The 57,671-nt window shown below is 62.9% G+C and carries 47 protein-coding genes and 1 tRNA gene (1 of these 48 running past the window's edge); 22 read left to right on the top strand and 26 right to left on the bottom strand.

Going from position 1 to position 57,671, the window contains the following annotated elements:
* Positions 1-48: 48 nt before the first annotated feature.
* The 4 genes from ACTHXA_RS12235 to ACTHXA_RS12250 form a co-directional block, all read right to left on the bottom strand.
* Positions 49-513, bottom strand: coding sequence for a DUF3237 domain-containing protein (locus ACTHXA_RS12235; RefSeq protein ID WP_441672759.1), 465 nt, complete (start codon positions 511-513; stop codon positions 49-51).
* A gap of 12 nt (positions 514-525) precedes the next feature.
* A complete protein-coding gene (locus ACTHXA_RS12240) occupies positions 526-1,050 on the bottom strand; it encodes a MarR family winged helix-turn-helix transcriptional regulator (RefSeq protein WP_441672761.1) in 525 nt (174 codons plus the stop codon).
* 4 nt (positions 1,051-1,054) lie between these two features.
* Positions 1,055-2,395 carry a flavin-dependent oxidoreductase gene (locus tag ACTHXA_RS12245; RefSeq protein WP_441672763.1) on the bottom strand — a complete coding sequence of 447 codons (1,341 nt, stop codon included), beginning with the start codon at positions 2,393-2,395 and terminating at the stop codon, positions 1,055-1,057.
* A 62-nt stretch (positions 2,396-2,457) separates the two neighbouring features.
* Entirely contained in the window at positions 2,458-3,093 is a 636-nt protein-coding gene (locus tag ACTHXA_RS12250) for a TetR/AcrR family transcriptional regulator (RefSeq protein WP_441672765.1), read from the bottom strand.
* Between the two features lie 135 nt (positions 3,094-3,228).
* Here ACTHXA_RS12250 and ACTHXA_RS12255 point away from each other — a divergent pair, with 135 nt between their 5' ends.
* Positions 3,229-4,788, top strand: a complete 1,560-nt coding sequence (locus ACTHXA_RS12255; protein WP_441672767.1) for an APC family permease — start codon at positions 3,229-3,231, stop codon at positions 4,786-4,788.
* Positions 4,766-6,520, top strand: a complete 1,755-nt coding sequence (locus ACTHXA_RS12260; protein ID WP_441672769.1) for an amidohydrolase — start codon at positions 4,766-4,768, stop codon at positions 6,518-6,520. Before ACTHXA_RS12255 ends, ACTHXA_RS12260 begins: the two co-directional genes overlap by 23 nt.
* A gap of 77 nt (positions 6,521-6,597) precedes the next feature.
* Here the strand turns inward: ACTHXA_RS12260 and ACTHXA_RS12265 are convergent, their stop codons facing one another.
* Both ACTHXA_RS12265 and ACTHXA_RS12270 read right to left on the bottom strand, forming a co-directional pair.
* On the bottom strand, positions 6,598-7,536 hold the full coding sequence (locus tag ACTHXA_RS12265) for a zinc-binding dehydrogenase (protein ID WP_441672771.1): 939 nt from the start codon (positions 7,534-7,536) through the stop codon (positions 6,598-6,600).
* A 481-nt stretch (positions 7,537-8,017) separates the two neighbouring features.
* Entirely contained in the window at positions 8,018-8,269 is a 252-nt protein-coding gene (locus tag ACTHXA_RS12270) for a hypothetical protein (RefSeq protein WP_441672773.1), read from the bottom strand.
* A gap of 751 nt (positions 8,270-9,020) precedes the next feature.
* On the opposite strand from ACTHXA_RS12270, the gene ACTHXA_RS12275 reads away from it, so the two are divergent.
* Positions 9,021-11,327, top strand: a complete 2,307-nt coding sequence (locus tag ACTHXA_RS12275; RefSeq protein WP_441672775.1) for an ABC transporter substrate-binding protein/permease — start codon at positions 9,021-9,023, stop codon at positions 11,325-11,327.
* 8 nt (positions 11,328-11,335) lie between these two features.
* Positions 11,336-12,115 (top strand): amino acid ABC transporter ATP-binding protein, encoded by a 780-nt coding sequence (locus ACTHXA_RS12280; protein ID WP_441672777.1) that lies wholly within the window; start codon positions 11,336-11,338, stop codon positions 12,113-12,115.
* A 611-nt stretch (positions 12,116-12,726) separates the two neighbouring features.
* On the opposite strand, the gene ACTHXA_RS12285 is transcribed toward ACTHXA_RS12280, so the two are convergent.
* On the bottom strand, positions 12,727-14,118 hold the full coding sequence (locus tag ACTHXA_RS12285; RefSeq protein ID WP_441672779.1) for an enterochelin esterase domain-containing protein: 1,392 nt from the start codon (positions 14,116-14,118) through the stop codon (positions 12,727-12,729).
* Positions 14,119-14,203: 85 nt separating this feature from the next.
* On the opposite strand from ACTHXA_RS12285, the gene ACTHXA_RS12290 reads away from it, so the two are divergent.
* Complete coding sequence (locus tag ACTHXA_RS12290) at positions 14,204-14,878, top strand: class I SAM-dependent methyltransferase (RefSeq protein ID WP_441672781.1); 675 nt, start codon at positions 14,204-14,206, stop codon at positions 14,876-14,878.
* 31 nt (positions 14,879-14,909) lie between these two features.
* Here the strand turns inward: ACTHXA_RS12290 and ACTHXA_RS12295 are convergent, their stop codons facing one another.
* The 4 genes from ACTHXA_RS12295 to ACTHXA_RS12310 all read right to left on the bottom strand — a co-directional run bounded on the left by ACTHXA_RS12295 (position 14,910) and on the right by ACTHXA_RS12310 (position 18,557).
* Positions 14,910-15,689 carry an IclR family transcriptional regulator domain-containing protein gene (locus ACTHXA_RS12295; RefSeq protein ID WP_441672783.1) on the bottom strand — a complete coding sequence of 260 codons (780 nt, stop codon included), beginning with the start codon at positions 15,687-15,689 and terminating at the stop codon, positions 14,910-14,912.
* A gap of 176 nt (positions 15,690-15,865) precedes the next feature.
* Positions 15,866-17,035: a thiolase family protein gene (locus tag ACTHXA_RS12300; RefSeq protein WP_441672785.1), complete on the bottom strand. Its 1,170-nt coding sequence runs from the start codon at positions 17,033-17,035 to the stop codon at positions 15,866-15,868.
* Positions 17,032-17,778, bottom strand: coding sequence for a 3-oxoacid CoA-transferase subunit B (locus ACTHXA_RS12305; RefSeq protein ID WP_441672787.1), 747 nt, complete (start codon positions 17,776-17,778; stop codon positions 17,032-17,034). Before ACTHXA_RS12305 ends, ACTHXA_RS12300 begins: the two co-directional genes overlap by 4 nt.
* Before the next feature lie 2 nt (positions 17,779-17,780).
* Entirely contained in the window at positions 17,781-18,557 is a 777-nt protein-coding gene (locus ACTHXA_RS12310) for a 3-oxoacid CoA-transferase subunit A (protein ID WP_441672789.1), read from the bottom strand.
* A 245-nt stretch (positions 18,558-18,802) separates the two neighbouring features.
* Here ACTHXA_RS12310 and ACTHXA_RS12315 point away from each other — a divergent pair, with 245 nt between their 5' ends.
* Positions 18,803-19,279 carry an SRPBCC domain-containing protein gene (locus ACTHXA_RS12315; protein WP_441672791.1) on the top strand — a complete coding sequence of 159 codons (477 nt, stop codon included), beginning with the start codon at positions 18,803-18,805 and terminating at the stop codon, positions 19,277-19,279.
* 21 nt (positions 19,280-19,300) lie between these two features.
* On the opposite strand, the gene ACTHXA_RS12320 is transcribed toward ACTHXA_RS12315, so the two are convergent.
* Complete coding sequence (locus ACTHXA_RS12320; RefSeq protein WP_441672793.1) at positions 19,301-20,593, bottom strand: diaminopimelate decarboxylase; 1,293 nt, start codon at positions 20,591-20,593, stop codon at positions 19,301-19,303.
* A gap of 3 nt (positions 20,594-20,596) precedes the next feature.
* Positions 20,597-21,853 (bottom strand): LL-diaminopimelate aminotransferase, encoded by a 1,257-nt coding sequence (locus ACTHXA_RS12325; RefSeq protein WP_441672794.1) that lies wholly within the window; start codon positions 21,851-21,853, stop codon positions 20,597-20,599.
* 162 nt (positions 21,854-22,015) lie between these two features.
* On the opposite strand from ACTHXA_RS12325, the gene ACTHXA_RS12330 reads away from it, so the two are divergent.
* Positions 22,016-22,300, top strand: coding sequence for a type II toxin-antitoxin system ParD family antitoxin (locus ACTHXA_RS12330; RefSeq protein ID WP_441672796.1), 285 nt, complete (start codon positions 22,016-22,018; stop codon positions 22,298-22,300).
* Here the strand turns inward: ACTHXA_RS12330 and ACTHXA_RS12335 are convergent.
* The 3 genes from ACTHXA_RS12335 to hrpA all read right to left on the bottom strand — a co-directional run bounded on the left by ACTHXA_RS12335 (position 22,293) and on the right by hrpA (position 28,447).
* A complete protein-coding gene (locus tag ACTHXA_RS12335; protein ID WP_441672798.1) occupies positions 22,293-22,901 on the bottom strand; it encodes a protealysin inhibitor emfourin in 609 nt (202 codons plus the stop codon). The genes ACTHXA_RS12330 and ACTHXA_RS12335 overlap by 8 nt on opposite strands.
* Before the next feature lie 271 nt (positions 22,902-23,172).
* The gene (locus tag ACTHXA_RS12340) at positions 23,173-23,634 is read right to left on the bottom strand and encodes a hypothetical protein (RefSeq protein WP_441672799.1); all 462 of its coding nucleotides are present in this window, start codon (positions 23,632-23,634) and stop codon (positions 23,173-23,175) included.
* A gap of 523 nt (positions 23,635-24,157) precedes the next feature.
* Complete coding sequence (gene hrpA / locus ACTHXA_RS12345) at positions 24,158-28,447, bottom strand: ATP-dependent RNA helicase HrpA (protein WP_441672801.1); 4,290 nt, start codon at positions 28,445-28,447, stop codon at positions 24,158-24,160.
* Between the two features lie 58 nt (positions 28,448-28,505).
* Between hrpA and ACTHXA_RS12350 the strand changes: the two genes are divergently transcribed.
* The 10 genes from ACTHXA_RS12350 (at position 28,506) to ACTHXA_RS12395 (ending at position 42,434) form a co-directional block, all read left to right on the top strand.
* Entirely contained in the window at positions 28,506-30,230 is a 1,725-nt protein-coding gene (locus tag ACTHXA_RS12350; RefSeq protein ID WP_441672803.1) for a dolichyl-phosphate-mannose--protein mannosyltransferase, read from the top strand.
* Positions 30,231-30,240: 10 nt separating this feature from the next.
* On the top strand, positions 30,241-31,053 hold the full coding sequence (gene rsmI / locus ACTHXA_RS12355) for a 16S rRNA (cytidine(1402)-2'-O)-methyltransferase (RefSeq protein ID WP_441672805.1): 813 nt from the start codon (positions 30,241-30,243) through the stop codon (positions 31,051-31,053).
* Between the two features lie 125 nt (positions 31,054-31,178).
* On the top strand, positions 31,179-32,735 hold the full coding sequence (metG, locus tag ACTHXA_RS12360) for a methionine--tRNA ligase (RefSeq protein WP_441672807.1): 1,557 nt from the start codon (positions 31,179-31,181) through the stop codon (positions 32,733-32,735).
* Positions 32,736-32,744: 9 nt separating this feature from the next.
* Positions 32,745-33,761: a TatD family hydrolase gene (locus ACTHXA_RS12365; protein ID WP_441672809.1), complete on the top strand. Its 1,017-nt coding sequence runs from the start codon at positions 32,745-32,747 to the stop codon at positions 33,759-33,761.
* Positions 33,754-34,698 carry a 16S rRNA (adenine(1518)-N(6)/adenine(1519)-N(6))-dimethyltransferase RsmA gene (rsmA, locus tag ACTHXA_RS12370; protein ID WP_441672811.1) on the top strand — a complete coding sequence of 315 codons (945 nt, stop codon included), beginning with the start codon at positions 33,754-33,756 and terminating at the stop codon, positions 34,696-34,698. Before ACTHXA_RS12365 ends, rsmA begins: the two co-directional genes overlap by 8 nt.
* Before the next feature lie 10 nt (positions 34,699-34,708).
* Entirely contained in the window at positions 34,709-35,641 is a 933-nt protein-coding gene (locus ACTHXA_RS12375; RefSeq protein ID WP_441672813.1) for a 4-(cytidine 5'-diphospho)-2-C-methyl-D-erythritol kinase, read from the top strand.
* Between the two features lie 63 nt (positions 35,642-35,704).
* Positions 35,705-36,763, top strand: a complete 1,059-nt coding sequence (locus ACTHXA_RS12380; protein ID WP_441672815.1) for a glutathione S-transferase family protein — start codon at positions 35,705-35,707, stop codon at positions 36,761-36,763.
* A 98-nt stretch (positions 36,764-36,861) separates the two neighbouring features.
* Positions 36,862-38,739, top strand: coding sequence for a GTPase (locus ACTHXA_RS12385; RefSeq protein WP_441672817.1), 1,878 nt, complete (start codon positions 36,862-36,864; stop codon positions 38,737-38,739).
* Between the two features lie 57 nt (positions 38,740-38,796).
* Positions 38,797-40,977, top strand: a complete 2,181-nt coding sequence (locus ACTHXA_RS12390) for an Hsp70 family protein (protein ID WP_441672818.1) — start codon at positions 38,797-38,799, stop codon at positions 40,975-40,977.
* A complete protein-coding gene (locus tag ACTHXA_RS12395) occupies positions 40,974-42,434 on the top strand; it encodes a dynamin family protein (RefSeq protein ID WP_441672819.1) in 1,461 nt (486 codons plus the stop codon). Before ACTHXA_RS12390 ends, ACTHXA_RS12395 begins: the two co-directional genes overlap by 4 nt.
* Positions 42,435-42,491: 57 nt before the next feature.
* Here the strand turns inward: ACTHXA_RS12395 and ACTHXA_RS12400 are convergent, their stop codons facing one another.
* From ACTHXA_RS12400 to ACTHXA_RS12415, 4 genes are all read right to left on the bottom strand, one after another.
* Positions 42,492-43,211, bottom strand: a complete 720-nt coding sequence (locus tag ACTHXA_RS12400) for a hypothetical protein (protein WP_441672821.1) — start codon at positions 43,209-43,211, stop codon at positions 42,492-42,494.
* Between the two features lie 95 nt (positions 43,212-43,306).
* On the bottom strand, positions 43,307-44,767 hold the full coding sequence (locus ACTHXA_RS12405) for a hypothetical protein (protein ID WP_441672823.1): 1,461 nt from the start codon (positions 44,765-44,767) through the stop codon (positions 43,307-43,309).
* Positions 44,768-44,870: 103 nt separating this feature from the next.
* Positions 44,871-45,872 carry a hypothetical protein gene (locus ACTHXA_RS12410; RefSeq protein ID WP_441672825.1) on the bottom strand — a complete coding sequence of 334 codons (1,002 nt, stop codon included), beginning with the start codon at positions 45,870-45,872 and terminating at the stop codon, positions 44,871-44,873.
* Between the two features lie 109 nt (positions 45,873-45,981).
* The gene (locus ACTHXA_RS12415) at positions 45,982-46,857 is read right to left on the bottom strand and encodes a hypothetical protein (RefSeq protein WP_441672826.1); all 876 of its coding nucleotides are present in this window, start codon (positions 46,855-46,857) and stop codon (positions 45,982-45,984) included.
* 221 nt (positions 46,858-47,078) lie between these two features.
* On the opposite strand from ACTHXA_RS12415, the gene ACTHXA_RS12420 reads away from it, so the two are divergent.
* Positions 47,079-47,627 carry an RNA polymerase sigma factor gene (locus ACTHXA_RS12420; RefSeq protein WP_441672828.1) on the top strand — a complete coding sequence of 183 codons (549 nt, stop codon included), beginning with the start codon at positions 47,079-47,081 and terminating at the stop codon, positions 47,625-47,627.
* Here ACTHXA_RS12420 and ACTHXA_RS12425 read toward each other — a convergent pair.
* Entirely contained in the window at positions 47,619-50,318 is a 2,700-nt protein-coding gene (locus tag ACTHXA_RS12425) for a cation-translocating P-type ATPase (RefSeq protein ID WP_441672829.1), read from the bottom strand. The two genes, ACTHXA_RS12420 and ACTHXA_RS12425, sit on opposite strands and share 9 nt — an antisense overlap.
* Positions 50,319-50,389: 71 nt before the next feature.
* Between ACTHXA_RS12425 and ACTHXA_RS12430 the strand changes: the two genes are divergently transcribed.
* Positions 50,390-50,986, top strand: a complete 597-nt coding sequence (locus ACTHXA_RS12430; protein WP_441672830.1) for a phosphoribosylanthranilate isomerase — start codon at positions 50,390-50,392, stop codon at positions 50,984-50,986.
* Here ACTHXA_RS12430 and ACTHXA_RS12435 read toward each other — a convergent pair whose 3' ends face one another.
* Entirely contained in the window at positions 50,987-51,583 is a 597-nt protein-coding gene (locus ACTHXA_RS12435; protein ID WP_441672832.1) for a hypothetical protein, read from the bottom strand.
* Positions 51,580-52,857: an alpha-amylase family glycosyl hydrolase gene (locus ACTHXA_RS12440; protein WP_441672834.1), complete on the bottom strand. Its 1,278-nt coding sequence runs from the start codon at positions 52,855-52,857 to the stop codon at positions 51,580-51,582. Before ACTHXA_RS12440 ends, ACTHXA_RS12435 begins: the two co-directional genes overlap by 4 nt.
* A gap of 110 nt (positions 52,858-52,967) precedes the next feature.
* Here ACTHXA_RS12440 and ACTHXA_RS12445 point away from each other — a divergent pair, with 110 nt between their 5' ends.
* Entirely contained in the window at positions 52,968-53,402 is a 435-nt protein-coding gene (locus ACTHXA_RS12445; protein ID WP_441672836.1) for a hypothetical protein, read from the top strand.
* A 30-nt stretch (positions 53,403-53,432) separates the two neighbouring features.
* Here the strand turns inward: ACTHXA_RS12445 and erm are convergent, their stop codons facing one another.
* The 3 genes from erm to ACTHXA_RS12460 all read right to left on the bottom strand — a co-directional run bounded on the left by erm (position 53,433) and on the right by ACTHXA_RS12460 (position 56,763).
* The gene (erm, locus tag ACTHXA_RS12450) at positions 53,433-54,200 is read right to left on the bottom strand and encodes a 23S ribosomal RNA methyltransferase Erm (RefSeq protein ID WP_441672838.1); all 768 of its coding nucleotides are present in this window, start codon (positions 54,198-54,200) and stop codon (positions 53,433-53,435) included.
* A 208-nt stretch (positions 54,201-54,408) separates the two neighbouring features.
* Entirely contained in the window at positions 54,409-56,244 is a 1,836-nt protein-coding gene (locus ACTHXA_RS12455) for an ABC-F family ATP-binding cassette domain-containing protein (protein WP_441672840.1), read from the bottom strand.
* A 3-nt stretch (positions 56,245-56,247) separates the two neighbouring features.
* A complete protein-coding gene (locus ACTHXA_RS12460; RefSeq protein ID WP_441672842.1) occupies positions 56,248-56,763 on the bottom strand; it encodes a MarR family winged helix-turn-helix transcriptional regulator in 516 nt (171 codons plus the stop codon).
* Between the two features lie 78 nt (positions 56,764-56,841).
* On the opposite strand from ACTHXA_RS12460, the gene ACTHXA_RS12465 reads away from it, so the two are divergent.
* Positions 56,842-56,913, top strand: a tRNA-Gln gene (locus ACTHXA_RS12465).
* Positions 56,914-56,945: 32 nt separating this feature from the next.
* Positions 56,946-57,671, top strand: the 5' portion of a protein-coding gene (gene glmU / locus ACTHXA_RS12470; RefSeq protein WP_441672844.1) for a bifunctional UDP-N-acetylglucosamine diphosphorylase/glucosamine-1-phosphate N-acetyltransferase GlmU. It continues 723 nt past the right edge of the window; the window shows 726 of its 1,449 coding nt (coding positions 1-726); its start codon is at positions 56,946-56,948; its stop codon lies beyond the right edge, outside the window.

Genomic DNA, 57,671 nt, shown 5'->3' on the forward strand with positions numbered 1-57,671 from the left:
GATTAAAAGCGGACACGCCCACCATCAACAACACTTACAGGACACGACCTAGTTGACGCGGTACGCCGTGTACCGAACGGCGTTGGCTTCGCGGATGCATGAGGCGACGTAGATCGCATCCTGAAGGTGTGCGAGGCGCGGTGCACTCGCTTCGATCGTGACTGCGGTGCGGAAGTAGTACTCGCTCGGGTCGACCTGTTCGCCGCGGCCGAGCGCCGCGAGTACCTCGGCGGGGCCGCTACGGACGCCAGCCACCTGGATGTAGACGAGCTCGCCATCTGCGGTACGAGCGGAGTAGCGGCCGTCGATTTCGAAGGCGCCATCGGGGCGCGCAATCTGCCAATCGGCGCCACCGGGCAACACTTCTGCGTCGATTTCGCCGGTGATTTTGCCACCGAGAATCGGGATGATGCGGCGCTTTCCGGCGCGGGTCACGCCATATTCGTCGAGCGGGCCGAGTTCGACCTCGACCTCGAAAGCGGGGGTGAGGGTGGGGATGCTTGGAGTGGTCATGCTGGAAGTTCCTTAACTGTGTTGGTTTTGGGTGCTGGGGTTCTTGCTGATGCTGCTGTCGGCGTGGGTGTTCGTTCCGGTGCTCGCGAGGCCGGTGTTGCTACCGAGGATCTCGTGGAGTTTCTCAAGCGCCGGGATCGCGGCATCGAGGGCACCGACCTCCTGTGTGCTGAGCTGCGTTGCAGACTCTTCAAGGATCGCGCTACTCGCCGCGTCGAAGCGGGCAAAAATATCGAGCGCCTGCGCCGAAGCGAGGACTTCAACGCCGCGACGATCCTGAGCGCTTTGTCGCCGAACGATCAGGCCATCGCGTTCCATGACGCGCAGGAGATTACTGATGGTGGATCGCTCCATCGACAGAGTCTTCGCGAGCTCGCCGGGGCTCGAAACCGTGCCATTCGGCAGCGCGCGAACCACCTCGATCTGTGCTTCCGACAGATCCGGTAGCCCCTCACGACGACGTGCCGCTGATAGCAGGGCCCGGCGAAGTGGCGAAATGATCGCGGCTAAGCGTGAACCATTGAGGTTGGCGCTCACGGGGCTATGCGCTCGTGGCGGATGCGGTGCCGCTGGCTGCTTGACTGCCCGCCGATGCCGATGCCGATGCCGATGCCGATGCCGATGCCGCGGTTGCCGACGCCGCCGCCGGCGGGGTAAGCGAAGACCGCGCATTGAGCGAGTCGGGGTGGAACCCGGCAGCGCGCTTGTAGTCCGCCGCGATCTGCTCGAGTTCCGCTGCCGAGATCACCTCGTGCACGTGCTCGAAACCCTCGGGAGCCCGCTCGCGCGCAATCACCATGACCCGCTCCGGACCGGTCTGTCGCGTCATTTCAAGCAGCGTCGCCGTCGCCGGGCGACGGTCGGCGTCGTAGGCAGCCAGTGCATCCTTAACCGACGACTCGGTCGCGAGCCGGAACGCGAGCGTCCGCGCATCCAGAATCGCCTGCGACCCGCCGTTCGAACCGTTCGGGTACATCGCGTGCGCGGCGTCCCCGAGGAGGGTCGTGCGGCCGAAGCTCCACTGCGGCAAGGCATTGCGGTCCACCATCGGATATTCGAGAATCTCGTCGGCCGCCGCGATCGTACTCGGCACGTCAAGCCAGTCGTATTGCCAATCGCGGAACAACTCGACAATCGGCGCCGGGTCGATCGCGCGGTTCCAGTCGGCATCGCCAGACCCGCCGACGCGCTTTTCCGCGATGAAATTCACGCGCATCCGGCCGTCTTCACCCGCGGGCTCGAGCGGATAGGCGACAAACTTCTGCTCGTCATCGCCCGCCATGATCATGGTGGCGCCATCGAGGAAAGCCGGAATCACCGCGGTGCCACGCCAAAGCGTGAGCCCGCTCCACACCGGTTCGCCGTCGTTCGGGAAGAGCTGGCGGCGCAGTGCTGAGTGGATGCCGTCGGCACCGATCAGCACGTCGCCGGTCGCCTCGACAATGCCGTCTTGTGTTTCGAAGCGTGCGGTGACGCCGGTCTCGGTCTCGGTGCGGTCGAGGAACTTGTGGCCGAGGCGCACGACGTTGCCGAGTCGCTCTTCAACCGCCTCGAGCAGGGTGAGCTGCAGTTTGCCGCGGTGCACCGAGCACTGCGGCCACTGGTATCCGGCGGCGAGTCCGCGGGGCTCACTCCAAATGTGCTGGCCCTGGCGGTTGTAGTACGAGAGCGTGCTCGGCGCGACGCCGAGCGCCGCAACCCGCGCATCGATGCCGAGCTCAGTGAGCTCGCGCATGGCGTGGGGGAGCAGGTTCAGGCCCACCCCGAGACCGCGGATCTGCGAGCTGCGTTCGTAAATCTCAATCTCGCGGAACCCCGCCGCTTCGAGGCTGAGGGCGGTAACCAAGCCGCCGATACCGGCGCCTGCGATGACAATCGTCATGTGAACTCCTCGGACTTCCTTGTCGGATGTGACTGCGTCGTCTGTTATCCACATAGTTTTGTCTATGAACTATTGCTTTGTCCAGCCCGTTCTCGTGATGCTTGCGCGCGGAGCCCGAGCATGAGCGTCTCAAGTCCCAACTTGAAGGCCGTTTCGGCGCGCTCTTCCGGGGATGCGGCGGCATCGAGTGCTTGGTGCAGCTTCGGGTTCTCGGTGGGGTTCGCGCTCCACGCGACCGCGGGCGCGGTGAGCTCGAGTGCGGAACCGATCGAGAAGGAGTCGATCAGGCTCACCGCCGAAAGCACATTCGCGGGCCGAAAGCCGCCCTCGAGCAGCGCATCCGCCATTGCCTCGTAAATTTCGAGCACGTCGGGATGCTGCACGGTCGTCGCCGAGAGCAGTGGCGCGAGTTTCGGATGCCGGGCAAAGTTCGCGCGATACAGGCGGATGATCTGCTCAATGCGGTGATCCCACGGGGCAGTGAGGTCGATTTGCTCGAGATCGCCTTCGCCGATGTGTGCGCGCAAGAGTTCGATGAGCTCGGCGCGGCTGCCGACGTGATGGTGTACCGAAGACTGGCTTACCCCGAGCTTCCGCGCGATCTTCGGGAACGAGAAATCGCCATCTTTGTCGATGATCTCCAGCGTGGCCGTCACGATCTTCGCGACCGACAAGAGCGGGGTTCCTGGCCTGGCCATACGGCCTCCTCACAAAGTGTGACGCGTTCGCTTGCGCGATTTCCTTGCTCACACCATACTTAATCGAAAGCCTTTCGAATAGTTGATCCCAGTGTGGGGATCCCGAACAAACCTCCAACGATGGAAGTAGCGCACATGACCTCTTCACCGCCGCAAGGCAACTCGACCTCGAATCCCGGGTACGCATCCACCGCCGACGCGTCGTCGACCGCACTGGCGGGCGCACCGGCTGCCACCGGCTCGACCAAACCGGCTGGCGGGCCCGGCACCGAAACCACCGGGCTCAAGCAGAACGCGCTCGGCACCTCGGGCATCGTCTTCTTCGTGCTCTCGGCCGCCGCACCGCTGTCGGTCATGGCCGGCATCGCACCACTCGGCATCGCCGTTGCCGGGAACGCCGCCCCGCTCGGCTACCTCACCGCGGGCATCGTGCTCATCCTCTTCGCCGTGGGATTCATGGCGATGGCGAAGCACGTGCGCGTGGAAGGCGGGTTCTACACGTACATCACCCGTGCACTCGGTCGCACGACCGGACTCGTCTCTGCGGTGCTGTCGGTGGTCGCGTATAACATGATCCAAATCGGTATTTACGGGCTCTTCGCGATCCAGCTGCAGAGCTTCATCGCGAATATGACCGGCTTCGAAATGCACTGGGCCATCTACGCGGTCCTCATGATCGGGCTCGTGTACGTGCTCGGTTATCGAGGCGTGGATGTTGGCGCGAAGGTGCTCGCCGTGATCATCTCGGCCGAGGTGCTCATCCTGCTCATCGTCGCACTCGCGGTGCTCTTCCAAGGTGGCGCCGCGGGCATCGAATTCTCGTCCTTCGCACCCGCGAACCTCTTCAACCCCGGAACGCTCGCGATCATGGGAGTCTGCTTCGGCGCCTTCGTGGGCTTCGAATCCACCGTGCTCTATCGCTCGGAAGCAAAGAACCCCGGCCGCACCATCCCGCGTGCGACCTACATCTCGGTCATCTTCCTCGGCGTGTTCTACGCCTTCGTCACCTGGACCATCGTGCTCGCCTTCGGTTCCGCCGACGTCCAAGCGATGGCGGGAGAGAACATCACCGACCTCTTCTTCATCGCGGCCAGCGAATACGTTGGACCGTGGTCGGGCATCGTGATGTCGGTGCTGCTGCTCTTGAGCCTCTACGCGATGCAGATCGCCTTCCACAACGCGATCAACCGCTACACCTTCATGCTCGCGCAGGATGGCGTGCTGCCGCGATACTTCGGCGTCGCGCACCCCAAGCACGGATCGCCCCACCGCGCCGGCGCGGCGCAGTCGATCTTCGCGGTGCTCGTCGTGGTCGGTTTCGCACTCGCGGGCGCGGATCCGTACGCGAATCTCATGATCTGGCTCAACGCGCCGGGCGTCATCGGGATCATCGCGCTGCAAGCCTTCGTGTCGCTCGCCGCCGTGGTCTACCTCCTGCGGAATCGCTCCGCGAACACGAACCCGTGGGTCGTGCCGATCGCAACCGTGGCGACACTGCTGCTGTTCGGCGCCGTCTACCTCACCCTCACCAATATGGACCTCATGACCGGCGCGACCGGCATGCTCAACGTCGTGCTCGTGCTGATCATCCCGGCGGTATTCGTGCTCGGCGTGCTGTACGCGCTGTTCTTGCGGAAGTTCCGCCCCGCCATCTACGAAAGGATCGGCACCGATGCCTCAGCACACGCACTCTAGTGAGATGGATGCGCGGGTCGCCGGCACCGAGCTCGCGCCGGATGTGGTGTACCGCGCGCGGGCAGTACGGACCGGGGCGGTTGGTGACGGCGCCGGCGCGGATGCGACCAATGCGGCAGGCACAGACGCTGCAACCGCGACTGCATCCGAAACCGCAACCGCGTCCGACGCCGCAACCGCAGTCGCGGTGCGCGACGGCAAAGTGCTCGCGCTTGGCGGAGAAGCCGAGGTCCAAACCTGGTGGGATGCGGGAGCGAAGGTCGTCGACCTCGGTTCGACCGTGATCGTCCCCGGCTTGATTGACTCACACATCCACCCGGTCATGGGCGCGAAGTTTGCCGTGGGCGTCGATCTGGCGACCTGCAAAGACGTGGCTGATGTCGCATCCCGAATCGCCGAAGAAGCGGCGCGCACCCCTGCCGGCGAATGGGTGCGCGGATGGGGACTCGACCCCACGGTCTTCGACGGCGAGTCACCCTCGGGCGAGGCTTTGACCCGCGCGGTACCTGACCGGCCCGTATTTGTGCGGATGTTTGACGCACATTCGGCGCTCGTGAATCAAGTGGCGCTCGATGCCGCGCAGATCACCGAACCGATTCGGTACCCGAGCGGGGGACAGGTCGCCGCGGGCTCGGACGGGCGGCCGAATGGCTGGCTCGTCGAAATCGACGCGATCGACCTCGTGATGCACGCCATGCCGGCCGAACCTCTCGAGCGAGACGCCGAACGCACCCTCGAGGTGCTGCGCGGAATGGCGCGAAGCGGACTCACCGGCGGCGTCGTCATGGACATGAACGAGAACGCAGAGGAGATCCTGCACGAAATCGAACGTGCCGCGGACTTGCCGATGTGGTTGCACGGCAATCCGTGGTGCGTGCCCGACACCGACGAGTCGGACTGGGCGGCGCTTGCTTCGCGAATCGGCAACGGCGGACGGCGCTGGCAGATCGCGGGTATCAAGTTCTTCCTCGACGGCACAATCGACAACGGCACATCCTGGCTCGCGTCGCCCGACTCGCAAGGGGAATCGACGCACTCCGCGTGGACCGACCCGGAGCAGTATTCGGCGGCCCTACGCTATTTCTCGAGCCGCGGCATCCCGACATTCACGCATGCGATCGGTGACGAAGCCGTACGTCACGTTGCCGAGGCGATTGTGGCGCTGCCCGTTGCTGAGCGGAAGTTGCACCGGATCGAGCACCTCGAGGCGGTGCCGCTCGAAACTGTTGAATTCATCGGCAAACACGGCCTCAATGTGAGCATGCAGCCCACGCATTGCACGCACTTTGTGCGCGCCGACCGCACCGACAATTGGTCGCGCCGACTCGGCGATGAGCGTGTGAACTGGGGCTGGCGCCTCGCCGATATGAAGCGCGCCGGCGCGGTGCTGTCGCTCGGCTCTGACTGGCCGATCGCACCGCACGAACCGCTTCACATCATGGCGGATGCGCGGCTAGGGTATCGCAACGATGCGCCGGATGAGGGGGCCGTGCTTGCCGAACAGACGCTTGACGGGGATGCGGTGCTTGACGGCTATACGCGTATCGCCGCCGAGTCAGCGGGGTATTCGGATCGTGGCGTGCTTCGCGCCGGTGCGCGGGCGGACTTCACGGTGCTGAGTGGCGATCCGAGTGCCGCTGCACCTGAAGAAGTCGCTGACATCCAGGTTGTGGGCACGGTGCTGGAAGGTTCGCCGGTATTCCCGCTGGTCCAGGAGAGCGCCCGCCGCTGATCCTTGTTGAACGAAATTGCCTCGCATCCAGATCAGGATGCGAGGCAATTTTCGGCCTGCGGGTGCGGGCTGGTTGGTTAGTCCGCAACCTTCGCTACGAGTCGGCCATTAGCTGTGCCGTCCTGGAGCATCTGCACGCCTTCGGCGATCTGCTCGAAGTCGATCTCGGTGAGCACGGGGTTCACATCGCCGGTAGCGAGCCACTTCATGACGCCGGCGATGTCTTCCTTCGAACCACCGTTGGAACCGATCAGCGAAACCTTTCCGAGGATCAGGGCGTTGGTGCTGATGGTCGCTTCAAGCTTGCCCATACCGACCTGGACGACCACGCCTTCGCGGCGGACTGTTTCAATCGCGGCGGCTGTGGTGGTGCCGAAGCCTGCGTAGTCGATGATGACGTCGAGTTCGTCTTCCTTGAACTCGCTGATGTCCTTCGCAACCTTGACGGCACCGGCTTCCTTCGCCCGGTCCCACACTGCTTCGTTGATCTCAGCGACGTAGACCTCTGCGCCTTCGAGGTGAGCGATGCGCGCACCAATTTGGCCGAGGCCACCGAAGCCGATGATGCCAACCTTCTGGCCTGACTTGACACCACCAGCGGTGAGCGCGCCTACGGAGGTCATTCCAGCATCCGTTGCGGCAGCGGCCTGTGCGAAGGAAACACCCTCGGGGATGCGCACGAGCGCTTCGGCGCTGACTTCAGTTCGCTCTTCCCAGCCGCCGTTGATGCCGTAGCCGAGTGGGCCGATCATTGGCCAGACCGCGACCTTGTCGCCGACTTGCCAGTCGGTGACGCCCTCGCCAACCTCGCTGATCACGCCAGCGGTCTCGTGCCCGGGCACGACCGGTGTGTTCATAATCGCGAGCCAGGTCTCGTCCTCGGTGATGCCGACGTCTGAGTGGCACAGGCCTGCGGCCTTGACGTCCACCACGACGTTGCCGGGGCCAGCGGTCGGCTCCGGGATATCGGTGCGCTCAAATGGCTGGTGGGTGGTGTGAAACATCCATGCCTTCATTGAAAACTCCTCCAATTGCGACTACCCGAGCGGTGTCTCGAGTCCTTCCAATCTATGATCCGCAGGTGTCGTGAACTTCTGCGCTTCTGCGTTCCTGCGCTTCCGTGCGCTGGCGCATCCGCATACCGGTACACCGCCCTATCCATGCACCGCCCCATCCATGCACCCGCGGCAAAAAATCCCGATTGGGGTCTGAGGTGAGAAGAAGTCCCCTAATAATCAGACATCGTCGCTTCCTGCGCCCCAATCGGTAGAAACGCACGTATTTCCAGCCGAAGAAATGGCTGGGCACGGCGCTTGGGCCGGTGCTTGGGCCGGTGCTTGGGCCGGTGCTTGGAGAGAAAGGCGGTGCATCCGCTGAACAATGGAAATCTTGGTCACGAATGAGTGGTTTGGGTTTAACCCTGTAGACGCGTGACCAAGTTTTAATGGGGCGATCCTCCGACTCGTACAACCGCCGTGGCGGCTCAATCGGTCATAGTTAGGCAGCAGGCCGGAAGCGTTTCAGAGCCCCTTGACGCGTCATCCCGAGCACTTCGCCAATTGCCTGCCAGGTCTGGCCACTCTCGCGGGCGGCCGCAACTGCGGCATCAAGATCGCTTTCGGCTGCTTTTACCCGAAGGCTTGCCGCCGCGACCGCGGCGAGTGCGGGACCAGCTGTGAAGACGGGGTCAGGCCCGTCTCCATCGTTGCTATTTTCGATCTCGTTGAGCAGTTCTTCGTCAGGGCGCAAGTCCTCACCTGTTTCTGTAAAATCTGGATCTTGCTTTCATCGCATGAAAGATCTGGCCATTGGAGTTGACAGCCACTTCAAGTATCTGCCCATTCCTGGAAGGGTCGACAACCATCTGATAGTCATCGAAGTAGTGCACGAATACTGCGTTATTGACTGCGTGAAAGATGTCGGAATCGGTGACGCCGTGCTTTCGTGCACTGTCTTTGACCTCCACAGTAGTAATGCTAGTAGCACCTAATCTTTTGGCAACTGCAGTTACCAAAGTCACGGGGAAAAAATGGGGTCTGGGGTGGATAGATGTCCTCCAATAGGCCGACATCGTTCTTCCCTGCACCCCAATCGGCAGAAGTGCCGCGTTTCAGCGGTCGTTGGCGAGCTGGAAGTGTGGAGAGCTGGGAAACGACCGAAGCACGGGTGGCGAAAATCCCAATTGGGGTTTGAGGCGAGCAGATGTCCTCTAATAAACCGACATCGTTCTTCCCTGCGCCCCAATCGGTAGATGTGTCTGTGTCTGTGTCCCCTTCGGTGGCTGTGTCTGCTGCATCATGCGACGGTGTCATAGTGATAATCTCCGCAACGCATTGACGCGACCCACCGCATCCACTCGCATAACAATTCGACCCGCAATCGGGAACGCACCCCTGATCGGGCGAGGGAAATGCTGCCAGGCACGTACATTAAAGATCTGTGCCTCATTAAGCACTCTGAAAGAAGTCAGCAAAAGGTCAGCGACGACTAGAGGAATCCCATGGCATTCATATCCCAATCTGCGAATTGGTGGCGGGCAAACAGAGCGACGCTCCTATCGAGCTTCGCAGTCCTGCTCATCCTATTGCTCACGATCGGAGGTGCGACTGGAGCGGCCAAGGCCCTGGCGGGATCGTCCGAGAATGAATCATCGGCGGCGAGCGCCGTTGAGGGCGAAACCTTCACGATCGCCACCGACACGACCTGGGCACCCTTCGAATTCGAGCGCGACGGTGAGTTGCGCGGAATCGACATCGACCTCATCAACGCCGTGGCCGAAGACCAGGGCTTCAGCGTCCAAATCGACGTCCTCGGGTTTGATGGCGCCCTTGCCGCGGTCCAGGCCGGACAAGCCGACGCCGTAATGGCGGGCATGTCCATCACCGAAGAGCGAAAAGAAATCTTCGATTTCTCGAATCCTTACTTTGATTCGGGAATTCAGATGGCCGTCGCCACCGACGACGAATCCATCCAGTCTTATGCCGACCTCGCGGGCCTGACCGTCTCCGCGAAAACCGGTACCGAGGGCTACGCCTTTGCGGAATCCCTCGCGGAAGAACACGGCTTCACCGTCACCGGTTTCCAGGATGCGGCAGACGCCTACTCCGACGTCACCTCGGGTGGTTCGGTCGCGGTCTTCGATGACTATCCGATCCTTGCGTACGGTATCGCGACCGGCAACGTCGACCTGAAAACAGTCACCCCGCAAGAAAAGGCGTCGAGCTACGGCATGGGCGTCAAGAAGGGCGAGAATGCCGAACTGCGCGAGGCATTCAACGAGGGCCTCGCGAACCTCATTGAGGACGGCACCTACCAGGCGATCCTCGACGACTACCTCGGTGAAGACTCCCCAGAAGCCGGCACCATCGGTAACGGACAGGCAGCACTCGGCAACAACCAGCTCGAGCCGGGTGAGCCCGGCTCGCTGCCCGAGAACGAGAACTTCGCCACCGACACTCCGGTCGAAAACGGCTCGTTCATCATCGCAACCGACACCACGTTCGCGCCCTTCGTCTTCCAAGAAGGCGGGAACAACGTCGGTATCGACATGGACCTCATCCAGGCCATCGCCGCGAACCAAGGCTTCGAAATCGAGATTCAAACCCTCGGATTCGACGCCGCGCTGCAAGCAGTACAGTCCGGACAGGCCAACGGCGTAATCGCCGGAATGGGTATCACCGAAGAACGCAAGGAAGTCTTCGACTACTCCGACCCGTACTTCGAATCGGGCACCCAGATGGCCGTCGCTGTGGAGAGCGATATCGCCGGCTACGAAGACCTCGAGGGCGAAACCGTCGCGGTGAAGACCGGCACCACCGGGTATGAATTCGCCGAGTCGATCGCAGACGAATACGGCTTCGAAATCAATGCGTTCCAAGACTCCGCAGACATGTACAACGACGTGTCTGCAGGGAACTCGGCCGCAACCTTTGAAGACTCGCCGGTGCTCCAGTACGGCATCGCATCCGGGAACGTGCCGCTTAAGCTCGTGACCGAACCCGAGCCCGGTTCCGACTACGGATTCGCCGTAAACAAGGGCGAGAACGCGGAACTGCTCGAAATGTTCAACGCGGGCCTCGCGAACGCGCAGGAGTCGGGCGCCTACCAGCAGATCCTCGACCGCTACCTCGCGATCGAAGACGAAGAGGGAGGCGGCACATCCTTCTTCGACCTCGTGGTGACGGCCTTCCCGTCGCTCATGTACGGTCTTGGGCTGACGCTGCTCGCGACCGGGCTCTCGCTCGTGTTCGCGATGATCCTCGGTATTCTCTTCGGCATCATGAAGCTCTCGGGGAACATCCTTCTCCGCGGGCTCGCGGGTGCCTACGTGAATATCTTCCGCGGCACGCCAGTGCTGGTGCAGGCGTTCTTCTTCTACTTCGGTGTTCCGGCAATCACCGGTCAACCGCTGGATGCGCTCACCGCCGGTGTGATTACACTCTCGCTCAACGCCGGTGCGTACATCACTGAGATCGTTCGCGGTGGCGTGCAATCGGTGGACCCGGGGCAGATGGAAGCCTCGCGCTCGCTCGGTATGAGCTGGGGCTCATCCATGAACAAGGTCGTGATGCCGCAGGCGTTCAAGATCATGACCCCCAACCTCATCAACCAGCTCATCATTACCCTGAAGGACACCTCGCTCCTGTCAGTCCTCGGCTTCGCCGAACTGACCTACCAGGGCCGCATCGTCATCGCATCCACATTCCGGTCCTTCGAGATCTGGCTCGTGGTTGGTGCGATCTACTTCATCGTGATCTACCTGCTGACGCTGCTCTCCAACTGGTTCGACCGCAAGTTCAATAAGTAGGGATCACAATGACAACCAATGAATCCGTATTTACCGAGCCGGTAAAAGTGACTGACGGCGACCCGATCGTCGTGAACGACCTCTACAAGAGCTTCGGTAGCAACGAGGTGCTCAAGGGCATCGACATGCGAGTCAAGAACGGCGAAGTCGTAGCGGTGATCGGGCCATCCGGTTCCGGTAAATCCACGCTGCTTCGTTGCCTCAATCGGCTCGAGGATGTGACCAAGGGCGAGGTCTTTATCGTCGGCGAAAACATCGCCACGGCAAAGGGCAAGACGCTCGACAAGGTTCGACAGCGCGTGGGCATGGTGTTCCAGCACTTCAACCTCTTCCCGCACAAGACCGCGCTCGAGAACGTGACGCTTGCACCGCGCGAGACCGGGAAGCTCGGTGGTGCCGAGGCGAAGAAGCGCGGTAAGGAACTGCTTGAGCGTGTGGGCCTCGGCGACAAAGTTGAGCAGCGTCCCGCGCAGCTTTCCGGTGGACAGAAGCAGCGCGTGGCGATTGCCCGGGCGCTCGCGATGAGCCCTGAGATCATGCTCTTCGACGAGGCCACCTCGGCGCTCGACCCCGAGATGGTGGGGGAGGTGCTGCAGGTGATCCGTGACCTGGCCGCATCCGGCATGACCATGGTGCTCGTGACGCACGAGATGGGCTTCGCGCGCGAGGTCGCCGACCGCGTGGTGTTCATGGCGGAAGGCAAGGTCGTTGAGACCGGGCCGCCCGCGCAGCTCTTCGACAACCCGAAGGAACCTAGGACGCAGGACTTCCTGTCGAAAGTGCTGTAGCGGGGGAAGCGGGGCGGTCCGGGGTGGGGCCCATCCCGCCATTGCCACCTGAGCCTGCCGCGGTTACCACCCGAAGAGCGGGGTACCACCGGAGCACTTCCGCGTTACCACCGAGAGAGCGGTTTACCGCTTTCCAGAAAGTAGTAAACCGCTTTTTCGGTGGTACGCGGAATCTCGCTGCACGCGTACATCGTCCCAGCCGGTGCGATTGCTTCGGGCACGACGCTTACGATCCGCCGACGCGCGCGAAGCAAAGCACGCAAATATCCCACCCGCGACGCAACGTCGCTAAAGGCACTCGGCCCCGCATCCTGTTCTGGATGCGGGGCCGAGCGCCGTTTCCGAGTCGCTGCGTTACGTAGATTCAGTTTGCGTCGAAGTAGCGAGGATGCCGCTGGAAGGGCGGTTTGGACCTGCAGTTTTGTCCTGCGGCCGTGGCCGGTCGTCGAAATCCCTATTGGGGTCTGAGGACGCGTTATGTCCCCTTATTGCCGGACATCGACCTGAATTTCACCCCACTCGGTACATCCACTTCACCCCAATCGGTATATGTGCACCGGCACGAGGTGATGCTCGCGGCAAGATAACCGCCCCAACCGAAGTTTCGCGAGCTAACCAGGCGAGGCCTCGCCACAGCGGCGCACGATGGCTTCCGGCAGCGTGCGCCGCCACCATGCCTCATCGTGGCCGCCGGTGACGAGGTCGTGCGGCGTTTCGACGAGGCTCCCCAATCCGCGCAGAAATTCCCGACCGTGCAGCACCGAATCCGTGAGCAGCCACTCGGTGCGTCCTACCTGGACCACGCACGGTGCCGAAGCTCCCGCAGCACCAAGCTCCGTGAACCACTGGCCGGCACCTCGCTCGAGCGGCGCATCCGACGGCCACCACAAGGAAGGTGACTGCGCGACCGCGCCGTGAACCACATCCGGAAACCGCACCGCGCCGAGCATCGCAAACAAGCCGCCGAGACTCTGACCAACGAGGATCCATCGCGCATCCCACTTGGGCTCTACAACCCGAAGCGAATCGCGAGCGAGACCCAGGATGCGAGCTTGCGCATCCGGATCGGCGGTGTAGTCGCGTTGGCGCGCGGCGGTCCCGCCTGAGGGAAGAAACACGAGGTGGAGCGGTGGGCAGTCGTCGCGGGCGCTTAGCGATTGGGCGAGGAGATCATCGCGCAACCACACTTCGCCGTCGCACAGCAGTACAGCGGTGCTGTCTGCATCCGCATCCGGGTGTGAGCGGATCACGACTTCGACTTCGGCACCGCTGTTTGGCAGTGTCACCGTCGAGTATGAAGCCGGCCAGCACTCGATCGAGGCGGTCGCGGGCGGCTGGGGCGCGTCTTCGAGAACGAGGAGGGACTGTCCCGTCTTCGGCAGGAGTTTGTAGGGGGTCGTGAGCGGATTCAACGCGTCGAGTTGCACGGCGTCAGGATGCCTCAGTAGGTCTCGGATGCGCAGGCGGCCCGCGGACGGATCGAGGGATGTCGGTGGGGTGAGATAGAAATAGGAGCAGATCCAGTCCGAGGGCATTTCGAGCGAAAGTGTGGCGAGGTCAGTGCCGGGGATCGGCGTGAGCTTGCCCTCGGTCGGGGCGAAGTTGTCGGTGAGTTTATTGGCTTGGAGGTATACGCGATCGGCGGCGGGTCCGCGGTAGATGAAGGTGACGATGCGGTGAGAGGAGGAGGCTGCTGGTTCGACGAGCGGGGTGCCGCCCTGCGCGGTGAGGCGTGCGATGAACTGGTCGGTGATACGGAGGCGTTCAGAGTCCGCGTAGGCGTCTGCGCCCGAGTCTGGGCCTGGGCCTGAGCCGCGATCGGTATCGGCATTGGCATCAGCGTCTGGCCAGGCTTGGCTTCGAGCTCGGTCGAGCCGCGCAAGCTGCTCGGTGAGCTCGCGAATCGTGGGGGACTGCGTCACCGGGAGCGGCCACGGCCGCGGGGCATGCGGCGGAGCATTGCGAGGATCCTGTGCGGGATCGGTTCCGGGATGGGCGCTCATACCCGGTAAGGGTACCGGGTGGCGCTCAGAAGGAGGGCGGCGGAGTCATGAGCGTTGAAGAGCATCGATGCGTGATACTGGATGAATGACCGTTCCACTTGGCCCCGCATCCCACACCCCCGAATCCGGCGCCGGACCGAAAGAAAACGTCTGGCTCGCCGCGGTCCGAAACAACCCCGATCACGCGAAGAATTACGCGCAACGTTGGCGCAATTTCGCGGACATGGGCCGCGACATTTACGGCGAGGCGCGGCTGATCGATGCGATGGCCGAGCGCGGCAGCAGGATCCTCGATGCCGGATGCGGCACCGGGCGAATCGGCGGTTGGCTCTCGGAACGCGGACACGAAGTCGTCGGCGTTGATCTCGACGAATACCTCATCTCGGTGGCGCGCGAGGACTATCCGCAGGCCGAATGGGAGGTTGGCAATCTCGCACGGCTCGCCCTCGACGATGAAACGGGCGACCTGCGCGAATTCGACCTCATTGTGTCCGCGGGCAATGTGATGACCTTCCTGGCCGAGGACGAGCGCCTCCCAGCACTCGAGCGGATGCGCGGCCACCTCGCCCCGACGGGTCGCCTCGTCGTCGGCTTCGGGGCCGGCCGCGGCTACAACTTCGTTGACTTCGCCGCCGACGCCTACCGAGCGGGGCTCGAACTCGAACAGCACTACTCCACCTGGCAACTGCATCCACCCGCCGATGACTTCATCGTCGCGGTTCTCGGGGCGATTCCGGTTCCGCCGGAGCAGGACGAGTAGCGGGCAGCTGAGCGCTCGAGCAGTCCCGCTGCTACATCAGCGCCAGATCCCGCTCAATACCCGCGGCGGTCTCGAGCGCGCGGGGAAGATACACCTCGCGCATGTGATCAACGGAGTCGCGGCTGGCGGTCGTCGAAATATTGACCGCCGCGGCCACGGCGCCGTCCTTGCTGCGCACCGGCACGGCCAGTGACCGGAGTCCTTCCTCCAGCTCGCCATCCACAATGGCCCAACCCTGCGATCGAACCCGCGCAAGCACGGCGACCAGCGCATCCACCTCGGTCACCGTCCCCGAGGTAAAGGACTTGAGCGAGCCCGCCTCGAGACGAGACCGCGCATCCGTCTCGGGGAGTGCCGCGAGCAGCACACGACCCATGCTCGTGGCGTGCGCGGGGAAGCTCGTGCCGATTGTGATGCTGATCGACATGATCCGGCGGGTCGGGACGCGGGCCACGTAGACGATATTGCGGTCGTCGAGCACAGCCGCGGAGACCGATTCGCCGACCTCCCGCGAGAGCCGCTCGAGATGCGGCTGCATTACTTCGGGCAGGCTGAGCGCCGAAAGATAGCTGAATCCAAGCTCGAGCACGCGTGGCGTAAGCGCAAACTGGCGGCCGCTTGCGCGCACGTAACCGAGCGACTCGAGCGTGTAGAGAAATCGGCGGGCGGATGCGGGGGAGATATCCGCGCGCTTGGCGACTTCGCTCAAACTCTGCTCGGGGTGCTCGTCGTCGAAGGTCTGAATGACAGTCAAGCCGCGTGCGAGCGACTGCACGAAGTCGCTCGCACGCGGGTCGGTTGGCTCACTCATGCGATTGACCATAGCGGTTGAGGCTAGCGCGATGTGGTTGCCCCGCGCTGCGGATATCCAGCTGGTTCGGGGACTCGAAGCAGCTTTCCGAAGCGTGGTTGTACCTCGCTGCGCAGAACAGCTGGTTCGGAGACTCGAACCAGCCTCCCGAAGCGAGACATCCAGGCGCCGCAACGTCAGCGCTCGAGCACCACCGCGAGACCCTGTCCGACACCGATGCAGATCGCGGCGACGGCGATTCCGGATCCGCGGCGCTTGAGTTCCTGTGCCGCATGGCCGATGATCCGCCCACCGGAGGCGCCGAGCGGGTGTCCGATTGCGAGCGCGCCGCCGTGGATGTTCACGCTCTCGGGATCAAGGTCGGGCCACCCTTGGATGCACGCGAGGCTTTGCGAGGCGAAGGCCTCGTTGAGTTCGACAAAGTCGACATCGGCCCAGGTTTTGCCAGCCCTGGTGAGTGCCTTGTTCGCGGCTTCGATCGGCGCAATCGGAAACTGATCGGGATCCACGCCGTGCGCGCCGCGACCGATGACGCGCGCGAGCGGTTCGCCAAGATCGAGGTTTTCGCGACCCAGCAGCACCGCGGAAGCGCCGTCATTGATCGAAGAAGAATTGCCGGCGGTCACGGAACCGTCCTTCGCGAACAGGGCTTTCAAGCCCGCGAGCTTTTCGACCGAGGTGCCATCGCGGATGCCTTCGTCGCGCGCCAGCTCATGGCCTTCGACCTGTACGATCTCGGCGTCGTACATCCCCTCGGCCCACGCGCGGGCCGCGAGCTCGTGCGACCGAACCGCGAATGCATCCTGAGCCTCGCGAGAAATATCCCACTCGCTCGCGATCTTTTCGGCACTCTCGCCATTCGAGATGGTCCAATTCTTCGGCAGTGCCGGATTCGTCATCCGCCACCCAATCGAGGTGTTCCACATCGTCTGATTCCCGGTCGCGGGCCACGGCTTGCGTGACTTCTCGACGACGAAGGGCGCGCGGCTCATCGACTCGACACCGCCCGCGAGGATGATCTCCGCATCCCCAGATTCGATTGCGCGCGAACCCTGAATAACCGCCTCGACCGAGGAAGCGCACAGGCGGTTCACGGTCGTGCCGGTCACCGAGGTCGGGAACCCCGCGAGGAGCGCGCCGAAGCGGGCGACGTTACGGTTGTCTTCGCCAGCCTGATTTGCGTCGCCGAAGATGACGTCTTCAATGCGGGCGGGGTCGAGGCCCGTGCGCTCAACGATTGCGCGCAACACGGTCGCGGCGAGGTCGTCGGGGCGCACCGCTGAGAGCGCGCCCGCCGCCTTGCCGAACGGGGTACGGACGGCGTCATAGATCACGGTCTTGGTCATTCGGCTACTCCTGGGGTCGCGGGTGCTGCTGTTGTGGATGCTGGCGCTGCTGCCGATGTCGATTCGGCTGCCGAAGGAGACGCATCGGTCGCGTCGAGGAGCTCGAGCCCAGTGATCTCACGCAGCAGCTCGACGGTGTTGCCACCGAACGCCTCACGGACTGAGAAGCCCTCCGGAGTGACGTCAAAAATCGCGTGATCGGTGTACACCCGCTTGACCGTGCCGACCCCAGTAAGGGGGAAGGAGCATTCGCGCACAAGCTTCGACTCGCCCGTTTTCGTGAGCAGGTCGGTCATGACATAGACCTCTTTCGCGCCAATCGCGAGATCCATCGCGCCGCCAACGGCGGGAATCGCGCCGGGTGCACCGGTAGACCAGTTCGCGAGGTCGCCTGATTCAGAGACCTGAAACGCACCGAGTACGCACACATCGAGATGGCCGCCGCGCATCATCCCGAAGGAATCGGCGTGGTGGAAAAAGGACGCACCGGTCACTGCGGTCACGGGCTGTTTTCCGGCGTTGATGAGGTCCGGGTCTATGTGGCCGGCTTCGGGCGCGGCACCCATTCCGAGCATCCCGTTTTCGGTATGCAGGATGATTTCGCGGTCGCTCGGCATCGCATCGGCCACCAGTGTCGGTGCGCCGATACCGAGGTTGACGATCGACCCCTCCGGGATGTCCTGGGCAATACGCGCGGCAAGCTCCTGCCGACTGATTCGTGTTGCGGCGGTGGTGGTGCTCATGGCTAGTGCTCCTTCTGCGTTGCGAGCGGCTGCTTGGATTCATCAGGCGCGGCGTCGAGCGGACGGCCTTCAATATCGACACCGCCGATGAATTCACCCTCGCGCAGCCACTCGCGTTCGCCAACGGCCACGACCCGGTCGATGAACAGCCCTGGAGTGACGACACGCTCCGGATCGAGGTCACCGAGTTCCACGATGCTGTCGACCTGCGCAATCGTGGTGCTTGCGGCGGTGGCCATGATCGGGCCAAAGTTTCGGGCGGTTTCGCGGTAAACGAGGTTGCCCCAGCGGTCAGCGGCCAGGGCATTGATCAGTGCGAAATCGGCTTTGATCGGGTATTCAAGGATGAACTGCCGACCGTCGATCTCGCGGGATTCCTTATTTTCGGCGAGGGGAGTGCCGACTCCGGTCGGGGTGAAGAAGCCGCCGATTCCCGCTCCGGCGGCACGGATGCGTTCGGCGAGATTGCCTTGCGGCACGAGTTCGAGCTCGATCTTGCCCGCGCGATACAGCTCATCGAAGACGTAGGAGTCCGACTGCCGTGGGAAAGAGCAGATGATCTTGCGAACGCGTCCCTTTGCGAGGAGGGCCGCGAGTCCGATATCGCCGTTGCCGGCATTGTTGTTGACGATCGTGAGATTGCCCGCGCCCTGCTCGATGAGCGCGTCGATGAGTTCGACAGGCTGCCCAGCTCGACCGAAGCCGCCGATCATCACCGTCGCGCCATCCGGAATGCCAGCCACCGCATCCTCAACCGTCCGAACGACTTTGTTGATCATGGGTTCCTCCATTGTCTGCTGGAAACGTCTTAGCGAATCCGTGTCCGGCGACGCGCCCCTCACCGATCACGCTTAAATTCGCATAGAGAAAACTACTTCGTTAAGCGAAAGTATAGCCGTGGATTTGTGATGAAGGCAATGGCCAGCCGTGTCCCACGGTTCGGTGGAAAAATCTGTCGCTCAAGGGCGGCCAGGGGCGATGCAGCTCGATGGGTGCCGCAAGAACCCCTGGTTAGACTGTCCGCATGCGTGAATCTCGGCGTGGCCGAACCGACCGAGCAAGCCTCCTCATCCACTGCGATGGGCCGACTGTGTTCTCCGCACTTTCGCTCCCCGAAGCGCTCGCCCAGTGGCTGCCGCCCACAGGGATGCGCGGTCACTTCGAGCACTACGACTTCCGCGAGGGCGGTTCCTTCCGAATGGTCTTGACCTACGAAGACGCGAAGAATGCGCCAGGCAAGTCATCGGCGGACGCGGATATCTCGCAGGGCCGGTTCGTGGACATTGGCCCGGGGGAACTCATTGTTCAGGAAATCGAGTTTGAATCCGATGATCCGGCATTCCACGGCACGATGACCATGGAATGGAGCCTCTACGGCATCGACGAGGGCACGATCGTGCAGATCATCGCGCGTAACGTGCCCGAAGGCATCGGTGCCGCCGATCACGCAGCAGGACTCACATCCTCACTCGCAAATCTGGCTGCGTACCTAGAGGGCTAAAACGCCGGCATTCACGAGCACTTAGCTCGCGAAGAGCGGGTCACGCTCGACCTGACCGATCTGCTCGCTGACACCAAGGCCGGCGACAGTCGCAAAGTAATCGCGTGGGGTTTCGGCTCGGCGGATGAGTTGGGTTGAGCCATCTTCCTCGAGCAGCACCTCGGCGGATCGCAGCTTCCCGTTGTAATTGTGTCCCATTGAGTGGCCGTGTGCGCCGGCGTCGTGGATCACGATGAGGTCGCCGAGTTCGACGGGTGGCAGTGGTCGATCAATCGCGAATTTGTCATTGTTCTCGCACAGGGCGCCGGTGACGTCGTAGACCTCCGTGGCCGACGCATCTTCCCGACCCGCAACGGTGATGTGGTGGTAGGCGCCGTACATGGAAGGCCGCATGAGGTTGGAGGCAGAGGCATCGAGCCCGATGTAGTGCTTGTGGATGTTCTTCTCGTGAATGGCGGTGGCCACGAGCCATCCGTTTGGGCCGGTGATGAAGCGCCCGAGTTCGGTGACGACTGCGACGTCTCCGAGGCCCGAGGGTGCAATCGTTTCGCGATAGGCACGCTCAACTTCACGTCCGATCCAGGCGAGATCCGCGCGCGGTTCACCGGGTTCATAGCCAATGCCGATGCCACCGGACAGGTTCACGAGGAAAAAGTCGGCATCGCAGGTCTCGTGGAGCTCAACCGCGAGTTCAAACAGCATCCGCGCGATCGCTGGATAGTAGTCGCTGTCCGTAGTGTTCGAGGACAGGAAGGTGTGGAGACCGAATTCGCGGACGCCGAGTTCCTTGAGGCGACGTACAGCCTCCGGCATCTGCTCCGGGGTCATTCCGAACTTGGCTTCCGCCGGATTCCCCATCACCTTGGTCCCGATTGAGAAATCACCACCGGGGTTATAGCGCAGCGAGATGCGTTCCGGGATGCCGCCGTGCTCCTTGAGGAAGTCAATGTGTGAGATGTCATCGAGGTTGATGATGACGTCGAGCTCGCGGGCGAGTTCGAAGTCCTCGGCGGGCGTCACATTGGAGGAGAACATGATCTCGTCCCCGCGGAAACCGACCTCGTGAGCGAGGAGAAGTTCGGTGTACGAGGCGCAATCAACCCCGCAGCCGAGGTCTTTCAGCAGTCGCAGGATGCTTGGATTCGGCGTTGCTTTGACGGCAAAGTATTCGGTGAATCCCGGATTCCATGCGAAGGCGTCCTGCAGCTCGCGAACATTGTCGCGGATGCCCTTGGCATCGTAGAGGTGGAACGGCGTGGGCACCTGCTCGGCAATTGCGCGCAGAGTTTCGAGTGAGGGTGATTGACGTGGCATCGGTCAGCTTTCCGATCGAACGAGGACTGGGGAGGAGTCGGTGCGGCCCAGCGCGGGGATGAGGGTGGTGAGGCGCGCGACGGCCTCGAGGGTGTCTTCGTGCGAGCCAAATGCGCTCAGGCGGAAGTGATCCGCGCCTGCCGGGCCGAAACCCACACCCGGTGTCCCGACGACTTGAATTTCGGCGAGGAGGCGGTCGAAGAACTCCCACGAGTCGAGGCCGCCGGGGCAGCGGAACCACACGTACGGAGCGTTGCGGCCACCGACCGCTGCCACACCGCTGGCGTTCAGCGCCTCGCGAATGAGCCCGGCATTGCGCATGTAGTAGTCGATGTCCGCCTGCACCTGCTCACGGCCCTCCGGGCTGTAGATTGCCTCGGCGGCGCGCTGCACGATGTACGGGGTGCCGTTAAATTTGGTCGCGTGTCGGCGACTCCACATGGCGTGGAGTGACGCGCCCTCACGCCGAAGCGCCTTTGGAACAACGGTCCATGAACAGCGCAGTCCGGTGAAGCCCGCGGTCTTCGAGAAGGAACCAAACTCGATCGCGACTTCTTCAGCACCCTCGATTTCGTAGATCGATCGGGGCGCTGAGTCATCCGTGATGAATGCGCGGTATGCGGCATCGAAGAGGATGACGGCGTCGTTCTCGCGCGCCCAAGTCACCCACTGTTCGAGGTCGCTTCGCGAAAGTGACGTACCGGTCGGATTATTCGGTGAGCAGAGATACACGAGATCTACGGGTGCTTCTGGAAGCGAGGGGCGGTAACCGTTCGACTCGATGCAGTCGAGGTATGTCAAACGGGACCATTTCCCACCCACGAACTCGCCGAGGCGTCCCGCCAGTGCGTTGGAATCGACGTACACCGGATAGACCGGATCGCTCACCGCGACCCGCGCATCCGCGTCGAACAACTCTTGAACGCCCGCGGTATCTGTCTTGGAGCCATCGCCGACAAACACTTCTTCCGCCGTGATTGCCGTGCCGATGGGTGCGTATTCCCCCGCGATGATGGCATCACGGAGAAAGGCGTATCCCTGCTCGGGGCCGTATCCGCGGAACGTGGCATCGCTTGCCTGTTCCTGAACTGCATCCTGGAGCGCCTCGACCACGGCGGGCGCCAGCGGTCGCGTCACGTCGCCGATTCCGAGGCGCAGGATGCGTTGGTCGGGATTCGCGTCTTGAAACGTGCGGACGCGTGTGGCGACTTCGGAGAAGAGATACGACGGCGGGATATTCCCGTAGTGCGGGTTGATCATGCAGAGACTCCATGTGGGTGACGAAAACACCAGTGTCTACTACCAGTTGCCAAATGTCAACCCAGGGTGGAATTTTGGTGTCGATTTACTCCTATCCGGAATGCGGGTGATCGGGTGTTTGTATCCAGGAAGTTGGCATATTCTGCCAACGAGGTGATTTCGATGGCAACGAGAAACGTAGTGCTTAGTCAGCACCAGCATGAATTCGTCGAGGAAATGGTCCGATCGGGGCGCTACCAAAACGCGAGCGAGGTCTTGCGGGATGGACTGCGCCTAATAGAGCGTCGTGAGCTCGAGGACGCAGCAAAACTCGCTGCGCTCCGTGACGCCGCAGACAAGGGCTGGAAGGACATAGACAACGGGCACTTTGCGGATGTCGAGCCTGAGAACTTGGAGGAATTCATTGCTCAGCTTGGTTCGGAAGGTGCCCGAATGTCAGCTAATTGATGGCATCAACGTTTGGGAAGAGCGAAGGTGCGCGGTTGTACGCCCAACTCATGAGTTCATTCATCGCTTCAGTGTCTTCGATTTCGAAGCCGTCTCCGCGAACAACTTCGTGGTTGCGTTTGCCGACGGCGATCCAGAGTCGGTACACGTAGCCGTCGTGAATCACTGGTGCTGAACCGAGATTCTCCACCTCGAAGAAATTTGCCTTATCAATGAGATCGCGAAGCTCTGCTTCTTCGGCGTCGGTGAGCTGGGTGCTGTCGGTTTCGTAGGAGCTGGTTCGTCCGCCGATTCCGCCTGAAATCGTGTAGCGCAGCCGCAACTCGGTGTCCATGTACGGGTCACTGCGCCGCGCGACGCGAACATTGCCCCGTTGGTCGGCGTGATAGATCAAGCCGCCTACCATCCGGATGCGGTAGCCGGGGGTGAGGACTTCGGCGCAAGCTTCGCCTTCGCTGGGCGCGCCCAGACAGGAATCTGGCCACTCTTTCGCTTCGATATGCTCGACAGTGATTTCGTCAGCAGGCTTATCCAGCACACTGCTTGCATCCTCGAGGGCTTTGGTCAGGGCAACGACGAGTGGATGGGCTGAAGTGTTCATGAGATCTTCCTCACCGACGCAGTTGAGAGCTTGCCCGAAGCATAGTCCCGGGTCAGCCAGCAATTCGGGTTCCGACGAAACTCACACGAAAGCCCCACGTGGGGATCAGATTGGCGCGATCGGAGATGAGCCGAGCGTTCATCGGGGGTCGCATTTCACTTGCTGACCTTCGTGACGAACTCGCGTCATGAACTACGAGGTTGAGTTCACTTCGGGTGGTTTCGCGATGCCGATCTGGTGTTCTCGGATAAAGGCGCGAGCCAACTGACCATTAGCGTCCACGAATATCGATCTGTTCGAAAAATGTTCCAGGGCCTTCGCCCCACGCGTATATGTAAAAGGTTCCAGGCCCGCCTGCACCATCGATAAGGTCGCTGATATGAAATTCGAGGGGTTCATCGGCAGGGGCGACGGTTATCCCTGGTCCCGGTGTTTCGTCGAGCGAGTCATAAAACGTCTGCAATTCTGCTGCGCCTTGATCACTCTCGATAAGAAGCACTCCCAGGTATTGCATCCCATTGCCGCTACCGGTGAGTTTGGCCGCCTTCGACATCGAGTCGATTAGCTCGGCACCCTCAGGAAGATCGAGTTCCAAGAGTTGAGTCTCGACATCACGCGCGGATGCATCGTTGACGCTTGTGATAAACATAGGCACCCCGATTACGGCGACAACAATGATCGCGAGCACGATCCATCCACCGCTCAAGGGTTTTCGGCTCTTTGATTCACTCATATTCACCCGTCCTCACTCGTCTAGGCAGTCCTCGGCTGCTGCGTTCACAGGCATACGGGAGCCTTTTCGGGCATCCACCTTGCTTGAGGAGCTCGACGACCAAGGTCAGGTCATTGCGCGCACTCTACCTGAGGGTATCCGTGCCGCGGATTACACGGCTGATCTCAACTCGTTGTCCGCGAATCTGACCGAGCCGACTCGATGCGGAGCCCAGTTCCAGCCGCACAACGTCTTCGCTACCTACGAGAACGCAGTTTACCTACGCCCCTCAGCGGTCAGTACCTACGAGAATGAGGTTTACTTATCTCTGGAAATAGGTAAACCTCATTCTCGTAGGTACGAATGTTGGGTCGGGGACGTGAGTTGGGGACGTGAGTTGGGGTCGGAGCTGCGCGTCGGGCTCGTAGGTACGAATATTGGGTTGGGTTGGGTTGGGTTGGGTTGGGGTGGGGTGGGGTGCGAATAGAGGTTTCGTGTGCGAATCGGGCGCGGTGCTCCGTTTACAAATGTCGGACCGCGTGACCTACTGCAGCGCCGCGCGAATGCGTTTCAGCGACACCGACTGCGCCGTCCCGAGTTGCTGCGCGAACAGGCTCACGCGGAACTCTTCGAGCAGCCACCGCACCTGCGTAAGCGAATCCGCCGCATTCGGGTCAGTTGGGATCTCGCCGCCCGACGCACGGTAAAGCTCCACCGCTTTCTCGATCTCGAGCATCCCGGAGCGCTCATTCGCGGCATTCACCTGCAGCCGCTCGAGACGATACGCGACCGCACGCAGGTAGCGGGGTAGGTGACGCAGCTGCGCCATCCCGGTGCGCGAGACGAAACCGTTGAAGATCAGGCCCTCGAGCTGCGACTTCGCGTCGGTGAGTGAACCGAGGTACGCCAGCGCATTCACGTTCTTGATCGCAGCGAGCGCCTCGCGGTGCGCTTTGAGAATCTCGGCAACGAGCTTCACCGCAGCGAACATCGATTCGACGAGCGTGGAATTGAATCGGTCCCGCAGCCCTTCGAACTCCGCTCGCGTGCGAATCGCCCCCTCGGGCATGGCGTCGTTCGCAAGCGCCGCGAGCACATCGGCAAGCAGCGCATCAGTCGATTGATACGGGCTGGATGCGAGCGACAGCTTCTCGTGCGAGGTCAAGTGCGCCTGCACGTAGCTCGCGGGCGTCGGCACCGACCGCGCGAGCAGCGCCGCAACTGCGCGGGCATGTTCGCGGTGCTGATCGTCGGAAGTGGTCGCGAGCAGCAGATCGATTGGCGAGGATGCGGGAGTCGCAGGCTTCCGGAGCTGCAGCGTTGGCCAAGCACGGATTACGCCGTGTTTGCGGCGAATTTCGAAAGATTCGGGAATCTCGTCAACGGGCCATGCGGTGATATCGCGCTGGTCGAAGCTCGTATTGGCCTCGGAGGATTGTTCCGATTGGGCAGCCGACCTTCCTCCAGAACCTGCACTTCCAGCACCAGCCGCCTGCGCACCACCACTCGCACCCGGAAGGCTGCCGCCGTTAGCCGAGCCAGTCCCAGCACCACTCGCCGCGCCCGCAGCCGATCCAGCTCCGCCAGCCGCACCCGCCCCAGCAGTACCCACGCCAGCCGATCCCGCAGCAGCATCAGTTCCACGACCCGCCCCGGCCGCCTTCACACCACGCCCCGCACGCCCGCCGGGCCGCGCATCCTGCGTTGTCGCGTGCACGAGCGAGGCCTCCGAGGCGCGCTTGAGCCGCTGCTGCAACGCAATCAAGTCGCTCCCGGCGCCGAGCTCGCGACCCGAATCATCCACAACCCGGAATCGCATCACGAGGTGCGCGGGAACCTTCGACAGATCAAATTCATCGACCTCGAAACGGATGCCCGCGGCTCGCTGCATGTGGACGCGCAACACCTCAATGAGATCGCCGTCCACGGCATCGCCCTCATTCGGTCGTGCTTCTGCGATCGTGCGGACCAGCGCCGCAGACTGCTGCTCACTCACCGACCGCAGCGACTCCGCGTTCGCAGACTCCTCCAGCAACTTCGCCGCCCAATCGGCCGCGGGCACGAAATTGCGGCGGATCACCTTCGGCAGCGACCGCAACAGCGCCGTCACGAGCTCCGCACGCATCCCGGGTACGAGCCAGTCGAAGCCCTCCGGCTCGAGCATCGCGAGCAGCGGCAGCGGAATCGTCGCGGTGACTCCGTCATCCGCCGCGTGCGGGTCGAACTTGTAGCGCAGCTTGAGCTGCTGCTCGCCCTGCCGCCAGATGCGCGGGAACTGGTCGCCGTCGGTCTCGTCCACATCCTCACCGAGCAGGTCCGCGCGCGTGAGGGTGAGCAGGTCCGGCTGCTGCTGTTGCGCCTCACGCCACCACTTATCGAAGGTCGGCTGCGAGACGACCTCGTCCGGGATGCGCTCGACAAAGAACTCGATGATGGCATCGTCGTCCTCGACCAGACCGCGCTGACGCGTTCGCTCCTCGAGCTCCTCGAGTTCGCGGCGCAGTTGCCGATTCTTTCGTTCGAAGGGATACCGGCCGGTCCAGTCACCCTCGACGAGTGCGTGCCGGATGAAGAGGTCGCGGCTCCAGGCCGGATCAATTTTCGCGAAGCCCACACGACGATTGCGCACGAGCGGCACGCCGTAGAGCGTCACCGTTTCGAGGGCGACCGCCTGACCCTGCTTCCGCTCCCAGTGCGGCTCGGCGTGCTGCCGCTTCACAAGGTCCCCCGCGAGCTCCTCCGCCCACGCGGGATCGATTTTCGCGACCGTTCGCGCAAACAGCGCCGAAGTCTCCACGAGCTCGGCCGCCATCACCGCATCCGGATTCGACTTCGCGAGCCCCGACCCGGGAAAGATGCGGAAGCGCGTATTCCGGGCACCCTTATAGTCGCGCTTGAGCTGGTCATACACACCGATATGGCTGAGCAGACCCGTCAGCATCGCCTTGTGCACCGCATCCGAATTCTTACCTGGCTCATTAAGCGCGGCTTCGGCGTCGGCAGCCTCGCGATCCGGTTGATGGATGCGCAGCCCCAGTCCGCGGGTCGCCTCGCGCAGTTGCCGGTAGAGGTCTTGCCACTCGCGGAAGCGCAGGAAATTGAGGAATTCCTTCTTGCAGAGCCGGCGGAACGCCGAAGAACCGAGTTCGCGAGATTGCCGCTCGAGATAGTTCCAGAGGTTCACGAGCGTGAAGAAGTCGCTAGTCGGGTCGCGGAAGCGCGCGTGCAGCTGATCGGCGTGCTGACGATGCTCGAGCGGGCGCTCACGGATGTCCTGGATTGTGAGCCCCGAGACGATGATGAGGACCTCGCGCGCGACGTCGTGTTCCTTGGATGCGAGCACCATCCGGCCATAGCGTGGGTCGATCGGGAGGCGCGCCAAGTCCCGGCCGATGCGGGTGAGTTGCGGTGCTTGCTTAGCGGCGGGCGCGCCTCGGCGCCTGCCGTCTCTGCCACGCCCGTCGCCGCGCGCACTTTCGCCGCGCGCACCGTCACCACGTGCATCGTCGCCGCGCGCACCGTCGCCTCGCGCACTTTCACCGCGCGCACCGCCATCACGCCGCGCGCCGCCGCCACCCCGGATCGCCCCCAGCTCCTGCAAGAGGTCGACCCCGTCCTTCACCCCGCGACTATCCGGCGGCGTGAGGAACGGGAAGTCCTCGATCGCACCGAGGCGCAGTTCGAGCATTTGCAGCAGCACACTCGCCAGATTCGTGCGCAGAATTTCCGGATCGGTGAATTCCGGACGACGAGCAAAATCATCCTCGCCGTAGAGCCGAATCGCGACGCCGTCGCGCGTGCGGCCCGAGCGACCCGAGCGCTGATTCGCCGACGCCTGCGAGATCGGCTCAATCGGCAACCGCTGCACCTTCGCGCGGGTCGAGTACCGCGAGATGCGCGCCTCACCCGTGTCAATGACGTACGCAATTCCGGGCACGGTGAGCGAAGTCTCGGCCACGTTCGTGGCAAGCACCACTCGACGCCGCACCCCCGGCTTCCGACCCTTTTCAAATACGCGGTGCTGATCGCGAGCGCTCAACCGGCCATACAGCGGCAGCACCTCGGTGGCCTCCGCGCGGCGACCCGAGAGCGATCCTCGAATCGCATCCTCCGCATCCCGAATCTCACGCTCGCCGGGCAGAAACACCAGCACATCCCCAGCGGGTTCTTGCTCGAGCTCATTCAAGGCCGCGATGATGCCCTCGAACACGTCCCGATCTTCAGTCGGCGCATCCGGGTCCTCGGCGTCGCTGAGAAGCGGCCGATAGCGAATCTCCACCGGATACGTGCGGCCCGACACCTCGATGATGGGCGCATCCGCGAAGTGCTTCGAAAAGGATTCGGGATCGATCGTGGCGGAGGTGATGATCACCTTGAGATCGGGACGCTGGGGGAGCAGCCGCCGCAAATAACCGAGGAGGAAATCGACGTTGAGGGAGCGCTCGTGCGCCTCGTCAATGATGATCGTGTCGTAGCGACTCAGTGTCCGGTCGCCGCGAAGCTCCGCGAGCAGGATGCCGTCGGTCATCAATTTGATCTTGGTCGCCTTGGAAGATTCATCGGTGAATCGAACCTGATACCCGACGAGATCGCCGACCTCGGTGTCCAGCTCCTCCGCGATTCGCTCGGCAATCGTGCGGGCAGCGATCCGCCGCGGCTGCGTGTGCCCGATCGCCTCTCGACCCAACTCAAGGCAAATCTTCGGCAGCTGCGTGGTTTTTCCCGAACCGGTCTCGCCCGCGACGATCACAACTTGGTGGTCGCGGATCGCTGCGGCGATTTCCTCGCGCCGTTGCGAGACGGGAAGCTCGGCTGGGTACGTGATCTCAAGCATGGATTCTCCATCTTATGTTGAATGACCCCTGCAATGCGTTGCGCCTACGATGGTGCGCGTGACTTCGACGACCATCCACCCGCGGACCGATTCCAAGCGGTCGAGCCGCTCCTCAGGTTCCACAAGGCTGAAACCGCCAACCGGATCCTGGCTCGATGACCTCTGGACGAAGTGGACTGCGACTCCTGAGCTCCGCCGCAGAACCGAGTGGATCATCGTCGGCATCATCACCCTCATCGGTGTCCTGGTGCGGTTCATCCGGCTCGGTCACCCCGCCAAACTCGTCTTCGACGAGGTGTATTACATCCTCGACGGCTGGACGCTCGTCAATCTTGGCTATGAAGCCGAGTGGCCTGAGGAGGGTCGCGACATGTTCGCGGCCGGCAACCTCCACGCCTACGGCGAAGAGCCCTCCTATGTCGTGCATCCGCCGCTCGGTAAATACATCATCGGCTGGGGGATGCAGCTCTTCGGCGCCGAGAACGCGTTCGCCTGGCGTATCGGCGTCGCCGTGCTCGGCGCACTCGCGGTGCCGCTGCTCTATCTCGTGGGGCGCAAGCTATTCCGCTCAATCGCGCTCGGGGCGATTGCTGCCGGCTTCCTCGCCCTCGACGGCCACGCGATCGTCACCAGTCGCATTTCAATTCTCGACGGCCCGCTCATGTTCTTCGTGCTGTTGGGCTTCCTGTTCATCCTCTATGACCGCGACCAACAGCGGCGGCAGATCTTCGACTGGACCAAACGCTGGCGTGAGCGCGAACACGCGAAAGATCCGAGCATCCCGCTGGCGGCGAAACCCTCGAAGTGGTCGCTCACGATCAAACCGGCCAAGAACCGCGCGCCGGGCCCCGACTGGGGGCCGATCCTGTGGTTCCGGCCGTGGCTGGTCGCAGCCGCCTTCTCCCTCGCACTGGCTGCGAGCGTGAAGTGGTCGGGCGCCTACTTCCTCGCTGCCTTCTGCCTCCTGACCATCGGCATCGACGCCGCGGCGCGGAAGGAAGCGGGCATCACTTTCTGGCTCTCCGGCGCGGTGCTGAAACAGGGCTGGGCTTCGTTCCTGCTGACGATTCCGCTGTCGATTGCGGTGTATGTGGTCTCCTTCGTGGGCTGGTTCCGCACCGGGCAGGGCTATTACGGCAACTGGGTGCAGGAGAATCCGCAGGAGGCCTGGGGCGGGATGCTCGAGGGTGTGCCGCTGTCCTTCCAAAACTTCTGGCACTACCAATCCGAAGTGCTCAACTTCCACTCGCAACTCGGCGCTGACCATCCCTACGCGTCCGCGCCACTCGAGTGGCCGTTCATGCTGCGCCCCACCGCGTTTTCCTACGACTACTATTCGGCGGCCGATGAGGGATGCGCGGCCCAGCAGTGCGTCGAGGCGGTCACCTCAATCTCCAACCCGCTGATGTACTGGCTCGGCACCGTGGCAATCGTGTTCTTGATCATGATGCTATTCGTGAAACCGAAGTGGGAATACGTGGCGATCATTGCGGGTTTTGTTGCCGGCTATCTGCCGTGGCTCATTACCGGACGCACCGCCGTCTACCACTTCTACGTGATCGCGTGGCTGCCGTTCATGTTCCTCGCGGCGGCGCTGGCGCTGCAAACCATCGCCGGATCCCCGAAGGACGATCGGCGAACGCGCACGGTGGCGGTCAATATCACCTTCGGATTCCTCGTGCTGTGCGTGCTCGTGTCGGCACTGTTCTATCCGGTGTGGAGCGGGATGATGATTCCCGATTGGTATTGGAGCCTGACGCACTGGCTGCCGGGTTGGAAGTAGGGTCGACGGCATGTTGATTCTTGCCGGCACCCCGATCGGGAATCTTGGGGATGCATCCCGCCGCCTGATTGCGACGCTCCGCGAGGCGGAGATTCTCGCGTGTGAGGACACTCGCACCACGCGGCAGCTGCTCACGCTGCTTGAGATCGATGCCCGACCGAGGTTCATTGCGCTGCACGAGCACAATGAACGCGAGCTGGCGGTAGAGATTGCCGAGCTCGCGCAGCAGCAGGATGTGGTGCTCGTCACCGATGCGGGCATGCCGGCGATCTCTGACCCGGGGTATCCGGTCGTGCGCGCCTGCGTGGACGCGGGAGTGACGGTGTCCTCGGTGCCTGGGCCGAGCGCCGTCATCACCGCGCTCGCGGTATCGGGATTGGCCACCGACAGATTCACCTTCGAGGGGTTCGTGCCGCGTCGCGCGGGAGAGCGGGCCGCGCTCATCGAAGCACTCGCGGGTGAGCCACGGACGAGCGTGTTCTACGAGTCACCGCACCGCATCGCCGCAACGCTCGAGGCGCTCGCGGCAGCCTTCCCCGAGCGCGCCGTGGTGGTCTGCCGGGAACTCACGAAGCTGCACGAAGAGACGGTGCGGGGCACCGCATCCGAGCTCGCCGAATGGGCCGCGGCCGGAGTGCGCGGCGAGATCGTGCTGCTGATTGCGGGTGCCGCTCCGGCAGCAGTCGATGAGGATGCGGCGCTCGCCCGAGTGCTCGAGTTGCGTGCCAAAGGCATGCGGCTCAAAGATGCCGCCGCCGAAGTTGCGGGGGAGACCGGCCTCAGTAAGCGTGACCTCTACGAAGCCGCCCTCGCCGCCAAGTAGCCGCGCCGCTTCGCGCCGCCGCGCGCCGCCACCACTCTGCAGATATGAGGCGACTACCTACCGCAGCCAGGCGACCAACCCCGACGTGGTAACCCGCGCACACCGCAAGCATTAGACTCGTCGTCATGGCTTCTGGCGAATCGTTCTACGTCACTACTCCCATCTTCTACGTCAACGACGTGCCGCACATCGGGCATGCGTACGCGGAGGTGGCCGCAGATGTCCTCGCGCGCTGGCACCGTCAGCGCGGCGACGACACCTGGTTCCTTACCGGAACCGATGAGCACGGGCAGAAAATCATGCGCTCCGCAGTGGCGAATAATATGCAGCCGCAGCAGTGGGCAGACAAGCTCGTGGATGAGGCGTGGCGCCCAATGTTGCAGACGCTCAACCTTTCAAATGACGACTTCATCCGCACCACCGAAGAGCGCCACGAGACTCGCGTGCAGAAATTCCTCACCCAGCTCAACGACGCCGGATTCATCTACGAAGATGAATTCGAAGCGCTCTACTGCGTGGGCTGCGAGGAATTCAAGCCCGACTCGGAAATCGTCGACGGCGAGGGCCAGTACGAGGGCCAAAAGGTCTGCGCGATCCACTCCAAGCCGATGGAGCTGCTCAAGGAGCGCAACTACTTCTTCAAGCTCTCGGCACTGCAGCAGCCGCTGCTCGATTACTACGAGGCGAATCCCGACTTCATCCAGCCCACCTCGGCACGCAATGAGGTCATCAGCTTCGTGCAGTCGGGCCTGCACGACCTGTCCATTTCGCGCACGAGCTTCGACTGGGGCATCAAAGTGCCCTGGGACGAGTCGCACATCGTCTACGTGTGGGTGGATGCGCTGCTCAACTACTTCACCGCGATCGGCTACGGCGATGGTGACGGCCAATTCGAGCGCCGCTGGCCCGGCCACCACATCGTGGGCAAAGACATCCTCCGTTTCCACGCGGTGATCTGGCCTGCGATGCTCCTCGCGATGAAGATCGAACCGCCGAAGCGCGTGTTCGCCACCGGTTGGCTGCTCGTTGGCGGCGAAAAGATGTCGAAGTCGAAGCTCACCGGTATTCCGCCGCAGGAGATCACCGATACCTTCGGTTCGGATGCGTTCCGCTACTACTTCATGCGCGCGATCCATCTCGGCCAGGATGGCTCGTTCTCATGGGAGGACCTCTCGGCGCGCTATCACGCCGAACTCGCGAACGGCTTCGGCAACCTTGCGTCGCGCGTGATCAGCATGGTGAAGAAGTACTTCGACGGCGAAATTCCCGCCGATGTGCAGCGGCACGTGGATGACGACGCAATCTTCGAGATCGCGCGCACCTCAATCCACGACTCGGAAGAAGCAATCGACCGGTTCGCGGTGGACCAGGCGATCGCCGCAATCTGGAAGCTCGTTGACGCCCTGAACCTGTTCATCACCGATCAACAGCCTTGGGTGCTTGCGAAGGACGAGTCGAATCGCGAACGGCTCGCGGCAGTGCTCGCCACTGCGGTGCGTGGACTCGGTGTGCTCGCGGTGCTGCTCAACCCCATTACTCCGCTTGCGACTGAGAAGCTCTGGGCAGCGATCGGCGGCGAGGGGGCACTGAGCGAGATCGCACCGACCGAGGCGCTTGAATGGCGTTCGAATGGTCGTGTGAGCGATCTCGCTTCGCTGTTCCCGCGCATCGAACAGGAGTAGCCTGCCTCGATGGTGGAGAACACAGCGCCAGAGAACACAGCGCCAGATAGCGCGGCAGCGGACAACACCGCCAGCGCCAGCCAGCATCCTCGGAAGCGCGAAGCGAAAGCCGAAAACGGCGCGCGGCGCGATCTGAAGTACCCGGAATTGCCCGCGCCGCTCGCGGTGCCCTGCTACGACAACCACACCCATCTGGAAATCGAGGACGGCGAAACCGGCCTCGAAATCGGCGAGCACATGGACCTCGCCGAGCGGGTCAACATTCTCGGTGCGATCACGGTCGGTGGCGATGTCGCGTCCAGCCGCTGGCAGGTGTGGGCCGCCAATGAGGACCCGCGCCTGCTTGCCGCAGTCGCGATCCACCCCAACGAAGCACCACGCGTGGCGGCGGCCGGCAATCTCGACAGCCACCTCGCCGAGATTCGCGAGCTGGCGCAGGATGCTCGGGTCGCGGCCATCGGCGAGACCGGCTTGGACTTCTTCCGCACCTCCGGTGAAGACGCGATTGCCGTGCAACAGGAGTCCTTTGAAGCGCACATTGCGTTTGCGAAGGAACTCGGCTTGCCGATGCAGATCCACGACCGGGATGCGCACGAGGCAGTGGTCGACACGCTGCGTCGAGTCGGTGCGCCGGCGGGAACGGTATTCCACTGTTTCTCGGGCGATGCGCACCTGGCTCGAATCGCTGCGGATGAGGGCTGGTTTTGCTCCTTCGCGGGTAATGTGACCTTCAAAAACGCGGCGAACCTCCGCGAGGCGCTCGAAGTGCTCCCGCCGGAGCTCGTGCTCGTCGAAACGGATGCGCCATTCCTCACCCCGGTGCCGCTCCGTGGCCGACCGAATGCGCCCTATGTGATTCCGAACACGATCCGCTTCATGGCAGAGCACCTCGGTGTGGACACCGACGAGTTCACGGCGCAGGTGGCCGCCAATACGCTCGGCCTCTACGGACCCTTCGACCCTGCCGAGCGATCACGGTGGGCTGAACAGCGTGCGGCAAGCACATCGGGAATCCCTCGTGGCTGAGGTCCGGCTACTCGGGCCGAACGAGATCCGCGCGCTCGCGGCACAGCTCGATGTTCAGCCAACGAAAAAGCTGGGGCAGAACTTCGTGCACGACCACGGGACGGTGCGCCGCATCGTGGCGACCGCGAAAGTACAGCCCGGGGAACACATCCTCGAAGTAGGCCCGGGGCTTGGCTCGCTGACCCTCGCACTGCTCGAAGCGGATGCGCTGGTCACCGCGATCGAAATCGACGAGCGCCTCGCCCGGCAATTACCGACCACCGCGGCCGAGTTTGCGGGCAGCGCCGCACCGAACCTGCACGTGATCCGGCAGGACGCCATGCGCGTGAGCCGCGGTGAGATTGCGCGGGTCGCAGCCGATCACGCCGAGTCCGATCACGCCCAGTCCGACCACGCCGCAGCCGACCACGCTGCAGCCGACGACACGGCCACTGACCACGCAGCCCCCAGCCCCGTCGCCCTGGTCGCAAATCTTCCCTACAACATCTCCGTGCCCGTGCTGCTGCACCTGCTCGCGGAACTGCCCACCCTGCAGCGCGGTGTGGTGATGGTGCAGAACGAGGTGGGGGAGCGGCTCGCCGCCGGTCCGGGCTCGAAGGTGTACGGCTCGCCGAGCGTGAAAGCCGCCTGGTACGGTACTTGGCGCACTTCCGGGCTCGTCGGCCGGAAGGTGTTTTGGCCGGTCCCCAATGTCGACTCGGTGCTCGTGAGTTTCGAGGCACACGAGACGCTGCCGGGCGACACCGCGATGCGTGACCGGCTCTTCAAGATCGTGGATGCGGCCTTCGGGCAGCGTCGAAAAATGCTGCGCCAGGCGCTGTCGAGCGTCTATGGCTCGGCGGTCGAAGCCACACAGGCGCTTGAACGCGCCGAAGTCGACCCCACCGCCCGCGGGGAGTCACTGGGCGTCGAGGAATTCATCCGCCTCGCCCGGTAGCGTTGTGGGCATGAGTACCATTCAGGTTGCGACCGACAGGGTGGTGGCGCGCGCACCGGGCAAGGTGAATCTCACGCTTGCAGTTGGCGACCTCGCTGCGGACGGTTTCCACCCGATCGCCACGACCTATATGGCGCTCGACCTGTACGAGGATGTCGAGGCGACCGCGGCATCCGGTCTGTCGCTGCGCTACGCCGAGGGTTCGGTGGATGCGACCGGGCTCGATATCGGGGAAACGAACCTCGCGATTCGGGCGGCGAGGCTCCTCGCCGATGCGACCGGACACCCCGCCAACGCTGCACTGCGGATCACCAAGCGCGTGCCCATCGCGGGCGGGATGGGCGGCGGCTCGGCGGATGCGGCCGCGACCCTCGTGGCCTGCGACCAACTCTGGGGTACGCGTCTCACACGCGAGGATCTTTGCGCACTCGCGGCCAAACTCGGCAGCGACGTGCCCTTCGCGCTCCTCGGCGGCGTCGCGGTTGGAACCGGACACGGCGATGAACTCACCTCCGCACTCACGGAGGGGCGATTTGAGTGGGTCTTGCGATTCAGTGAGGACGGGATGTCGACGCCCGAGACCTACCGCGCGCTCGACCGACACCGTGCGCAGTTCGCGGCCGACCTCGGGCCGACGGCGGAACCGGAGGTTCCCGAGCACGTGCTGCACTGTCTCCGCAGCGGCGACGTGATGGGGCTGGCGGGGCTGCTCGTCAACGATCTTCAGGCCCCCGCGCTGCGCCTGCGTCCCGACCTCGCCGAAGTGCTGGAATATGGGGAAACGCACGGCGCTCTTGCCGGGGTAGTTTCCGGTTCCGGGCCAACCCTCGCTTTTCTGTGCGCAGACACGGATGCCGCTGACGTGTTCGCCAAGCGAATGGCCGCGGAAGGCCACGACGTCCTGCGCGCGAGCGGCCCAGCCGCTGGTGCACTGGCTGCCTAAGCCGCGGCAGCCAAGACCCCCGCGATCACCAGCCCGTGACCTTTCGCCCCTAAGCTTCCCCGCATGAGCGAGAACTTTTCGACCAGGGGTGCCTACGCGAAAAAAGGCGAGGAATTCACTCGAGACACGGCCTATATCACCGACCGCATTACGAAGGATGCTCGCCCGGTTGGCGAGGGCATCCAGACTTGGCCGGTGGAAGCAGACCGATACCGACTCGTCGTGTCCCGAGCATGTCCGTGGGCAAACCGAACCACGATCGTGCGTCGACTGCTCGGACTCGAAGACGCAATCTCCATGGCGGTGTGCGGGCCCACTCACGATGTGCGCTCCTGGACCTTCGACAAAGAACCGAACGGTCGCGATGCGGTGCTCGGCTACGAACGGCTTCAAGACGCCTACTTTGCGCGCTTCCACGACTACCCGAAAGGCATCACGGTCCCCGCGATCGTCGATGTGCCCACCAAAGCTGTAGTCACGAATGACTTCCCCTGGATCACCCTCGACTTCTCGACCGAGTGGACCGAATTCCACCGCGATGGCGCACCGGATCTCTACCCGGAACCGCTGCGCGACGAAATGGAATCCGTGATGCGACACATCTACACGGAAATCAACAATGGGGTGTATCGCTGCGGCTTCGCCGGCTCCCAGGACGCCTACGACAAGGCCTACGACCGACTCTTCACAGCGCTCGACACGGTGTCAGAACGACTCGAAACACGGCGCTACCTCATGGGCGACACGATCACCGAAGCGGATATTCGCCTGTTCACAACGCTCGTGCGCTTCGATCCGGTCTATCACGGTCACTTCAAATGCAATCGCCAGAAGCTCAGCGAGATGCCGGTGCTGTGGGCCTACGCGCGGGACCTTTTCCAGACTCCAGGATTTGGTGACTCGACTGATTTCGTCGACATCAAGCGGCACTACTACGAAGTGCACGAAGACATTAACCCGACGCAGATCGTCCCCAAGGGACCGAACTACGCGAATTGGCTAACTGCGCATCACCGCGAGGAGATGGGCGGGTCACCATTCGGTGACGGAACCGCGCCCGGTGCGGTACGCGAGCCGCTTGAGACGGGCCATTCGATCGAGGAATTGATTGCGGCACAGTAGCTTCGCGCGCGTGTTCGGGGCACGTCCACGCAGGGATGTACGCGGGTTGCGCCGCGCGATGGTGGCAGAGCATCACCCCAAGCAACTACGGTATTGGCATGACCACCGAGGCGCCTAAGACCGCAAGCAAGCCACAGCCCAACTCGGCCACGCTTGCATTCCGCCAGCTCGGTGCTGCCGCGAAGACTCACGATCTCGGCGATCGCTTTTCGGGCATCGCGCGAATGATCAAGGAAACGCAGGGCCGACTGCCCAGCGTTGTGGTCGTAGGCGAGATGAATCGCGGTAAGTCGACGCTCATTAACGCGATCCTCGGTGCGCCCGGGACCGCCCCGGTGGGTGCCACCGAGACCACCGGGCTGGCAGTCAACTACATCCCCGAACACGAGAAATTCCCCTTCGGACAGGCCGAACTCGAGTACGCATCCGAGCCGCGGCTGCGCCGCATCCCCGCGGAAGAACTCGATCAGTGGGTGCGCATCGACTCACCCGAGCTACTCAACGCCGATGAGCCGCCGCTGCAAGCATCCCGCGCCGTCAAGCAGTCGCCGCTTGGCCGCGTCGCCCTGGTCGACACCCCCGGCTCCGGCGGGCTCAGTGAGGCCTATGCGATGCGCGCAATCGCCCGGGCACAGGATGCGTCGGTGTTGCTGATTGTGACGGATGCTTCGGGCCGGATTACCAAGCCGGCGCTCGAGTTTCTTGCGCACTGCAGCACGATGGTGGAGTCGGTTGTGCTCGCCGTCACGAAGATCGACCTCTATCGCGGGCACTGGCAGGCGGTGCTGGAAGAGAACCGGCAGATTCTTGCGGAGCGCGATCAGCGGCTCGGGAACATCCCGATCGTTCCGGTATCGGGAGCCTGGGGTGAGCGCGCGGCCAGCGAACCAAACGAAGAGCGTCGTCGGAAGCTCTACGGCTCGAGCAATGTCCACGAGCTCATCCGAGCACTGCGAACCCCACTCGAACGCTCGACAAAACTTCCCACCCTCAATGCGCTGCGTCGCGGGATCGCGCTATTGGAGACGCCGCTCGTGCAACTCCAAGCAGAGCGAGAAGCCCTCGGCGGCATCGTCGAGAAGCACGACAACCTCATCGCCGTCCGCGAACACCGAGAAAAGCTGCTCCGCACTTTCGAGGACTCGAAATACGATTGGAACTCGCAGGTGGACCGGGTGCGTGTCGATCTCACCTCTGCGAACGCACGCCTCTCGCGCCAGTTCGGTGCCCACTGGAAGGACCGCGTGCAGAAATACGGCACCGGTATGGGCGAGAAACAAAGCGTCGCAATCATGAATGAAATGGCCGCCGACGTGGAAGTGCAGGCGGGTCGAGCGCTGCGCGGCATCGTGCAGCGCAGCGGCGGGCTCCTCACCGACCTCTACGCGGCTGCTGGCATGGACCCGCAAAACAGTCTGCTGCAAGAAGTCGAGCGGCGCGCCACTGAAGCGGGAACCGGCCCGAAGGATGGTGTGGAGCGCGGAACTGCGTCGGTGGACCCTCGTATGATCCTCTCGGGCGTAATGATGGGTTCGGGTATTGGCGGTGCCGTGAGTGGTCTCGGGGCGTTTCTCGGTCTTGCGAGCCTCACCGTGCTGCCGCTGTTTACGATTCCCTTGATGACCGGTTTCAGTGTGCTCCTCGCTCGCCGCCAGGCGAAACGACAGTCGGTCTTGCAAACGGTCAATGACGTGACCATGGAACTGCGTGAGACCCTCGACCGAGCCGTGCGTAGTGTTCTCGGCGTAGTCTCAACGGATGCGAAGAAGGTATTCGACCGCGACTTGCGCCAATCCGCTACCGAAGCGAAGACAGAGCTGGCGCGACTCGAATCCGCGAAACGAGCCAGCGAATCCGAACGGGAACGAAGGCTCGCGCAAATCAACCCGAAAATTGATCAACTCCAACAGGCAATGGGGGCTGCCCACGACGAAATACTGCGACTTACGGACCGTTCGGCAGCAGCCAACCCCTAAACCCGTATCCTCGTATCAGTCTTCAATCCGTAATTTCACCCGATAGGAATAGTGCATATGGCCTGGCGCCTCTCAATCGACTTCGGCACGTCGAATACCGCCGCTGCCATCGATGCGCAGGGTGCGGTCCGCCCCATTTCGCTCAGCGAGTCGGGCACGTCGATGCCATCGGCGATCGTGCTGACACCGAATGGATTCCGAGTCGGTGAAGAAGCGGTCAACGCCCAGCTGCGCCACCCGGATGGGTTCGAACGGTCACCGAAGATGCTCGTCGGCCGCGGTGAAGTGGTGCTTGCCGGTGAAATTGTCAGCCCGAACGATATTGTGCGGGAGATTTACTCGTATGTGCGCGCCGCAGCGCTGCGGCGTCAGGATGGTAGCCCGCCTGCAGAAGTATGGCTCACCCACCCCGTTGCGTGGGCACCCTCCCAGATTGAAGCACTTCGCGAAGGTGCCGTCGCAGCCGGATTCTCGGCTGACTCCATCCGCACCGTCAACGAACCAATCGCCGCCGCTGCGCACTACGCCCGCAATCACCGGGCAGCTCCCGGCTCACGCGTTGCCGTATTCGACTTCGGTGGTGGCACGCTCGACCTCGCGGTGCTCGAGCGCGCACCGCAGCTTCCCGAGGGCTACCGCGTGCTCGCCTACGGCGGTGACCCCGTTCTGGGTGGTCGCACCTTCGATGCGCGACTGCTCGACTGGGCGCTGGAAACCCTCGCTCGGCGCGGCCACTCGGAGCTTGCGGACCGCCTCCACCGGCCCAAGACCATGTCGGAGTTGCGCGCGCAGACCACGCTAAGCCGCGCGGTTACGGCAGCGAAAATCGAACTCTCGACCCGCCCCGACGCCGATATCGCGGTGAGCCTTGGCGAAGATGATGCCGTCGTCACCATCACCCGCAAGGAATACGAGCGACTCATCGCGGATGACCTTGACCGCGCCGGCAAACTCACCACCGATGTGTTCAATCAGGTGACCGGCCCCAAACCAGAGGTGCTCTACCTCACCGGTGGTTCCTCGCGCACCCCTGCAATCAGCCACATGATTCGGGAACGCACCGGCATTCGCATCGCGACGCTCGATGACCCCAAGCTCGTGGTTGCCGAAGGTGCACTGCACGTGGCGCCGATTGGCGCCGTTCGCGCAGCACAGCCACTCAAGCCTTCGACTCCCGCACCAAGTCAGCCGGCCGTGCCACCGCAACCGGCCCCGCCAATGCCTCCCGGAGCCACCGGCCCGCTCCCCGGAATGGGACGAAACGCGGGTGCCGCGCGGCCGCAGTCGGCACCGCCTACCGCGCCGTTTTCGCCGGGATCCACTCCCGGCCGCGGACCAAACCCCGGCGCAGGTCCCGGTGCGCGTCCCGCCGCGGGACCGGCACAAACCTCTGCAATGCCGCGACCGCTCGCGGGCCAGCAAGGTCCCCAGCAGGCACCACCGAGAGGTGCACAGCCCCCGGGCGGGTACCCACCGTCCCAAGCCGGGCGGCCGCCAGCACCACGTCCGTCCGGACCTTCCGGCCCACCCACACAGCAGTACGGTGTGGCGGCCAACGCCTCCGCATCGGCCGCCGGTAAACCGAAGAAAAAGTCCCGCCGCGGCCTGCTCATTGGTGGCATTATCGGCGCGGTGGTGCTTGTCGGTGGGGCGATTATGGGCGGGATCGCCCTCGCAAACAACAACAACCAGGTTGGTGAAGACGGCCCAACACAGACACCGTATGACGACGAAGAAGTCGTAGTCGCATCCGGACCAATCGACTGCTGGAACGGCGAAGAAGCAGCCGAGGGCGAGAACTGTGCCGAACTCACGGGCCAGGAAGCACTCGACTGGCTCGTCACGTTTGACGGCGCCTCCTGCGAACCGGTCTCCGGCGACGACACCCAGAAGGTGTGCAGCTGGTACGACCGACCCAATAGCCACGTCTACGTAATGGAATTCTCCTCCTACGATGACGCTGTTGGATACGCCGAAAACCTGTACTCCTCGGATCCCGGCGATTGGTCGATCGAGGGCGAAACCGCGGGGCCGCACTACGAGGGTGAGTTCACCGACGGTGAAGGCGGCTACTCGCACGTCTACCTCTACGATGGCTTGCCCTACGGCATGTTCGTGCGCCTCGACAACGACCCCGGCCACGGCAACCACGACGATATCGACGACTTCAGTAGCCGTTTCACCATGCGACCGCACGGTGAAGTAGAGCACGCAGTGGAGACAACTCGGCGGGTATGAGCGGGTCGATAGAAACCAGTCAGGGGATGCGCCGGGCCATTCTTGAGCTCTGTGACGCCTTCGACCGACTCGATCGGCCCGGAACCGGCCGGACCACGGACCTCGTCCGCCGTTCACTCGACGAGACGATTCGTCTCGCGGTCGTGGGCCGCGTGAAGGCCGGAAAATCAACCCTCGTCAATGCCCTGGTGGGCCGCGTGGTGGCACCCACCGCGGCAGTGGAATGTACAAAGGTCACCACCCACTACACCTTTGGCGGTCCGGAACGCGGCGAGGTATTCACCCGCGACGGCAAGCGCATCCCCTTCGATTTGCACAACGGCTGCCTCCCGGAACGACTCCCGGTACCGCCCGAGCACGTACAGCACGCGGTTGTCTACCTGCAGTCAGAAGTTCTGCGTGACATGACGCTGATTGACACGCCGGGCGTCGCGACCACGACGACCTCGCACGAGGATGCGACCCGCCGCACGGTGCTCGGCCACGAGGGCGTGCGCGCCGCGGATGCGCTGCTGTGTGTGTTCCACGACATGCCGATGCGTGACGATATGGACTTTCTACGCGAGTGGGCTTCCGTCACCAACACGCCTGCGGAAGCGGCCTCGCACGCGATCGGTGTGCTGACGCACGCGGATACCTTCGGTGGCTCGCCGTGGGGCGAAGCGGACCCGCTCGACTTGGCCCGCGAGGGCGCGAGCAAGTTCGCCCAGCAGCACGGCGCACATCTCGGTAATGTCATCGCGGTCGCCGGAAACATGGCACAGGCTGCACGCGCCGGTCTCGTCCGCGAACATGACGCTTCGATGCTCGGCCAACTCACGGACGTTGATGAGCTCGATCTGGAACTTCGTGACCCGAACTTCCTCGGAGAACTTGCCCCGGGCATCCTCAACCTCGAGGTGTCTCGACTCGCCGAACTCATTGGCGAATACGGCATTCGTTTTGGTCGCGAACAGGCCCGGCAGGGTGCGCGTGCGTTGAGCGACTGGCTCGTGCGCTCCTCGGGGATCGATGATCTGCGACGAGCACTGGCGGTGCGATATGTCGGCCGCTACTCGCACGTCAAGACGCGTCGCGCGATGGAGCGCCTGCAGCGACTGGCCTGGTCGAATGGCGCCCCACCGCCGTTGCGAGGTTTTGTCGCCGAGGCAAAATTGAAGCCCGAACTGCATCCTCTGCAGGAACTGGATGCGCTGGAGCGCTTGGCTGCGGTCGAACCGAATCACCCGTTGGTCGGGATGCTCGACCGCCAGCTCTCCGGACGAAACGACGCGGAGCGGCTCGCGCTTTCGCCCGCGAGTACACCGGACCAGCTGCGGCAGCAAGCGCTCACGTGGAGTATGGAAGCGCGCAGGGCTTCCGTGGTGGAGCCGTACCCCGAGCGGCAGAATGCCTATAACGTGCTCGACCGGTCGTTCACGCTGCTCGCGATGAAACTAGGACGGGCTGCCCGCTAGTCGCGAGCAGCCCGTGTGGTTGGCAGCGTTCTTGTTGCTGGCCCGATGCCGGTGGCCTTAGAACATGTCGGCGTCGATGCCGTGGGTGCCAAGTTCGTCGCCGTCAATACCGTCTGAGTCGATCCCGCCTGAGTCGATGCCGTCTGAGTCGATACCTTCGGCGTCAAGCGCGTCGGCGTCGAGATTGTCGGCGTCAAGCGCATCCGTATCGACACCGCTGCCGTCGAGCGCGTCCTGACCGAAACCGGAGTCCGCGAGCGCTGTGTCGTCGAGCGCTGTGTCGTTGATGGCGCCGTCGTTACTACCTGCTTCGTCAAACCCGAGGCTCTCCCAGGACTCGGATGCGCTGGCTGGCGCAGCAGTGAGGTCATCCATGTCGATCGTGTCGCTATCGGTGCTGGCAGCCGTGTCGGTGTCGGCATCTACGGTGCCGGAACTGTCGCTGCTTTCGGCCTGCGAGTCCGAGGTTGCCTCCGCATCCGCCTCATCAGGGTCAATGATGGCGTCATCATCGGTATCAGTGTCGGTCTCGGTCGGAGTTCCGGCCTGGCCAACGCCACCGTCTGCGCCCTCGAGATCCGGTGCGTAGCCCTCCGCATCGATCGTGTCGTCGGCGCTCTCGGGCGAGTCGAATACATCCACGATGTTGTCGGCGAATCCCGGGGGAGCCTCGAATGCTGACTGCAGCATTTGGCCCCACTGATCGTCGCCGAGGGCAGGCGCGGTCCCGAGCAGCGGTTCTTCTGCTGCAGTGGGGTTGCTGTTGTCGCTAACCATGTTCGAAGCTCCTGACTGGTCTAAATTCTATTGCGGAAGTGTTGCCGGGCGAACCGGTATGCGGGTCACCCGGCAACACACATCGTGGGGCTGGCTTAGGCGGTGTAGTCGATGTTGCCATCGCCGTCCGTGTCGAAGGCGTCGAGTTCGCCGTCGCCGTCGGTGTCGTAGGAGTCGAGTATGCCGTCGCCGTCGGTGTCGTGCCCCGACATGTCGTACACGCCGTCACCGTCGGTGTCCATGAAGATCGAGTCGACGTAGCCGTCACCGTTGAGGTCGGAGACGATGGTGTCGATCTGGCCGTCACCGTCGACGTCGAACTCGATGGATTCGTTCACACCGTCGCCGTCCAGGTCGATCGTGGCCTCGCCGAGGTCGGTCATGTTGTTCGACGTGCCGCCGTTGGCGTCGGTCGCACCGCTGTTCGTCGCACCTGAGTCGCTCGAGCTGTTGTCGATCTCGGTCGCCGAGCCGCTGTCAGTCGACACTCCGCCGTCGGTGGATGCGCCACTCATTTCGGTGGCCTCGTCGAGGATGCCGTCGCCGTCGGTGTCGGTGGCGTAGACGTCGTAGGTGCCGTCGCCGTCGAGGTCGATGATGGCTTCGTCGATCAGTCCGTCGCCATCGGTGTCGGTGCCGAAGGTGTCGTCCACGCCGTCACCGTCAAGGTCGAAGTAGCCCGAGTCGTTCACGCCGTCGCCGTCGGAGTCGTAGGTGAGCTCACCCGAGTCGTACTGCGTTTCGTAGGAACCGGAGTTGTCCACCTGGGTTGCACCGGAGTCGTTAGTTGCCGAGTCTTCGGTCACGGGAGGAACGCCGCCGTCGGCGGAGCTGCCTTCGTCAACACCGGGGCCGCTGACCTGCTCGAGCTCGCCGTCGCCGTCTGCATCGGTGTAGAGCGTTTCGAAGGTGCCGTCGCCGTCCGAGTCAATGTAGATGTCGTCCGAGGTGCCGTCCTGGTCGTAGTCGTAGTCGATGTAGTCGACGTTGCCGTCGCCATCGGTGTCAACCATGATCGTCTCGGGGTAGCCATCGCCGTCGGCGTCGACGAGGGTGGTCTCTTCGTAACCGTCGCCGTCCATGTCTTCGGTGGTCACACCATCCATCGAGGCCCCGGAGTTGCCGTCGTTGCCGGCGGGGTCGGAGGACACGGGGTTCGTGGTCTCGGTCGGCGCGTCAGTGTCAGTCGGCGCAGTCTCGCTCGGAGCGGTGCTGCCGGTACCTTCTTCGATGCTGCCGTCTTCGTTCATCGTGTAGGTCGAATCGGCGTAGCCGTCGCCGTCTTCGTTCATCGTGTAGGTCGAATCGGCGTAGCCGTCGCCGTCTTCGTCAACGAGGACTGTGTCAGGGGAGCCATCGTTGTCGGTGTCGAGGAGCGTGGTTTCGGCATAACCGTCACCGTCGGTGTCAACCACGGCGTAGTCGGTAACGCCGTCGCCGTCCTGGTCAAATTTCATACCGTCGACAACACCATCGCCATCAGCGTCTACAGTCTGTGCGTCGGTGATGCCGTCCTGGTTGAGGTCGAGGGACTCGTTGGGCTGGTACGTGGTCATGTCGAAATCCTTAGCTCGTCGCGATTGGTTCGTATATTGGATGCGCGGGACGGGAAGAAAGTTCCCGTCCCGCGCAATCTTTTTTCAACTTTTCGGTTTTGACCTAGTAGCTGGCGTCGACAGCGCCTCCATCGGCGTCAAGGTCGGTGTAGACGGTGTCGAGTTCGCCGTCGCCATCGGTGTCGACGTAGGCGGTGTCGTACTCGCCGTCGCCGTCGGTGTCCTGGTAGACCACTTCGGCAAGTCCGTCGCCGTCGAAGTCGCTGCCGAGGGAGTCCACCACGCCGTCACCGTCGAGGTCCACGTAGGTTGACTCGTTGATGCCGTCGCCGTCGAGGTCGAACTGGTTGCCGGTTTCCGGGCTGTCGATCGTCGGTTCCTCGGTGAGGTCAACTTCGGTTTCCTGAACGCCGTCCCCGTCGGTGTCGACGTAGGCGGTGTCGAGAACGCCGTCGCCATCGGTGTCGCGGATTGTGGTGTCCACGTAGCCGTCGCCGTTCGTGTCAGCTTCGACGTAGTCGATCGTGCCGTCCATGTCGGTGTCGACTGCCTGGATGTCGACGTAGCCGTCACCGTCAGTGTCAACGAGTACCTCGTCAGCGACGCCGTCGCCGTCGTGGTCGATGTGCGTGGTGTCGACGTAGCCGTCACCGTCGGTGTCGTAGTCGGTGATGTCGACGATGCCGTCGCCGTCAACGTCGTACTCTGCCGAGGAGTCGTACACGGTGGGCTCGAGGTCTTCGGCGGTAATTGGGCCTGCCGTGGGGTTCGTGCTGAGGTCCACGGCGGTGTCGACGTAGCCGTCGCCATCGGTGTCGATGTAGGCGGTGTCAGTGATGCTGTCGCCGTCCTCATCGACCACTGCGGTCTCGGCGTAGCCGTCACCGTCGGTGTCCACGAATAGGGTGTTGGTACCGCTGGATTCCGAGCCGCTCGCGTCTGCCTCGGGAGCGGTGCTCTCCGTGGTCGTGTCTTCGGTGGTGGTGTCTTCGGTCGAGGTCTCGCTCTCGGGAATTGGCTGCGATTCCGTGGTGTCGGTGTCTTCCTGCGGGGCGCCAGCGCCGTCGGTGGTCTGGAACTGGAAGGGGCTGTCGTTGGTGCTCATGGCGGTGAGTCCTTTCGGGTGTTGTTTTCGTAGCGGTGGGGTTTGGGGTATTCAGTAGTTAGATGCGCTGACCCGCTCGAAAGTTCCCGAAGCCGGTCTGCTATTTCGACTAGAAGTCGACGGGCGTGTCGCCGATGCCGTCACCGTCGGTGTCAGCAAGGTAGTCATCAATTACACCGTCATCATCTGAGTCGGTGCCGAAGACGTCGTAGACGCCGTCACCGTCGGTGTCGATCGAAACCGAGTCGGCGAGTCCATCACCGTCAATGTCGGTGAGCAGGGCGTCGTTTACGCCGTCACCGTCGATGTCCACCTCGGCGGAGTCGTTGATGCCGTCGCCGTCGCTGTCGATGGTTGCGGCACCCTCGTAGTAGGTGGAGTCCGGGGTTTCGGTGTAGTCGATCTCGTCGGCCGGGGTGCTGCCACCGTCGGTGGGCGGAATTGGCTGGCTGTCGCCGGTGTTGCCGACAGGCTGGCCGTCGCCGACGGTGCCGTCGTTATCGACCTCGGGTGCGACGGTGTTTTCTGAGTCACCCACTGGGGCGCTGTTTGAGTGTGAGGAATCGACCTGCTGCGAGTAGTAGTCGCCGTCTGCCGAGGAGTAGGTGTCCGCGTAGGTGTCGCCATCGGTGTCGATGTTGGCCTGGTCGAGCTGGCCGTCGCCGTCGGTGTCGTACATCGTGGTGTCGATGATGCCGTCGCCGTCCGTGTCGACATCGGCGTAGTCCATCACGCCGTCGCCATCGGTGTCGATGAACCGAGCGTCGAGGTAGCCGTCGCCGTCAAGGTCGGAGTAGATGTTGTCGACCTGGCCGTCGCCATCGGTGTCGTAGTGAATTTCGTCGACCTTGCCGTCGCCGTCCACGTCGTACTCGATGGCGTCAATGATGCCGTCGCCGTCAGTGTCAAATGCTTCCGAGTTCGCGAAGCCCTGGGTTGCGTCGGTCGATGGTGCGTCGTTCGATACGGGCTGGTTCGTAGTCATTGTTCGGATGTTCCTTCCGGTACAGCGTTCATGATGTCGATAGTTGGATGCATCGAGTGTGCATAAAGTTCCCGAGAGTTCGAGAAATTTTTGAGTCATCCTCTGGCCGTATTCCGGAGCTCCCGAATCCCTTTGATTAAGGCGCAGGCGTTACCATCCATGAGATGCGTGCCTCGCACGCGTGGACCTACTGATCACGGCAACTTTTTTTTGGAGGCGATGTGGCGTCTGCCGCCGACGAACGAGAGTTGCTCGCGCGAGCGAAGCAGGGGGACCGGCGCGCGTTTGACGCATTGCTCAAGCCCTATCGGGATCGGCTTTGGGCGACCTGTTTACGCACCACCGAGCACCGCGCGGATGCGGAAGATGCCTTGCAGGATGCGCTCATCGCCATTTGGCAGAACCTGCCAAAGTTCCGTGGCGAAGCATCCATCGGTACCTGGGCGTTCCGGATTGCCACCAATGCGGCACTCGCGGTGATTCGCAAGCGCCGCGAGGTGACCGTTGGTGAAGATGAACAGGCACAGTCGGTCTTCGAACCGGATGATCCGGGAAACGACTTTGCCGAGGACCACGAGATCCGAGACACGGTGCAGCTTGCGCTCTCGAAACTGAGCGAGGATTTCCGCGTGGCACTCGTCCTGCGCGAATACGGCGACTACACCTACGAGCAGATTGCGGAGTACCAAAAAGTGCCGGTACAGACCGTGCGCTCGCGGTTGAACCGCGGTCGTAAGCAACTCAAAGAAGCACTGCTCGAACTACAGTGAGCGCGCCGCGAGTCGTCTTCGGATGAACTTGTCGATTTCGACGAGCACGAGGACGGTGGCTCCCACGGCGGTACAGAACATCCATTCGTTGAAGCTCAGTGGATGCAGGCCAATCAAGTTGGCGGAGACCGGCCACACCGTTGCGCCCCACTGCAGTACGAGCGCCACAATTGCCGAGATCAGCAGCAGCGGATTGCCAAACGGATTCAGCGTGAACAGCGACTGCCGTTCGGAGCGAGCGTTGAAGACCTGGAAGAAATTGAACATCACCATCGTGATCAGCGCGAGGGTGCGGGCGTGTTCGATCGGGAGACCGGAACTGTGCGCGAGTCGGTACACGATCAGCGTGCCCACGCCCATCCAGATGCCGGTGATTGCGGTGCGCAGCCACATGGTTCCGTCGAGTACGCCTTCAGATTTTGGCCGCGGCCGCTGCGTGAGTTCATCGCCCTCACCCTTTTCGAAGGACAGCGCAATGTCCTGGATGCCGTTGGTCACCACGTTCATCAGCAGCAGCATCGCGGGCAGAAAGATCAGCGGCAGGTCAGTAAAGGTATTGACCGCAACGGCGAGCAGTGCCGCGATCGCGTTGGAGAGTAAGAAGAACGTGGCCTTACGGATGGACGCGAAGGTGACTCGACCCTGACGGACGGCTTCGACAATGGTCACGAAATTGTCGTCGGTGAGGACCACATCGGCGGATTCGCGGGCCACGTCGGTGCCGGATTCACCCATGGCTACACCAATTGATGCTGCCTTCAGTGCGGGAGCGTCATTCACCCCGTCGCCGGTTATCGCGACCGTCTGGTCGACGCCCTGGAGTACTTTCACGATCCGCAGTTTGTCCTGCGGGCTCATCCGTGCCGCAACCGAGGTGCGCCTGAGTCGGTCGATGAGCTCAAGATCGCCAAGTTCGGACATCTGTGCCCCGGTAAGCGGTTCGAGCCCGCCCGCGAGTCCGAGCCGCTTACCAATCGCGTGTGCGGTCGCGGGGTGGTCGCCGGTGATCATCATGACGTGGATGCCAGCGCTCCGGCAATCGGCGATCGCCTGTTGGACTCCTGGCCGCGGAGGATCCATCATCCCCTGGAGTCCCGTGAGCGTGAGACCTCGCGGCTGCGGGAGCGAACGGCCCCGGAGCGCCTCGAAATCTGCAGCGTCGAGGGTTGCGGATGCCGTTGCGATGACCCGCAACCCCTGATCAGCCATCTCGGCATTCGCGCGATCGACCGTGCGGCGATCGAAGGGCACAGCACCATCGGCGGTGGCTAGGAACTCGCAGAAACCCGCGATAGTTTCGGGAGCACCCTTCACATGCAGCACGTACTCATCGCCTTCCAGGTAGACCGCTTGGGAATACGCGAGCTCGGGCTCATAGGGCATCTCCGCAACCGCCTGGCTGCTACGTTCCGCTTCGCTGAGGGCACCCGCCTGGACCGCGACCGAAGCCATGGCGACATCGACCGCATCCCCAAAGAGCGCATCCGTGTCGTCCTCATCGCCCGGCTTGTGGGCGGCTTCGTTGGCGAGTGCGCCGGTGCGCAGCGCCGAGCGTTGCAAGTCGGTCAAGGGGGATGGCGTGGCAGTGGCTGAAGATGAACCCGCTGCGGGGGCTACCCCCGACTTGTCGAATGAATGCACGTTGCCGTCGGGGGTCCAGAGCTGTTCGACGGTCATTCGATTGACGGTGAGCGTACCGGTCTTGTCGGAACCGATGATGGTGGTGGAACCAAGCGTTTCGACACTTTGAAGTTTTCGCACCACGGCGTTGTGTTTCGCCATTCGGGAGACGCCCACGCCCATCGCCACTGACAGCACGATTGGCAGTGCCTCGGGCATTGCGGAGACGATCAGCGCGACGGTCGTGCGAAACGCTTCCGACACCGCCGTACCGATGAGAATGCTCGCGATAAAGAGGAGGGACGCAATCCCGATGACGGCACCGCCGATGAACTTCTCGAGCCGGTCGGTGAGAATCTCGAGTGGCGTCTTGGCGCCGTCGCCTTGGACGAGTTCTGAGATTTCGCCGAGTTCGGTGTTGGTTCCCGTGGCCACGACCAGTGCGGTCGCTCGACCGGAGACGACGAGCGTGCCGGAGAAACACATATTGACGCGGTCACCCATGGGGGTGTTGGCCGCCACGAGCGTGTCGCGCTTGCTGCTGGGAAGGCTCTCGCCCGTGAGCATGGACTCGTCGATCTGCAGTCCGTTCGCGTCAACGAGTCGGAGGTCGGCCGGTACCTTGTCGCCCGACTCGAGCTTCACCGTGTCACCCGGGACCAGGACCGCGGCGTCAATGCGCTCGGTTCCCTCGGCGCGGACCACGGTTGCCTCCGTGGTGTTGAGCTGTTGCAGCGCGCGCACATCGGAGTCAGCCTTACGTTCTTGCCAAAACCCGATGATCGCGTTGAGCGTCAGCGTGAAGAGGATGACGATGGTGTCGAACCACTCCTGCAGCAGCATCGTGATCACTGCGGCGAGGAGCAGAAAGAGAATCATCGGCGAGCGAAACTGGCGCAGGAACACGAGATACCAGGGGTCGCGGCCCTTGGTTTGGAGCTCATTTCGACCGTGGACAGCGAGACGTTGCTCGACCTCGGCGCTGCTCAGACCCGCAACCGGAGCTGCCAGTTCATCGCGGACTTGGGAACTTTTAACGGTGTGCCAGTGTGTTTTCACCGGGTCTGCCACTCTTGCTCACTCGCCTTCGTGTCGTGCTCGCGGATACTGTCCAGTGTATTGATGCTCGATAAGATCTGTATATGTTTGTGAAGATATGCGGCCTCAAGACCATCGGCGACGTCAACGCGGTCAAAGAAGCCGGGGCCGATGCGATGGGCGTTGTGCTGAGCAGTACGAGCCCTCGTGCAGTTTCGATCGATCATGCACGCCAGCTGGTTGCTGCCGGCGGCGATACCCTCACGACGGTAGTGGTGGTGCACGACCTCACGATCGACGAGGCCATCGACGCCGCGCAGAACATCGGCGTGGATGTCTTGCAGCTGCACGACTACAGCGAAGCAGATACCCGTCGAGCGGTAGCCGTCGACGGTCTACAGGTCTGGCGCGCGACCTCCGCATCCCGGGGACCCGCCGAAGTGGGTGCATTCGGTGAGGATGCGCTGCTGCTCGACTCAAACACCCCCGGCTCGGGGGTTCCCTGGGATCTCAGCAGCCTCGCGACCCGTCCCGAGGGTCACTGGCTCCTCGCGGGTGGGCTAAACCCGGAGAATGTTGCTGAGGCTGTCGCGACCGCGGCTCCATGGGGTGTCGATGTCTCGAGCGGAGTCGAAGCGACCCGGGGAATAAAAGACCACGAGCGCATCCGACGCTTCGTGGCGGCGGCGCGTCTCAAGTAATCAGGTTCTACTCGCAGCTTTTGAGACCGCCGCGATGAGCTCACCAAGACCGGGCTCTTCCACGGGAAAGTGGCCGCATTCGCGGAGCATGATCAACTCTGTGGGTGCGCCGATGCGCTCGAGAAATCTGGTGCTGAGCGACGGTGGGGTCCACGCATCCTCGGCCGGATGGAGCAGCGCGACTGGAGTCCGCGAATACTCGGGACGGGCATGTCGAAACTGCAGAAACGAGGTCAGGAAACCGATCGGCACTCTTGTGGCACCGCCCTGCGGGTCGGATGCGCAGAGGCGTGAAAGCTCGGGGTCGCGACTCATTTTTGAAAGGTTGGCGAGCCAGTGCATGGGAATCTTGATTCGCGAGATCGGTCCCGCCGCGAGTGTTGCAAGCGGCCACAGTGCTTCGCCGTGCGCCCCGGCCCCGTGAACCACGAGCACGCGTGCCGCGGATTCCGGTCGGCGTGCTCGCAGGATGCGGATCTCATGTTCCCGCCACCGCCAGCACGTGATTTCGGGTGGGAATGCCGCCGCGATTTCTTGCCGCGCCTCCGGCAAGAACCGCGCATAGAGATTCTCGGTCACGGTGGCGCGGGAACTCATCCCGTGGCCGACTCGATGCGCCAGCCGTGCGGTGCGACCGTGTCCGGAGTTGCGCGGGTCGCGTCATCCTCTTCGAGAGTCGCGCCGGGGCCGATCGGCATCGACTCTTCGCTGAGGTTCAGGGTCGCGACCAGCGCATCCGAACCCGCGGCCAGCCGGATGCGCAACCGCTCGTTCTCAACCTCCAGCACCTCGGTCGTGGCCGAATGCAGCCACGCGTGGCGACGGCGAAGTCCGAGCAGCCGTCGGTGTAGCGCGAGGATATGTTCTTCGCGATCCGATAGCTCAGTGGGGGATGCGGGGAACTCGGGCCGAATCGAATCATCGCCGCCGAAGCGCTCCTCCTTGACCGCGCGCATCCCGAATTCATCGCCCGCATACACCGTCGGGGTGCCGCCGAGCAGGGACAGCAGCACAATCGCGTGTTCGAGGTGCCGCGCATTCGCAATCTGGCTCGCTATGCGCGTGACATCGTGATTGCCGACGAAGGTCGCCGGAATGAAGGTCTCGAGCATTTCGTTGTGGCGCGTGAGCGACCACGCGAGCTCGTGAAAATTGCGGTCACTAATGCTCGACCAAATCGCCTTCCACAGTTCGTACTGCGTGACGGTATCGGCAGTGCTGGCCGTCACGAATTCCGGATAGTCTCCGTGAATCACTTCCGCTTCGAACCACACCTCCGGATGCGTACGGCGCACCTCGGGAAGCACCTTCGCCCAAAATTCGGGAGGCACCGCATAGGCCGCATCGAGCCGCCAAGAATCCACGCCGCGATCGAGCCAGTGCCGCATGACGCCGATGACGTACTCCTGCACTTCGGTGCGGTTGTGATCGAGGGTGAGCAAAATGTCGTGTCCTTCAAACGGCACCGGGTGATCGTCGATTTCGAGCAACCAGCCGGACTCCACCGCGATGTGGCGACGGCTCACATGATTGAACACGCCGTCGAGCTGAATGCGCAGGCCGCGCGAGCGTGCTTCGGCCACGAGCCGATCAAAATCAGCATCCTCGCCCAATCGAGAATCAAGCTGGTAGTGATCGACCGTGTCGTAGCCGTGGGATTCTGATGCGAATATCGGGCCGAGGGCGATCCCGGATGCGCCGAGTTCGACGACATGGTCAAGCCAGCCCAGGATGCGACTCAACCGATGTTCGTTCGGCAAGACCGCGCCGGTGGGCGGCTCGGGGACCGCACCAACGAATCCGAGCGGATACAGTCGCCACCAGATTGCGTGGTGGACCCAGTCGGGCTCGGGGGTGCGCTCATTGTCCATCCGGCAGAGGGTACGCGAATAACTTCGGCGCATCCGCAAAGAGGCGGGCGCTCAGCTTCTCGTCGAGAACTGTCATTTTGTAGTCAGGAACGGTTTGATTTGATGCTGTTATGACATTTGCGCACACCCAGACCCGAAAAATTCTTGGCGTTGCGGCTGCCGCGTCAATCGTTGCTGTCCTCGCCGGTTGTGCACAGGAAAGTGCTGAAGAGGTTTCGGACCGATTCAATTCGATGGAAGAAATTCCCGGTGAGGCGAATAGCCAAACCACCATCGATAGTGACGGCGCTGGGACGATTTGGGCGCTGGTTCGCGGAGACGATTTATCGGGTGTCCAACCCGAAGGTTGCACAATCGACGGCACCGCGCTGACGGCAGCGCCCGAAGACCTCAATATGCCTGAACCGAGCGACTTGGGCGCCCCGGGTGAATCGCAGACCATGATGGCATTCGCCGCTACTGAGGTGGCTGAAGCGGGGACCTACACACTGGAATGCAATCTGGATGCCGAGGCGCTGTTGTTCCTGTTCGAACCATTGGCGTAGTAGCGGGGGCGCCAGGTCAATCGCTCGCCGTCATGACCGTCTCCGCACGCCCTGCCAAATCGTGGCCCACTGCTCGGGCCGGACATCCTTGGGGAGGCTTCGTTTGCTTACATCGGCGCGCTCAAGGATTCGCGAAGCGTTCTCGCGCTTCGTCCCGGAAGCTTGCTGAATCACGCGCGAGAGCGTTCCGCCCCGACCGGTGAACACCTTGCGGACGAATCCCTCATAGGCTTTGCGTTCTCGGGTAGGAACCAGCGGCGATTCTCGTCGTTCGATCATTAGAAGTCCACCATCCACACTCGGCTGCGGTGTGAATCCTCTCGCGGGAACCCGGCCACGGAGTTGAAACGAGAACCACGGCGCCGACTGTGCGGTCAGCAGCGTGCCGCCGCCGACCCCGGCACGCTTCCGGGCGACCTCCCACTGCGTCAGCAGGACGGCGTGCCGCCACGTTCCCACCGTGAGTAATCGCCGCAGGATCGGTGTGGTGATGTGGAATGGGATGTTTCCCACGACGACGGAAGCGGTGAGCGGATGCCGCAAGATATCGGCGTGCTCCACGACGATTCCCGGGAGGGACCGTTGCAAGCGAGCCACCCGGTGTTCATCGATCTCGATCGCGGTGAGCTCGCGACCGAGGCGAGCGAGTGGGCGGGTGAGCGCGCCGTCACCGGCGCCAATCTCGAGAATTGTGCCGCGGGTTTCGGCGACGAGACTCATGATCTTGTCGATAGTCGGTTGATGATGAAGAAAGTTCTGGCCGAGCTCGTGTCGGCCACCATGAATTGAACGGGGCATTGATGCGCTCCAGAAGAAGAGTGGAGCGCCTCGAAGGCGAGGTTCGATGAAGATCGCCGGTCCGAGGCGCAAAGGTCAACTCGGAAACGGCGCGCTGGTGTGCTGTCAGGTACCGTCGCGCCGTTAGGCGGAACGGATCCGGAACATTGCCTGAATACCCATGTCGGCCAGCCTATCGGACCTGGAACAGCAGCAAAACCCAGGCCTGCTACTCAAGCGCTTCCGACAACTCCAGCCAGCGCTCTTCTAGCTCCGCCACCTCATCCTCGAGCGCGGTGATCTTCGCCATCTCCTCGTTCAAACGCTCGTAGTTGCTTTGGTCGAGGTTGGCGAGGCCGTCGCGGCCTTCCGCAGCCTCACGCTGCAGCTTCGTCATCTTGCGTTCGACTGCAGCAAGCTCCTTCTCGGCTGCCCGCAGTTCGGCGCCGGAGAGCACCGGCGACCTGCCCGCATCTGCGCCGGCTGCATCCGATCCGGCCGCATCCGATCCGCCTGAATGCGCGGTCTGCTTTGCCGATGGTTCCTGGGCCGAGGCGTTGTCCTGCGCATCCCGCAGCCGCAAATACTCATCCACGCCACCCGGAAGGTGCCGGAAGCCGCCGCCGATCACCGCGTACTGCTGATCGGTAACGCGCTCGAGCAGATAACGGTCGTGCGAGACCACCAGTAGCGTGCCGGGCCAGGTATCGAGAAGGTCTTCCATGGCCGCGAGCATGTCGGTGTCGAGGTCGTTGGTGGGCTCGTCAAGGATGAGCACGTTCGGTTCTTCGAGCAGGATCAGCAGCAGCTGCAATCGGCGGCGCTGACCTCCGGAAAGATCCTTCACCGGAGTCTGGAGTTGCGCCGAAGTGAATCCCAGTCGTTCCAGCAGCATGGAGGGGGAGAGTTCCTGCCCTGCGGCCTGATAACTCTTCTTCTGTCGCGCGAGAATCTCGTGGACCTTGTCGTTCTCGACCTCTTTGAGCTCCGCGAGTTGCTGCGTGAGTTTCGCGATCTTCACGGTCTTACCGTGCTTGACACGACCGGTCGTCGGCTCGAGATCGCCGGATACGAGATCCAGCAGCGTGGATTTTCCCGCACCGTTCACGCCGAGAATTCCGGAGCGCTCGCCCGGTGCGATCCGCCATGTGACATCCGAAAAGACCTCGTGGTCGCCGTAGGTCACCCCCACGTCGATGAGGTCAACCACATCCTTACCCAATCGGGCGGTGGCGAGCTGCGTCAACTCGATTTCATTGCGCACCGGTGGTTCATTGGCGATGAGTTCGTTCGCGGCCTCAATCCGGAACTTCGGCTTCGCAGTTCTCGCGGGCGCGCCACGGCGCAGCCACGCGAGTTCCTTCTTCATCAGGTTTTGGCGCTTCTGCTCAACAACCGCGGCTTGACGGTCGCGCTCAACGCGCTGCAAAATATAGGCCGCGTAACCGCCCTCGAAGGGCTCGAGGATGCGGTCGTGGACCTCCCAAGTCGTGTTGCAGACGGCATCGAGGAACCATCGGTCGTGGGTGACCACCACGAGCGCGCCAGCATCGCGGGACCACCGACTATTGAGGTGCTTCGCGAGCCACGAGACACCCTCGATATCGAGGTGGTTCGTCGGCTCATCGAGCAGCAGAATGTCCCAGTCGCCAATGAGCAGCTGTGCCAAGGCGACCCGACGGCGCTGGCCACCGGAGAGATCCCCGACCAGCGCATCCCAAGACAAATCGGCAGCGAGACCGCGCACAATATCGCGGATCTTTGGTTCACCAGCCCACTCATACTCTGGGATGTCACCGACGATTGCCTGCCCAACCGTGAGCGCCGGGTCGACCGTATCGCCCTGGTCGAGCATCCCGATCGTGGTGCCGCCTCGAACGGTGACCTGGCCGGAATCCGGTTCGATTCGGCCCGCAATGATTTTCATGAGGGTGGACTTACCGTCGCCATTGCGGCCGACGATGCCGATTCGCTCACCCTCGCCAATGCCAATCGTGATGTTCTCGAACACGACTTTCGTCGGATACTCGAGCGAAATCTTCTCTGCACCGAGCAGATGTGCCATGAACTAACGCTCCGTTTCTGACTCGCCCATATGAATGGCGAGCACGCGCAGGCCGCGCGAAAGTGCGTCAACATCATCCCGGTCCACGCCCGCGAGCAGTGCCTCTTCTTCAAGCAGCAGGATGTCGATTGCCTTGTCCACGATCTCCGACCCGAGCGCCGTGATCCGAACGAGGATGCTGCGGCCATCGGCAGGGTCGTCTTCGCGCGTGACGAGGCCGCGCCGGACGAGTCGGTCAATGCGATTGGTCATCGTGCCCGAGGAGACGAGGTTGCTGGCGAGCAACTGCTTTGGAGTCAGCGCGAAGGGCTCGCCGGAGCGTCGCAGGGCCGAGAGCACGTCGAATTCCGAGGGCTCGAGTCCCGCCTGGGCAAAGGACTGACGGCGAAGCAGGTCGAGCTGTTTCGCAATCCGCTTAATGCGCGAGAAAACTTCAAGCGGGGTCGCGTCGAGATCGGAGCGGACGGTGGACCACTCACGAACGATCGCATCGACCGCATCGTTTTCTGGCGTAGACATACCTTTCATTATTGCGCAGTTGACGGTTTTCGCGCGTACCACCTCGAAAGTCATGGCAGACTAGGGGAGTCAAATTTTTCCTCCTTGGTGTAATGGCAGCACGACAGCCTTTGGAGCTGTTAGGTCCAGGTTCGAGTCCTGGGGGAGGAGCGCGATCCCGCGGCCGCCGATCTGGAGGACTTGTGAACGACAACAATCTCGCCATCATCATCCTGGCCGCTGGCCAAGGCACTCGAATGAAGTCGAAGACCCCGAAGGTGCTCCATTCGCTCGGTGGCATCCCGCTGATCGGTCACGTGCTCCGCACCTCCGCAGCGCTGGAACCAACCCACACGGTTGCGGTGGTTCGTCACGAGCGCACGAAGGTGGTGGATGCGATCCAGGCGCTTTCGCCCGAGGTCATCATCGCCGACCAGGACGAGGTCCCCGGCACCGGCCGTGCGGTCGAGGCGGGGCTGGATGCGCTGCCGGCAGATTTCGACGGCGATATTGTCGTGCTTTCGGGCGACGTGCCCCTGCTCGACTCGGTGACGGTACGTCGCCTCATTGACACGCACCGCGAGCAGCGCGACGACCTCACGCTCCTGAGTGCGTTCTACGATGACCCCACCGGCTTCGGCCGCATCGTTCGCGGCGGCGACGGCAGCTTTGACTCGATCATTGAGCACAAGGACGCCTCGGACGAGCAGCGACGCATTAATGAGATCAACGCCGGCGTCTACGCATTTTCAGTGGCGGCCTGCCGTGCTGCACTGGACAAGATCGCGCAGGCAAACGCGCAGGGCGAGAAGTACCTCACCGACACCGCCGAAATCATCAAGCGAGACGGCGGCCGCATCGAAGCAATTGGTGTGACCGACCCGTGGCTCGTCCAGGGCATCAACGATCGCGCGCAACTCGGTGCGACG

Origin of the sequence: Gulosibacter sp. (genome assembly GCF_052090685.1) — a bacterium.
Lineage (GTDB): Bacteria > Actinomycetota > Actinomycetes > Actinomycetales > Microbacteriaceae > Gulosibacter.

Coding starts and splice junctions, on each gene's coding strand:
- ACTHXA_RS12445 (WP_441672836.1), top strand. CDS start 52,968: ATGACATTTGCGCACACCCAGACCCGAAAAATTCTTGGCGTTGCGGCT.
- ACTHXA_RS12390 (WP_441672818.1), top strand. CDS start 38,797: ATGGCCTGGCGCCTCTCAATCGACTTCGGCACGTCGAATACCGCCGCT.
- ACTHXA_RS12255 (WP_441672767.1), top strand. CDS start 3,229: ATGACCTCTTCACCGCCGCAAGGCAACTCGACCTCGAATCCCGGGTAC.
- ACTHXA_RS12325 (WP_441672794.1), bottom strand. CDS start 21,853: ATGATCAACCCGCACTACGGGAATATCCCGCCGTCGTATCTCTTCTCC.
- ACTHXA_RS12340 (WP_441672799.1), bottom strand. CDS start 23,634: ATGAGTGAATCAAAGAGCCGAAAACCCTTGAGCGGTGGATGGATCGTG.
- ACTHXA_RS12290 (WP_441672781.1), top strand. CDS start 14,204: ATGACCGTTCCACTTGGCCCCGCATCCCACACCCCCGAATCCGGCGCC.
- ACTHXA_RS12300 (WP_441672785.1), bottom strand. CDS start 17,035: ATGACCAAGACCGTGATCTATGACGCCGTCCGTACCCCGTTCGGCAAG.
- ACTHXA_RS12280 (WP_441672777.1), top strand. CDS start 11,336: ATGACAACCAATGAATCCGTATTTACCGAGCCGGTAAAAGTGACTGAC.
- ACTHXA_RS12435 (WP_441672832.1), bottom strand. CDS start 51,583: ATGAGTTCCCGCGCCACCGTGACCGAGAATCTCTATGCGCGGTTCTTG.
- ACTHXA_RS12315 (WP_441672791.1), top strand. CDS start 18,803: ATGCGTGAATCTCGGCGTGGCCGAACCGACCGAGCAAGCCTCCTCATC.
- ACTHXA_RS12400 (WP_441672821.1), bottom strand. CDS start 43,211: ATGGTTAGCGACAACAGCAACCCCACTGCAGCAGAAGAACCGCTGCTC.
- ACTHXA_RS12415 (WP_441672826.1), bottom strand. CDS start 46,857: ATGACTACGAACCAGCCCGTATCGAACGACGCACCATCGACCGACGCA.
- ACTHXA_RS12245 (WP_441672763.1), bottom strand. CDS start 2,395: ATGACGATTGTCATCGCAGGCGCCGGTATCGGCGGCTTGGTTACCGCC.
- ACTHXA_RS12335 (WP_441672798.1), bottom strand. CDS start 22,901: ATGAACACTTCAGCCCATCCACTCGTCGTTGCCCTGACCAAAGCCCTC.
- ACTHXA_RS12430 (WP_441672830.1), top strand. CDS start 50,390: ATGTTTGTGAAGATATGCGGCCTCAAGACCATCGGCGACGTCAACGCG.
- ACTHXA_RS12285 (WP_441672779.1), bottom strand. CDS start 14,118: ATGAGCGCCCATCCCGGAACCGATCCCGCACAGGATCCTCGCAATGCT.
- ACTHXA_RS12235 (WP_441672759.1), bottom strand. CDS start 513: ATGACCACTCCAAGCATCCCCACCCTCACCCCCGCTTTCGAGGTCGAG.
- hrpA (WP_441672801.1), bottom strand. CDS start 28,447: ATGCTTGAGATCACGTACCCAGCCGAGCTTCCCGTCTCGCAACGGCGC.
- ACTHXA_RS12310 (WP_441672789.1), bottom strand. CDS start 18,557: ATGATCAACAAAGTCGTTCGGACGGTTGAGGATGCGGTGGCTGGCATT.
- ACTHXA_RS12440 (WP_441672834.1), bottom strand. CDS start 52,857: ATGGACAATGAGCGCACCCCCGAGCCCGACTGGGTCCACCACGCAATC.
- ACTHXA_RS12385 (WP_441672817.1), top strand. CDS start 36,862: ATGACCACCGAGGCGCCTAAGACCGCAAGCAAGCCACAGCCCAACTCG.
- ACTHXA_RS12375 (WP_441672813.1), top strand. CDS start 34,709: ATGAGTACCATTCAGGTTGCGACCGACAGGGTGGTGGCGCGCGCACCG.
- ACTHXA_RS12320 (WP_441672793.1), bottom strand. CDS start 20,593: ATGCCACGTCAATCACCCTCACTCGAAACTCTGCGCGCAATTGCCGAG.
- ACTHXA_RS12250 (WP_441672765.1), bottom strand. CDS start 3,093: ATGGCCAGGCCAGGAACCCCGCTCTTGTCGGTCGCGAAGATCGTGACG.
- ACTHXA_RS12455 (WP_441672840.1), bottom strand. CDS start 56,244: ATGGCACATCTGCTCGGTGCAGAGAAGATTTCGCTCGAGTATCCGACG.
- ACTHXA_RS12395 (WP_441672819.1), top strand. CDS start 40,974: ATGAGCGGGTCGATAGAAACCAGTCAGGGGATGCGCCGGGCCATTCTT.
- ACTHXA_RS12405 (WP_441672823.1), bottom strand. CDS start 44,767: ATGACCACGTACCAGCCCAACGAGTCCCTCGACCTCAACCAGGACGGC.
- ACTHXA_RS12380 (WP_441672815.1), top strand. CDS start 35,705: ATGAGCGAGAACTTTTCGACCAGGGGTGCCTACGCGAAAAAAGGCGAG.
- ACTHXA_RS12460 (WP_441672842.1), bottom strand. CDS start 56,763: ATGTCTACGCCAGAAAACGATGCGGTCGATGCGATCGTTCGTGAGTGG.
- ACTHXA_RS12330 (WP_441672796.1), top strand. CDS start 22,016: ATGGCAACGAGAAACGTAGTGCTTAGTCAGCACCAGCATGAATTCGTC.
- ACTHXA_RS12410 (WP_441672825.1), bottom strand. CDS start 45,872: ATGAGCACCAACGACAGCCCCTTCCAGTTCCAGACCACCGACGGCGCT.
- ACTHXA_RS12260 (WP_441672769.1), top strand. CDS start 4,766: ATGCCTCAGCACACGCACTCTAGTGAGATGGATGCGCGGGTCGCCGGC.
- ACTHXA_RS12295 (WP_441672783.1), bottom strand. CDS start 15,689: ATGAGTGAGCCAACCGACCCGCGTGCGAGCGACTTCGTGCAGTCGCTC.
- ACTHXA_RS12365 (WP_441672809.1), top strand. CDS start 32,745: ATGGTGGAGAACACAGCGCCAGAGAACACAGCGCCAGATAGCGCGGCA.
- ACTHXA_RS12305 (WP_441672787.1), bottom strand. CDS start 17,778: ATGAGCACCACCACCGCCGCAACACGAATCAGTCGGCAGGAGCTTGCC.
- ACTHXA_RS12265 (WP_441672771.1), bottom strand. CDS start 7,536: ATGAAGGCATGGATGTTTCACACCACCCACCAGCCATTTGAGCGCACC.
- metG (WP_441672807.1), top strand. CDS start 31,179: ATGGCTTCTGGCGAATCGTTCTACGTCACTACTCCCATCTTCTACGTC.
- rsmI (WP_441672805.1), top strand. CDS start 30,241: ATGTTGATTCTTGCCGGCACCCCGATCGGGAATCTTGGGGATGCATCC.
- ACTHXA_RS12275 (WP_441672775.1), top strand. CDS start 9,021: ATGGCATTCATATCCCAATCTGCGAATTGGTGGCGGGCAAACAGAGCG.
- erm (WP_441672838.1), bottom strand. CDS start 54,200: ATGCCCCGTTCAATTCATGGTGGCCGACACGAGCTCGGCCAGAACTTT.